General features: G+C 36.6%; 51 protein-coding genes (1 of these 51 running past the window's edge). 29 read left to right on the forward strand and 22 right to left on the reverse strand.

Annotated features, from left to right (window positions below; genetic code table 11):
- Positions 1-68: 68 nt before the first annotated feature.
- From ACEN25_RS06150 to ACEN25_RS06160, 3 genes are all read left to right on the forward strand, one after another.
- On the forward strand, positions 69-332 hold the full coding sequence (locus ACEN25_RS06150; protein WP_441802153.1) for a GIY-YIG nuclease family protein: 264 nt from the start codon (positions 69-71) through the stop codon (positions 330-332).
- Positions 333-431: 99 nt separating this feature from the next.
- Positions 432-674 (forward strand): GIY-YIG nuclease family protein, encoded by a 243-nt coding sequence (locus ACEN25_RS06155; protein ID WP_441802154.1) that lies wholly within the window; start codon positions 432-434, stop codon positions 672-674.
- A 161-nt stretch (positions 675-835) separates the two neighbouring features.
- On the forward strand, positions 836-1,987 hold the full coding sequence (locus tag ACEN25_RS06160) for a mechanosensitive ion channel family protein (RefSeq protein WP_441802155.1): 1,152 nt from the start codon (positions 836-838) through the stop codon (positions 1,985-1,987).
- Here ACEN25_RS06160 and ACEN25_RS06165 read toward each other — a convergent pair.
- On the reverse strand, positions 1,984-2,685 hold the full coding sequence (locus ACEN25_RS06165; protein ID WP_028376065.1) for an NUDIX hydrolase: 702 nt from the start codon (positions 2,683-2,685) through the stop codon (positions 1,984-1,986). The two genes, ACEN25_RS06160 and ACEN25_RS06165, sit on opposite strands and share 4 nt — an antisense overlap.
- A 147-nt stretch (positions 2,686-2,832) precedes the next feature.
- On the opposite strand from ACEN25_RS06165, the gene ACEN25_RS06170 reads away from it, so the two are divergent.
- The 4 genes from ACEN25_RS06170 to ACEN25_RS06185 all read left to right on the forward strand — a co-directional run bounded on the left by ACEN25_RS06170 (position 2,833) and on the right by ACEN25_RS06185 (position 6,948).
- The gene (locus ACEN25_RS06170) at positions 2,833-4,323 is read left to right on the forward strand and encodes a xylulokinase (RefSeq protein ID WP_441802156.1); all 1,491 of its coding nucleotides are present in this window, start codon (positions 2,833-2,835) and stop codon (positions 4,321-4,323) included.
- Between the two features lie 2 nt (positions 4,324-4,325).
- Positions 4,326-5,636 carry a xylose isomerase gene (gene xylA / locus ACEN25_RS06175; RefSeq protein ID WP_441802157.1) on the forward strand — a complete coding sequence of 437 codons (1,311 nt, stop codon included), beginning with the start codon at positions 4,326-4,328 and terminating at the stop codon, positions 5,634-5,636.
- A 288-nt stretch (positions 5,637-5,924) separates the two neighbouring features.
- Positions 5,925-6,155: a hypothetical protein gene (locus ACEN25_RS06180; RefSeq protein ID WP_028376068.1), complete on the forward strand. Its 231-nt coding sequence runs from the start codon at positions 5,925-5,927 to the stop codon at positions 6,153-6,155.
- Positions 6,156-6,489: 334 nt separating this feature from the next.
- Entirely contained in the window at positions 6,490-6,948 is a 459-nt protein-coding gene (locus tag ACEN25_RS06185; RefSeq protein ID WP_028376069.1) for a GNAT family N-acetyltransferase, read from the forward strand.
- A 6-nt stretch (positions 6,949-6,954) separates the two neighbouring features.
- On the opposite strand, the gene ACEN25_RS06190 is transcribed toward ACEN25_RS06185, so the two are convergent.
- The 12 genes from ACEN25_RS06190 to ACEN25_RS06245 all read right to left on the reverse strand — a co-directional run bounded on the left by ACEN25_RS06190 (position 6,955) and on the right by ACEN25_RS06245 (position 22,458).
- Entirely contained in the window at positions 6,955-7,845 is an 891-nt protein-coding gene (locus ACEN25_RS06190) for a transglutaminase family protein (RefSeq protein ID WP_441802158.1), read from the reverse strand.
- On the reverse strand, positions 7,845-10,406 hold the full coding sequence (locus ACEN25_RS06195) for a circularly permuted type 2 ATP-grasp protein (protein WP_441802159.1): 2,562 nt from the start codon (positions 10,404-10,406) through the stop codon (positions 7,845-7,847). Before ACEN25_RS06195 ends, ACEN25_RS06190 begins: the two co-directional genes overlap by 1 nt.
- 15 nt (positions 10,407-10,421) lie before the next feature.
- Positions 10,422-13,775, reverse strand: coding sequence for a transglutaminase family protein (locus ACEN25_RS06200; protein ID WP_441802160.1), 3,354 nt, complete (start codon positions 13,773-13,775; stop codon positions 10,422-10,424).
- Positions 13,776-14,027: 252 nt separating this feature from the next.
- Entirely contained in the window at positions 14,028-15,044 is a 1,017-nt protein-coding gene (locus ACEN25_RS06205) for a threonine aldolase family protein (protein ID WP_441802161.1), read from the reverse strand.
- 29 nt (positions 15,045-15,073) lie between these two features.
- Complete coding sequence (locus ACEN25_RS06210; RefSeq protein WP_441802162.1) at positions 15,074-15,880, reverse strand: SDR family oxidoreductase; 807 nt, start codon at positions 15,878-15,880, stop codon at positions 15,074-15,076.
- The gene (locus ACEN25_RS06215; protein ID WP_441802163.1) at positions 15,874-16,941 is read right to left on the reverse strand and encodes a type III polyketide synthase; all 1,068 of its coding nucleotides are present in this window, start codon (positions 16,939-16,941) and stop codon (positions 15,874-15,876) included. The genes ACEN25_RS06210 and ACEN25_RS06215 overlap by 7 nt, the downstream gene beginning before the upstream one ends.
- Positions 16,917-17,618, reverse strand: a complete 702-nt coding sequence (locus tag ACEN25_RS06220) for a methyltransferase domain-containing protein (RefSeq protein WP_441802164.1) — start codon at positions 17,616-17,618, stop codon at positions 16,917-16,919. Before ACEN25_RS06220 ends, ACEN25_RS06215 begins: the two co-directional genes overlap by 25 nt.
- The gene (locus tag ACEN25_RS06225) at positions 17,615-18,739 is read right to left on the reverse strand and encodes an NAD(P)/FAD-dependent oxidoreductase (protein ID WP_441802165.1); all 1,125 of its coding nucleotides are present in this window, start codon (positions 18,737-18,739) and stop codon (positions 17,615-17,617) included. The genes ACEN25_RS06220 and ACEN25_RS06225 overlap by 4 nt, the downstream gene beginning before the upstream one ends.
- A 109-nt stretch (positions 18,740-18,848) precedes the next feature.
- Positions 18,849-19,553 (reverse strand): OmpA family protein, encoded by a 705-nt coding sequence (locus ACEN25_RS06230; protein WP_028376078.1) that lies wholly within the window; start codon positions 19,551-19,553, stop codon positions 18,849-18,851.
- An 87-nt stretch (positions 19,554-19,640) separates the two neighbouring features.
- A complete protein-coding gene (locus tag ACEN25_RS06235) occupies positions 19,641-20,126 on the reverse strand; it encodes a lipocalin family protein (protein WP_028376079.1) in 486 nt (161 codons plus the stop codon).
- Between the two features lie 19 nt (positions 20,127-20,145).
- Positions 20,146-20,304: a DUF1328 family protein gene (locus tag ACEN25_RS06240; protein WP_081817355.1), complete on the reverse strand. Its 159-nt coding sequence runs from the start codon at positions 20,302-20,304 to the stop codon at positions 20,146-20,148.
- A gap of 144 nt (positions 20,305-20,448) precedes the next feature.
- Positions 20,449-22,458, reverse strand: coding sequence for an alpha-ketoacid dehydrogenase subunit alpha/beta (locus ACEN25_RS06245; RefSeq protein WP_441802166.1), 2,010 nt, complete (start codon positions 22,456-22,458; stop codon positions 20,449-20,451).
- A gap of 150 nt (positions 22,459-22,608) precedes the next feature.
- On the opposite strand from ACEN25_RS06245, the gene ACEN25_RS06250 reads away from it, so the two are divergent.
- The 7 genes from ACEN25_RS06250 (at position 22,609) to ACEN25_RS06280 (ending at position 28,944) form a co-directional block, all read left to right on the forward strand.
- On the forward strand, positions 22,609-23,559 hold the full coding sequence (locus ACEN25_RS06250) for an isopenicillin N synthase family dioxygenase (RefSeq protein WP_441802167.1): 951 nt from the start codon (positions 22,609-22,611) through the stop codon (positions 23,557-23,559).
- Between the two features lie 3 nt (positions 23,560-23,562).
- On the forward strand, positions 23,563-23,895 hold the full coding sequence (locus ACEN25_RS06255; protein ID WP_441802168.1) for a translation initiation factor: 333 nt from the start codon (positions 23,563-23,565) through the stop codon (positions 23,893-23,895).
- A 10-nt stretch (positions 23,896-23,905) separates the two neighbouring features.
- Positions 23,906-24,862, forward strand: coding sequence for a DUF1835 domain-containing protein (locus tag ACEN25_RS06260; protein ID WP_441802169.1), 957 nt, complete (start codon positions 23,906-23,908; stop codon positions 24,860-24,862).
- Entirely contained in the window at positions 24,843-25,715 is an 873-nt protein-coding gene (locus tag ACEN25_RS06265; protein WP_441802170.1) for a nucleoside phosphorylase, read from the forward strand. The genes ACEN25_RS06260 and ACEN25_RS06265 overlap by 20 nt, the downstream gene beginning before the upstream one ends.
- A 71-nt stretch (positions 25,716-25,786) precedes the next feature.
- Entirely contained in the window at positions 25,787-27,838 is a 2,052-nt protein-coding gene (gene ppk1, locus ACEN25_RS06270; protein ID WP_441802171.1) for a polyphosphate kinase 1, read from the forward strand.
- Between the two features lie 4 nt (positions 27,839-27,842).
- On the forward strand, positions 27,843-28,694 hold the full coding sequence (locus tag ACEN25_RS06275) for a substrate-binding domain-containing protein (RefSeq protein ID WP_441802172.1): 852 nt from the start codon (positions 27,843-27,845) through the stop codon (positions 28,692-28,694).
- A gap of 88 nt (positions 28,695-28,782) precedes the next feature.
- A complete protein-coding gene (locus tag ACEN25_RS06280; RefSeq protein WP_159106025.1) occupies positions 28,783-28,944 on the forward strand; it encodes a hypothetical protein in 162 nt (53 codons plus the stop codon).
- 81 nt (positions 28,945-29,025) lie between these two features.
- On the opposite strand, the gene ung is transcribed toward ACEN25_RS06280, so the two are convergent.
- Positions 29,026-29,691 (reverse strand): uracil-DNA glycosylase, encoded by a 666-nt coding sequence (ung, locus tag ACEN25_RS06285; RefSeq protein ID WP_441802173.1) that lies wholly within the window; start codon positions 29,689-29,691, stop codon positions 29,026-29,028.
- Between the two features lie 137 nt (positions 29,692-29,828).
- Between ung and ACEN25_RS06290 the strand changes: the two genes are divergently transcribed.
- From ACEN25_RS06290 to ACEN25_RS06305, 4 genes are all read left to right on the forward strand, one after another.
- Positions 29,829-32,003: an endonuclease MutS2 gene (locus tag ACEN25_RS06290; protein WP_441802174.1), complete on the forward strand. Its 2,175-nt coding sequence runs from the start codon at positions 29,829-29,831 to the stop codon at positions 32,001-32,003.
- Positions 32,004-32,402 (forward strand): thiol-disulfide oxidoreductase DCC family protein, encoded by a 399-nt coding sequence (locus ACEN25_RS06295; protein ID WP_028376089.1) that lies wholly within the window; start codon positions 32,004-32,006, stop codon positions 32,400-32,402.
- A 75-nt stretch (positions 32,403-32,477) separates the two neighbouring features.
- Positions 32,478-34,394 carry a mucoidy inhibitor MuiA family protein gene (locus ACEN25_RS06300; protein WP_441802175.1) on the forward strand — a complete coding sequence of 639 codons (1,917 nt, stop codon included), beginning with the start codon at positions 32,478-32,480 and terminating at the stop codon, positions 34,392-34,394.
- A gap of 9 nt (positions 34,395-34,403) precedes the next feature.
- Positions 34,404-35,066, forward strand: a complete 663-nt coding sequence (locus ACEN25_RS06305; protein ID WP_441802176.1) for a haloacid dehalogenase type II — start codon at positions 34,404-34,406, stop codon at positions 35,064-35,066.
- On the opposite strand, the gene ACEN25_RS06310 is transcribed toward ACEN25_RS06305, so the two are convergent.
- From ACEN25_RS06310 to aroC, 5 genes are all read right to left on the reverse strand, one after another.
- Entirely contained in the window at positions 35,046-36,170 is a 1,125-nt protein-coding gene (locus ACEN25_RS06310; RefSeq protein WP_441802177.1) for a hypothetical protein, read from the reverse strand. The two genes, ACEN25_RS06305 and ACEN25_RS06310, sit on opposite strands and share 21 nt — an antisense overlap.
- Positions 36,171-36,305: 135 nt before the next feature.
- The gene (locus tag ACEN25_RS06315) at positions 36,306-37,751 is read right to left on the reverse strand and encodes a dicarboxylate/amino acid:cation symporter (RefSeq protein WP_441802178.1); all 1,446 of its coding nucleotides are present in this window, start codon (positions 37,749-37,751) and stop codon (positions 36,306-36,308) included.
- A 74-nt stretch (positions 37,752-37,825) separates the two neighbouring features.
- Positions 37,826-38,278, reverse strand: a complete 453-nt coding sequence (locus ACEN25_RS06320) for an RES family NAD+ phosphorylase (protein ID WP_396512362.1) — start codon at positions 38,276-38,278, stop codon at positions 37,826-37,828.
- Positions 38,279-38,286: 8 nt separating this feature from the next.
- Complete coding sequence (locus ACEN25_RS06325) at positions 38,287-38,700, reverse strand: MbcA/ParS/Xre antitoxin family protein (RefSeq protein WP_035899716.1); 414 nt, start codon at positions 38,698-38,700, stop codon at positions 38,287-38,289.
- A 128-nt stretch (positions 38,701-38,828) separates the two neighbouring features.
- Positions 38,829-39,893, reverse strand: a complete 1,065-nt coding sequence (gene aroC, locus ACEN25_RS06330) for a chorismate synthase (RefSeq protein WP_441802179.1) — start codon at positions 39,891-39,893, stop codon at positions 38,829-38,831.
- Positions 39,894-40,051: 158 nt separating this feature from the next.
- On the opposite strand from aroC, the gene ACEN25_RS06335 reads away from it, so the two are divergent.
- A complete protein-coding gene (locus ACEN25_RS06335) occupies positions 40,052-40,876 on the forward strand; it encodes a UDP-2,3-diacylglucosamine diphosphatase (RefSeq protein ID WP_441802180.1) in 825 nt (274 codons plus the stop codon).
- 33 nt (positions 40,877-40,909) lie between these two features.
- Here the strand turns inward: ACEN25_RS06335 and ACEN25_RS06340 are convergent, their stop codons facing one another.
- The gene (locus tag ACEN25_RS06340; RefSeq protein WP_441802181.1) at positions 40,910-43,237 is read right to left on the reverse strand and encodes an ATP-dependent helicase; all 2,328 of its coding nucleotides are present in this window, start codon (positions 43,235-43,237) and stop codon (positions 40,910-40,912) included.
- A gap of 198 nt (positions 43,238-43,435) precedes the next feature.
- Between ACEN25_RS06340 and ACEN25_RS06345 the strand changes: the two genes are divergently transcribed.
- The 8 genes from ACEN25_RS06345 to ACEN25_RS06380 all read left to right on the forward strand — a co-directional run bounded on the left by ACEN25_RS06345 (position 43,436) and on the right by ACEN25_RS06380 (position 50,384).
- Complete coding sequence (locus ACEN25_RS06345; protein ID WP_441802182.1) at positions 43,436-43,663, forward strand: hypothetical protein; 228 nt, start codon at positions 43,436-43,438, stop codon at positions 43,661-43,663.
- Positions 43,664-43,677: 14 nt separating this feature from the next.
- The gene (locus tag ACEN25_RS06350; RefSeq protein WP_441802183.1) at positions 43,678-43,980 is read left to right on the forward strand and encodes a DsrE family protein; all 303 of its coding nucleotides are present in this window, start codon (positions 43,678-43,680) and stop codon (positions 43,978-43,980) included.
- Between the two features lie 9 nt (positions 43,981-43,989).
- Positions 43,990-45,270: an amidohydrolase gene (locus ACEN25_RS06355; RefSeq protein ID WP_028376099.1), complete on the forward strand. Its 1,281-nt coding sequence runs from the start codon at positions 43,990-43,992 to the stop codon at positions 45,268-45,270.
- 240 nt (positions 45,271-45,510) lie between these two features.
- The gene (locus ACEN25_RS06360; protein ID WP_441802184.1) at positions 45,511-47,124 is read left to right on the forward strand and encodes an FMN-binding glutamate synthase family protein; all 1,614 of its coding nucleotides are present in this window, start codon (positions 45,511-45,513) and stop codon (positions 47,122-47,124) included.
- Between the two features lie 3 nt (positions 47,125-47,127).
- Positions 47,128-47,646, forward strand: a complete 519-nt coding sequence (locus ACEN25_RS06365; RefSeq protein ID WP_441802185.1) for a DUF7935 family protein — start codon at positions 47,128-47,130, stop codon at positions 47,644-47,646.
- 160 nt (positions 47,647-47,806) lie between these two features.
- Positions 47,807-48,325 carry a DUF3124 domain-containing protein gene (locus ACEN25_RS06370; RefSeq protein WP_441802186.1) on the forward strand — a complete coding sequence of 173 codons (519 nt, stop codon included), beginning with the start codon at positions 47,807-47,809 and terminating at the stop codon, positions 48,323-48,325.
- A gap of 101 nt (positions 48,326-48,426) precedes the next feature.
- Positions 48,427-49,887 carry a potassium/proton antiporter gene (locus tag ACEN25_RS06375; RefSeq protein ID WP_441802187.1) on the forward strand — a complete coding sequence of 487 codons (1,461 nt, stop codon included), beginning with the start codon at positions 48,427-48,429 and terminating at the stop codon, positions 49,885-49,887.
- A gap of 98 nt (positions 49,888-49,985) precedes the next feature.
- Positions 49,986-50,384 carry a hypothetical protein gene (locus ACEN25_RS06380; RefSeq protein WP_441802188.1) on the forward strand — a complete coding sequence of 133 codons (399 nt, stop codon included), beginning with the start codon at positions 49,986-49,988 and terminating at the stop codon, positions 50,382-50,384.
- A 5-nt stretch (positions 50,385-50,389) separates the two neighbouring features.
- On the opposite strand, the gene ACEN25_RS06385 is transcribed toward ACEN25_RS06380, so the two are convergent.
- Together ACEN25_RS06385 and ACEN25_RS06390 are read right to left on the reverse strand one after the other, a co-directional pair.
- Complete coding sequence (locus tag ACEN25_RS06385; RefSeq protein WP_441802189.1) at positions 50,390-51,313, reverse strand: patatin-like phospholipase family protein; 924 nt, start codon at positions 51,311-51,313, stop codon at positions 50,390-50,392.
- Positions 51,313-53,382 carry a M1 family metallopeptidase gene (locus tag ACEN25_RS06390; RefSeq protein ID WP_441802190.1) on the reverse strand — a complete coding sequence of 690 codons (2,070 nt, stop codon included), beginning with the start codon at positions 53,380-53,382 and terminating at the stop codon, positions 51,313-51,315. The genes ACEN25_RS06385 and ACEN25_RS06390 overlap by 1 nt, the downstream gene beginning before the upstream one ends.
- Positions 53,383-53,585: 203 nt before the next feature.
- On the opposite strand from ACEN25_RS06390, the gene recG reads away from it, so the two are divergent.
- Together recG and pheT are read left to right on the forward strand one after the other, a co-directional pair.
- Positions 53,586-55,691: an ATP-dependent DNA helicase RecG gene (gene recG, locus ACEN25_RS06395; RefSeq protein WP_441802191.1), complete on the forward strand. Its 2,106-nt coding sequence runs from the start codon at positions 53,586-53,588 to the stop codon at positions 55,689-55,691.
- Between the two features lie 201 nt (positions 55,692-55,892).
- Positions 55,893-57,671: the 5' portion of a phenylalanine--tRNA ligase subunit beta gene (pheT, locus tag ACEN25_RS06400; protein WP_441802192.1), read on the forward strand. Its footprint extends 648 nt past the window's final position; only the first 1,779 of its 2,427 coding nucleotides appear in the window; it begins with the start codon at positions 55,893-55,895; its stop codon lies off the right edge, out of view.

The following is a 57,671-nucleotide window of genomic DNA, read 5'->3' on the forward strand; positions in this document are numbered from 1 at the left end:
GGGGGATCGTGCCCCCCTCTCGCTACTAAAGGCTTCACAGCATTGTGAAGCCTTTTTTATTTTTAATTATGTCTGAACACGTTGTCTATATTTTATATTCAAAAGAGTTTAAAAAAAACTACACTGGAGTTACTACAGATCTGATATCTAGATTTAAATCGCATAATGAATTAGCAAATAAGGGATGGACTAAAGCCTACAGACCGTGGATGGCTATTCATATAGAGGTTTTTAATTCTAAAAATGAAGCCCTTAAAAGGGAAAAATTCTTTAAATCTGGGCAAGGTCGTGTTGAAAAAGCTAAAATTATAGATACTTTTTTAAACAAATAATTAGGAGGTTTCATATCCGCCAGAGGCGGACGGGGGATCGTGCCCCCCTCTCGCTACTAAAGGCTTCACAGCATTGTGAAGCCTTTTTTATTTTTAATTATGTCTGAATACGTTGTCTATATTTTATATTCTAAAGAGTTTAAAAAAAACTACACTGGAGTTACTACATATCTAATATCTAGAGTTAAATCGCATAATGAATTAGCAAATAAGGGATGGACTAAAGCCTACAGACCGTGGATGGTTATTCATATAGAGGTTTTTAATTCTAAAAAAGAAGCCCTTAAAAGGGAAAGATTCTTTAAATCTGGGCAAGGTCGTGTTGAAAAAGCTATAGCTTAATGTATTTTTCAATAATCGTGTTTTAAATATGAATTGATTCTAATTGTTTCCGCAGAAATTAATTAACCTTAATTTTGAAAATTGAACACTATCTGAAAAATTTATGGTGCTTTGGCAATTGTATAAAAATCTGATATTCTCCTACCTTCAATATCTACAGTATGAATGAATTCTGGACAAACCATAAAGAAGCTATTATCTATGCTGCCATTGTTATAACCATTGTTTTGATACTTCGGTTTTTAACTAAAAAACTATACAACTGGTTAGAAAAGCGTACACAAATTAAATATCCTAATGACGCGCCTTCTAATATTCATCTTGCCCAAAAAATTCTCAACGCTCTTTGGTTAGTTTTAGGAATTATGGCGCTGGGATTTATATTTATTGATGAAGAACAATATAAAACCGCCAGAGAAAACTTCTACATCGTTCTCTATTTAGGCATTGTAGCTGTTTTAACACTCTTCGCCGCATCGCTTGTGCAAACGTGGTTTAAAAGAAGTATTAAACACAGAGTTGCTAATAATGAAGATACCACCAGTTATAAATTTTTACGATACATAGCGATTTTTGCTGTTTATTTTCTAGGTGGTATACTTATGCTTATAGCATTTAAATCTATGCGTAGCTTCGCAGCTACGGCTTTAGGTGGTGCCGGTATCGTTGCTGTAGTGGCAGGTGTAGCATCACAAGAAGCATTGTCTAACCTCGTAGGCGGTCTTTTTATTATATTTTTTAAACCATTTAAACTTGGCGATATAATCAAAGTTGATGAATCTATGGTGGGTACAGTTACAGATATTACACTTAGACATACGATTATACGCAATTATGAAAATAAAATGATTGTAATACCCAATGCTATTATTAATAAGGAAAAACTTATTAATTATGACTTAGGTACTCATATTTGTTGCCAATGGATAGAGGTGGGCATCTCATATGATAGTGATATTGATCTTGCCAAACGTATTATGCGCGAAGAGTGCGAAGACCATCCTAATCTAATTGATCACCGTAGCGAACTCGAGAAATATAATGAAGAAAATAAAGTTGTTGTTCGTGTTATAGCTCTGGGTGACTCTTCTGTTACAATACGTGCCTGGGCCTGGGCCAGTAATTACAATCAGGCGTTTTCTATGAAATGTGATTTGTATGAAAGCATTAAAAAACGATTTGATAAGGAAGGTATAGAAATTCCATTTCCTCACAGAACTCTTATTTTTAAAGAAAACCAATTAGAAGGTCTAAGAAGTAAAGCTCAAAATACAAACCAGGTTAGCGTAGAAAAGGAAGAACCAGATGCTTAAAATTCAAAATTAAAACCCTTTTCTAATAAACTTTGGTAGGTGTCGGGATTAAATTGATATAGCTTAGCCGCTCGATGAGAAACATCTTTCTCCTTTTCATTTAACGGAGTTAACAAATTCATCTTTAATATTTTTCTTCTAAAATTAGGCTTATCCATCTCTTTACCTAAAATTTGCTCATAAAGATGCATTAATTGCAATAAGGTAAATTTCTGCGGAAGTAAATTAAATCCTATTGGCTCTTGACGTATTCTACGACGTAGTCTTTTTAAACCTGTTTCTAGAATTTGAGCATGGTCAAATATTAAATCTTCTACTTGAGATACTTTGAACCACGCTACATTTACAGCTGTAAATCCCGGCTTAAGATCATAATCTTCTTCCTTTATTAATGCATAATATCCTATAGTAATAACCCTAGATAATGGAAAACGATCAGGATCTCCAAAAGCTTTAAGCTGCTCTAAATAAACATCTTCAATACCGGTAAGCTCGAGCAAAAGTCTATTTGCTGCGGCATCAATACTTTCATTCTCATATATCCAACCCCCGGGAAGTGCCCATTTATTTTTATTTATACCTTCTGCATGCTGAACAAGAAGTACCTCAAGCGAGCCTTCTTTTAAACCAAATATTACACAATCTATAGTTATGCTGTCTAATATGATAGCTTTTGGCTCATTGTGATCACTACTCATTAACTTATAATGTATATATATTAGTTCGAATTTTTTACGGCTCTAAATTATAAAAATTATGTGGAATAGATTTTTATGTATATACTTGTAGTCAAATAAACTATAAGAGTAGTTTTTTTAAATTTTTAATCCATTAATTGCACACACATGTATTTTTTAGGAATAGATTTAGGAAGTTCATCAATTAAACTTGCTGTTCTAGATGGGAATACCGGCAAAGCAATTGCAAATGCAACGGTGCCAGACAAAGAGATGCAAATGCTTGCTCCTAAACAAGGCTGGGCAGAGCAAGACCCAGAACTCTGGTGGAAGTATATTTGCAACGGCATTAAACAGCTTAAATCTGGAGGGGTAGATCTTAAAACTATTAAGGCTATAGGCATTTCCTATCAAATGCACGGTCTAGTGCTTACAGATCGTAATCTTAATGTATTACGCCCTTCTATAATATGGTGCGATAGCAGAGCAGCTCCCTTAGGTGATAACATATACAAAGAGAAAGGTTCTGCTTTTTTTCAGGATAAGATATTAGGTAGTCCTGGTAATTTTACTGCTTCAAAACTAAAATGGATTCAGAAAAATGAACCTCATCTTTTTGAACAGGCAGCTCATATGATGCTTCCTGGAGATTTCATAGCTGCTAAATTTTCGGGCGTAGCCCAGACAAGTAAATCTGGCCTTTCTGAAGCCGCCCTGTGGAATTTTAAAAAAGGGGAACTTGCTACAGATGTTTTAGATGCCATGGGATTACCCGTACATCTTATTCCTGAGATTGTATCTAATTTTGAAAATCAAGCAACAATACTCCCTAAAATAGCACAAGAGTTAGGACTGGCAGAGGATGTGCAAATAACTTATAGAGCAGGTGATCAACCTAACAATGCACTTTCATTAAATGTTAATGAACCTGGAGAGATTGCGACAACCGCAGGAACTTCAGCGGTAATTTATTCGGTTAGTGATACAAACGCTTTTGATAAAAATAACCGCGTAAACACATTTTTACATGTTAATGATACTGAAGTACAAAAGCGCAATGGTATCCTGTTATGTATAAATGGGTCTGGTATTTTATACCAATGGCTGCGTAAAATTATCTCTGGAGGTTCAGAACATCTAATCTCTTATGATTTCTTAAATGAACAAGCTTCAAAAGTGACTGCGGGAAGTGATGGTCTTCGGTTTTACCCATTCGGAAACGGTGTGGAACGCATTTTTAATAACAAAGAAGCAACATCAGGATTACAAAACCTCAACTTCAATAGGCATGAAACCTCACATCTTGTGCGATCTGCATGTGAAGGAATTGTTTTTGCGATGAATTACGGTTTTGAAATTATGCAGGAAATAGGTGCCGGGGGCAATCTGGTTAAAGCCACGCACGCTAACTTGTTTTTAAGTCCTGTCTTTAGAGAGATTTTTGTAAATACAACACAAACCAGTTTAGAGCTTTACGAGACTAATGGCGCCGAAGGTGCCGCCAGAGGTGCCGCTTATGGTTTTGGTCACTATAAAACACTAAACGAAGCAAATGAAAGTCTAAAACGAATTAAAACCATAGAGCCCACTGCAGCTTTAAGTTCATCCTATGCAGAATGGTATGCCCTGTGGAAAAATAACATTCAAATAAATAATTAATTATGAGCACGTATTTTAAAGACGTTAGTAAAATTCAGTTTGAAGGAAAAGGAAGCGACAACCCCCTGGCCTTTAAATATTATGATGAAAACAAAGTAGTAGCCGGTAAAACGTTAAAAGAGCATATGCGTTTTGCAATGGCCTATTGGCATACTTTAAATAATAGGGGTAGTGATCCTTTTGGAGCACCTACTGAAACATTTGAATGGGATAAAAATTCAGATCCTGTAGCACGTGCAAAAGATAAAATGGATGCTGCTTTTGAATTTATGACAAAGTTAGGACTTCCTTACTATTGCTTTCATGATATAGACGTGGTTGATGAGGCCCCTACTCTTGGAGAATTTGAAAACAGAATGCGCGCTCTGGTAGATTATGCAAAAATCAAACAAAAAGATAGTGGCATAGATCTTTTATGGGGTACATCTAATCTCTTTAGCAATCCGCGTTACATGAACGGTGCAGCTACTAATCCTAATTTTGATGTATTAGCTTACGCGGGGGCTCAGCTTAAAATTGCATTAGATGCAACAATAGAACTAGGTGGCTCTAATTATGTGTTTTGGGGTGGTCGAGAAGGCTATATGAGTTTATTAAATACAGATATGAACCGTGAGCTTGATCACCTGGGTCAGTTTTTAAATATGTGTAAGGATTACGGTCGCAAACAAGGGTTTACTGGTAATTTCTTGATTGAACCAAAACCTATGGAACCCACCAAACATCAATATGATTTTGATGCAGCAACTACTTTAGGTTTTATCAATAAATATGGCTTACAAAACGATTTTAAATTGAATCTTGAAGTAAACCATGCTACACTGGCGAGTCATACTTTTGAGCACGAATTACAAGTTGCAGTAGATGCAGGTATGTTAGGAAGCATTGATGCAAACCGTGGGGATTATCAAAACGGATGGGACACAGACCAGTTTCCTATTAATGTTTTTGAAATCACACAGTCTATGCTGGTTATCTTAGAAGGTGGTGGTATACAAGGCGGCGGTATTAATTTTGACGCTAAAGTACGTAGAAACTCTACAGATCTTAATGACAAATTTATCGCACACATCGCCGGTATGGATACGTTTGCACGTGGGTTAATAGCAGCAGATCACATCTTAGAGAATACAAATTATAAAGCATTGCGTAAATCACGTTATGAATCATTTGATTCTGGCAATGGTGCTGCTTTTGAGAAAGGTACACTTACTCTAGAGCAACTAAGTGATATAGGGAGAAGCAATGGTGAACCTAAATCGTTTAGTGGCCAGCAAGAATTGTATGAGCAGCTTGTAGCTAATTCATTCTAAAAAAAGTTTTATTTAATATAGCAAAGGCATCCTTAGGGATGCCTTTTTTTTAGTTCATAAATCACATTCAATTGATATTCAAAGAACTTTTCATAATTTTTAATAATAAAAAAAGATAGGAATAATAAATTCACTTTATTAGTTTTAAGGCTACATTAATCGGTTTAGTTGTAATTAACATTTAATTAACTGAATATCAAGTGTCTTATTTTACTATAACGTTGTTTTTATAAGTAAGTCTATCGTAATTTTAAACCGTAATTACGAACAGAATTAAAATTTACAGTAATGAAAGCAACGTTTAAAATTATCGAAAGCAATATCGAATGCACGCAAGAGGTTATTAAACAGTGCTTAAACCGAATTATGGAAGTGCGTGTTTTAGAAGTTAATCTAAACAAAAACACCATATCTGTAGATTATTTTAAACCTAGTGTTTATGAACGTATCAAAAAAGAACTTTACTGTTTGGGACTTTCTGTTGGTGAATTGGTAATCCTTCCTGATTTTAATAACTAATCTATTAATCGCAATTTCTATTCTACTACAAATCAAGAAACTGATTTTACAAATTCAAATTGAGATTTTCAGGCTTTAATGCTATTCTTGCCCTAATTTGAGCGTTTCTTATAATTGAATTTTATTTAAAATTCGGAAGTCCTTAGAGCATTTTTTTTTAATGCAATTTAATTTATAGTCTTTATTAATTATATGTCTATTATTTAAACTATTAATGCATTTCTCATAATTCTTTTTTCAACTTTAGACTATAAATAATATTAGTAATTCTTGACATTAGCTGATAGGAAATGTATCTTTCGAGTTCAACCAACCAATTTGATCTTTTAGAAATATGCTAAATCTAATCCGTACAGACTCAAAAAATGCTGATTTCTTAAAATTGATAAAAGAACTCGATGAAACCCTCAAACTAACTGATGGCGATGATCACGCATTTTATAATCAATTTAATTCTTTAGAACGTATCAATAATGTCATTGTAGCTTATGAAAGCGGGATCGCAGTGGGCTGCGGAGCGTTTAGAGAATACGGCCCTAAGAGTTTAGAAATAAAAAGAATGTATACTAAACCGCTGTATAGAAAACGAGGTTACGCTAGTTTAATACTGGAAGCTTTAGAAAACTGGGGAGCAGAATTAGGGTACACAAAATGTATTTTAGAGACAGGTATCTTTCAACCTCCGGCAATTGCTCTTTACAAGAGAAGACATTATGATATTATCCCTAATTACGGGCAATACAGTGGCGTAGGCGGTAGTATGTGTTTTATTAAATATCTGGCTGGTGCTTAGTTTCGCCTAGATTACGCGCGATATATCTACCTCAACCTTTAATTTACTTTTACCGCTACCATAAACCACACCTTTTAAAGGTGGTACATCATAATAATCTCTTCCCCATCCTACAACAAGATGTTGATCGCCGGGAATTTGATTGTTTGTAGGGTCAAAATCTACCCATCCAAAACCGGGAATAAAAATTGAAAACCAGGCGTGGCTCGCGTCTGCTCCTACTAATTTTTGCTGTCCCGGAGGCGGTAAGGTTTCTATATAACCACTTACATAGCGTGCAGGCAATCCTATAGATCGTATACAGGCAATTGCTATCTGTGCAAAATCCTGACAAACCCCTTTACGATTCTTCATCACTTCATTTATAGGTGTGCTCACACTCGTAAAACCCGAGACAAAATCAAAATCTATATAAATACGCTGCATTAACTCTTCTGCTGCCTCAAAAACAGAGCGACCGGGTATAAAGCTTTCTTTAGCATAATTAAGAATAGACTCATCTGTCTTTTTAATGAAAATAGACTCGAGAACAAATTGCTTTGCTTCTAAAATATCTGGTTCAGTTTTGCTAAGTAATGATAAAGCTTGTTCTAAGGTTACTTTAGAACAGGCATCAGATCTAAAGTCGTTTTTAAATTGCTCATACTCCCTGCGTATTTTACTCACAGTAGTAACTTTTAACTGCCTATGCTCTTTCTGAATTGAAAAACGAGTTATATAATTTCCGAAGAAATCAACACGTTCAGAAATCTCATCTGCTTCAGGACTTATATGTATTTTGTATTCTAATAATTCCTGACCAAGAGAACGTCTCGATTTTAATACTGCTATATTATGGCAATAACTTACCGGTGCGTCGTAATCGTATTTGGTTGTATGTGAGATTGAATAAAGCATTATAATGGGAAGTTTTGGTCAACTAATTGACTCTGCTTATAGGTATGATTAAAATAGGTATTTGATATAGCCTGTGATGTTTGAAAAAGCAAATCACTTAGTTTTTCTAATAATTTATCTAAGTCCTCTCTAATTAAACTATCCTCACTATTTATTTTAGCAAGAGATTCTGAACTTGCTAAACGCAGACTGGCAAAAGCTTCAAAGACATATTTCTCATAATTCATTAACACATCAGATTTTATTGAATGTGGTAATCTGGCGATATCTTTTTGAAGACGACCTAACTGAAATGCAAGCGATCTTGGGTAATGCAAATCCATAAGTAGTAAGCTTATTACAGGTTCTATACGTATATAGGAACGGTAACTATACCGGTAAATATTTAAACTCTCATGACTACTTAACAAAGATTCTAAAACTTCATATTCTGTTTGTCCCGGTTGTTTAATCACAAGCAAAGACCGGCACTTGGTAATGGTAAGCATACTTTGTTCTAGCTGTAAACCTATAAAATAAAGCAGCAATCCCTGATCTACCATTATACTTTCTTCGATAAGCCCCATAAAGGCTATGAGTCGTGTTATAAGCTGATTAAGTGCTCTAATTAGCTTTGTTATAGTGAGGTCTTTTTCATTTTCGAGATTGCGCCAAATCTTCTGAATATTTTCGAAAACCCGCCACATATCACTACTCCATAAATTACGAATTGAGTAATATGAATTGCTAAACATACTCATTGTATTAGCAAGACTTCCTACTCGATTCCGATTGAGCACAACAGATACTATCTCTTCAAGTGGATTTTCAAGAGCAGATTTACCATTTGTGCTGTCTTCCATAAAACCAGGATAGGTTCCCGTCATTTGGGTTACTGCTTTATAAAGTGTGTCTAGTTTAACAGCTCCTACCTGTTGATGACTCGCTTCAGTAGAATTCATTTGTTTGAGTACCATTCGTAAAAAACGAGCATTTACCAGTGTACGACCCACATATCTTCCCGCCCAGTATAAATTCTCTGCAGTTAAACTTGGTAAATCATCAAGGCCACTTACTGAAACTGCAGATTTTCTATTCCAGTTAAAACTGGGCTGCTCTTCATTTTTATTATTTCCTATAATCCAAAAATCTTTACTGGTACCACCCCGCTGATTAGAAACTCTTAAGTTATCGCGTTCTGAAGCAACACGTACGAGACCACCGGGCATTACATTGTAGCCATTTTTACCGGCCATTGTAAACGTACGCGCAACCATATTGCGCGGCTCAAAGTTTCCTTTACTAAAATTAGGGGTTGTAGAAAAGCTAATGTGCTCCTGAGCTACAAAATGATAAGGTTTCTTTTCTATTTCTTTTCTCAGCGCTTCTAATTCTATTTCTGAAAGCAATTCGCCAAAATGAATGTGTTCTCGGTTTGTACGATCTATAGGTTTGATCACCAGCTTTGAGAGATTCTCAAGTACATATTTTCGTTCTTTTTCCTGACCACACCACCAGGATGCAATTTGCGGAAGATGCAATTCTTCTTTCAGGAAAAACCTGCTTATAGCCGGCATAAAAGGGATTAAACCTGGGTTTTCTAAGATACCACTGCCTATCGGGTTTACTATGGAGACATTCTGGCGTCTTACCACATCAAGCAAACCGGCTACGCCCAGATGTGAATCTTCTCGCAATTCAAGAGGATCTGTAAATACATCATCTACCCTACGCAATACGACGTGCACGCGTTTTAAACCCTTTAAAGATTTCATATATAAATGACCATCTCTAACAACCAGGTCATTTCCCTGAACCAGTGGATACCCCAAAAAAGATGCTAAATAAGCGTGCTCAAAGTACGTCTCATTATGTGATCCCGGCGTTAAAATAACAATATTGGGATTTTCAATTTTCTCAGGAGAAGCTTCTACCAGCAACTCATTAAATTCTTTAAAAAATTCTGAGAGTCGCTTAATATTCATATCTGCAAAAATATCTGCAAAGACACGATTAGCAGTAGATCTGTTTTCTAAAGCATAACCCATACCCGAAGGCGCCTGCGACCGGTCATTTACAACCCACATTCTGCCATCACTCCCACGCGCCAAATCTGCAGCATACAAAAGCAAATGTCTGTCTATCTTATAATGTATTTTATCGCATTGTCTTAAAAAGCCCCGATGCCCGTAAATTACTTCGTGAGGTACAATACCTTCTTTAATTAATTTGCGCTCCCCGTAAACGTCTTTGAGAACCTTGTCTAAAAGATCTGCACGCTGTTTAAGTCCTTTTTCAATTTGCTGCCACTCTTTAATATCTAATAAAAATGGAACTACATTTAAATTCCAGGGTCTATTGAGACCATTAGGATCATTATAGACATTATAGGTAACACCATTTTCTTCAAGAAGCCAATTAATATCGTTCTGACGCTGAGTTAAGCCCTCGACACCTATTTGTTTAAAATTTTCTAAAAGCGTATTCCAATCCCCTTTAACGCTAAGATCTGGTTTAAACATCTCATCGTAGGTATTGTCTGTAAAATACTTAGTAAACCAAGCGTTTGTAGCCACGGTCATATGTAGGGTATAAAATTATTTCTTACGTAAATCCAGTAAATGTGGGAATTCTGGGTTGACAGGAATTTCTTTAAAATTAAATGTTTTTTCTGAATGTGTTGATTTTAAACTGCGTTTCACAGCACCGCTATTAGGCTCTGTTTCAGAAGGATCTATTGTTCCCTGCGTATGTCCCATTTCCCAGAATCTGTTTATACGGCGTGACTCTGCTTCTAAACTGTTAATAGGATAGGTTTCATAACTTCTTCCACCGGGATGTGATACAAAATAAGTGCAGCCACCTATAGAACGCTTATTCCATAAATCAACTACATCAAAAACTAATGGCGTATCTACCCCTATAGTGGGGTGCAAAGCAGACCAGGGATCCCAGGCTTTATAACGAACACCAGCTACATACTCACCTTTAACATCGGTGCTGCTCAATTGAACTTTTACACCATTGCAAGTAACTACATACCGCTCATCGTTGAAGTTTGATATTTTTATTTGAACACGCTCGAGTGATGAGTCTACATAACGCGCGGTACCACCACCTGTCATTTCTTCCCCAAGAACATTCCATGGTTCGATTGCGGCGCGCAGTTCTACCTGCATATCTTTAATTTTAATCAATCCATAAAGTGGAAAACGAAACTCAAAAAACGGATCGAACCAATCTAATTCAAATGGATAACCGGCAGCATTCAACTGACTTACAATATCCTTAATATCTTCTTTGACATAATGCTCCATCAAGAATTTATCGTGCAGTTGCGTTCCCCAGCGCACAAGTTTATGCTTGTAAGGCTCTTTCCAAAACCAGGAAACCAGTGTACGTACAAGTAGCATTTGCATTAAACTCATTTGAGGATGCGGTGGCATATCAAAAGCACGAAGTTCTAAAATACCCAATCTGCCCGATGAAGAATCTGGCGAATACAACTTATCTATACAAAATTCTGCACGGTGCGTATTTCCTGTAATATCTGTTAATAAATGCCTAAATAAGCGATCTGTTAACCAAAACGGAACTTCTTCTCCTTCAGGAATCTGCGAAAATGCTATTTCTAACTCATATAAATTTTCGGCTCTGCCCTCATCTATACGCGGTGCCTGGCTCGTTGAACCTATAAAACCACCTGAGAATAAATAGGATAATCCCGGGTGATGTTGCCAGAAGGTTAATAGACTACGCAGCATATCTGGTCTGCGTAACAACGGACTATCTGAAGGTGTTGTACCTCCTAAAGTAACGTGATTACCACCACCAGTGCCGGTATGTTTACCATCTAACATAAATTTCTCGGTACCCAGGCGACTCTTTTTCGCTTCCTCATACAGTGTTAAAGTTGTATTTGTAAGCTCACCCCAGGTCTTTGATGGGTGTACATTTACTTCGATTACACCGGGATCTGGTGTAACTTTTAATACTTCTAAACGTATATCACGTGGAGGCTCATAGCCTTCTATTAAAACAGGAACATCCAGCTTTTTTGCTGTAGCTTCTATCGAAGCGATAAGATCTAAAAAGGTCTCTGCATCGTCAAGTGGCGGAAGAAAAAGATATAAACGTTTTTCTCTAACCTCAGCACAAATAGCAGTACGCGCAAAAGGATTCTTTTCTTTTTTATCTGCGTTATAGTCTACTTTTTTTCCTTTTTTCGCTTTCGCGGAAGCTAAACGTTGCTCAAGAGCTTCACCGTAGTTACCAAAAGGTTTTCGTTTATCAAATAAATCTGGCTCTGAGATATCCTGAGAAGCTACCTCCGGATTTTCAATTAATGAGTTTAAAGGAAGTCTATATCCCACAGGTGAATTTCCCGGGATTAGGAATAAATTTTTTCTTCTAAATTCCCATGCATTTGTAACCCATTTCCCGCGTATGTTAGCAAGAGGCATCACATGGCCTATTTTCTTATTAAGACCTTGTTCTAATATTTTATTAAGACGATTACGTACCGATGTTGCAGTGTCATCCCCTTTTAAGGGATCTACATCTACAGGTAATCTCCCTTCCTCCCACATAAAATAAAATACATCTTCGTAGGCCGGCATAATGTATTCTAATCGAACGCCTAAATTTATTGCCAATTCCTGCAAAAAGGTTTTGCTTATTCCCTCTGGTAATTCATATTCATTTGTAAAGGAAGCCATAAGGCGTTCTTCTTTCCAGATGGGTAAACCATCTTTACGCCAATGCATACCTATTGCCCAGCGTGGAATGGGTTCGCCGGGATACCATTTTCCCTGAGCGTGATGAAACATACCGCCGGGTGCAAATTTGTGTAATAACCGGTTTGATAAGCCCTCAGATAGTTTGCGTTTTTCAGGGCCATCTGCTGCAGTATTCCACTGCTCAGACTCCATATCATCTATAGAAACAAATGTAGGTTCGCCACCCATGGTAAGACGTACATCATTTTCTTGTAATTCATTCTCAACCTCAAACCCCAGATTGTAAATCGCTTTCCATTGGCTTTCGGTATATGGTTTTGTTACGCGCGGAGATTCAAAAATTCGGGTAACAGAATTATCAAATTCAAATTCGGTTTCTGCAGGATCTGAAAAACCCACCACCGGTGCGGCACTTTCAAATGAGGGTGTACACGCTAACGGAATATGCCCTTCGCTAGCTAATAATCCTGATGTTGCATCAAGACCTATCCAGCCTGCACCCGGCACATAAACTTCTGCCCAGGCATGCAAGTCTGTAAAATCTTCTTCTGGACCAGACGGGCCGTCAAGCGATTTTTCGTCAGACTTTAACTGTACAAGATATCCTGACACAAAACGTGCTGCCATACCTAGATGGCGCAAACTCTGCACAAGTAGCCACGCAAAGTCACGACAACTACCTAATTTTTTTTCGAGCGTTTCTTCACAGGTTTGAACACCGGGCTCCATACGCACGGTATAGTTTAGGTATTCATTAATATGCCTGTTAATACCTATTAGAAAATAAATAGTAAGTTGTTTTGAAGTATCTATCGTCTTTAAAAATTCTGCTAATAACGGGCCTTTATCTGTTACTTCAAGATAGGGTAGCAATTCTTTCTTTAAGGATTCTGAATATTGAAACGGAAAATCTTCAACAGATTTTTCAACAAAAAAATCAAACGGATTTATAGTTTTTAAATCAGCCAGAATTTCAACTTCTATAGATAACTCATCTGTTTTTTCAGGAAAAACAACTCGTGCCAGATAGTTTCCAAAGGGATCCTGCTGCCAGTTAAAGAAATGATTTTCAGGCTTTATTTTTAAAGAATATGCTTCTATAGGTGTTCTGCTATGAGGTGCAGGTCGTAATCTAAATAGGTGCGGTGATAGCGCTATACGCTTGTCATATTTATATTTGGTTTTATGAGAAATAACGACTTTTAACGCCATACACAGCTGTTTTTATAAATTATAATATACCTTCCTATATAAACTAATTTGTACTAAATATAGCACACCCTGTAGTTAATTGAGCAGGATGTGATAAAAAGTATAATTCTAAAACCAATTTTTAGCGAATTGATAAAAAACGACTTACAGACTTTATAATAAACAATTTTATAAGCTGAAATCTTAAAAAACCGCTTTGTTTTAAGTCTTACAACAATCGGGAATGCTCTCGCAAGATTGAAGTTATTAATTCTATTTTTTTAAAAATTCAATAAACCTTTTGTGCATCTCGGTTGTATAATCATAATGCGTAACGATGCGTAATTTCCCTTTACCTAAGGCACTTATATAAATCTGGGCAGCTTTTAGTTTTTCAATAAATTGTAATTCGTCAACTTCTGCTTTTAAGTTAAAAATCAAAATATTTGTTTCTACCGGCTCTACGTGAGCCACATCTGGATGCTGCATTAATGCTACAGAAAGCTCCTGAGCTTTTTTATGATCTTCATCCATACGTTGCCAATTATGCTCTAAAGCATAAAGACCGGCAGCAGCTGCAAAACCTACCTGCCGCATACCACCTCCTAATACTTTACGCACGCGCATCGCCTTGTCCATATATTTTTGTTTACCTACAAGAACAGATCCCATAGGTGCTCCCAGACCTTTTGATAAACAAACAGAAATTGTGTCAAACGCAGCACCATAATCTTTAGGAGACTCATCGGTTACGACAAGGGCATTCCATAAACGGGCTCCATCAAGATGCAGGCCTAAACCATGGTCGTCACACACCTTACGTATTTTTAGTATTTCTCTAAAATCATAACAGGCGCCACCTCCCTTATTTGTAGTATTCTCAAGACATACGAGTGAAGTTAACGGACTATGATAAAAATCTGGCGGATTTATACTTTCTTCAACCTGATCTGCAGTAATCATTCCTCTATGACCATCTAGTAATCTACACGATACCCCACTGTTAAAAGAAACACCACCGCCTTCATAATTGTATACATGTGCATATTTATCTGCGATAAGCTGTTCACCCGGCTGCGTATGTATTTTAATCGCTGCCTGGTTAGTCATACTTCCGGTAGGGAAATACAGGGCACTATCCATCCCAAAAAGCTCTGCTATATGAGCTTCAAGTTTATTTACACTAGGGTCTTCTTTATATACATCATCACCTACTTCTGCATGCATCATAGCCTCCAGCATACCTTGCGAAGGTTTAGTTAAGGTGTCGCTACGCAAATCTATTCTCATTGTATTCTAATTTAGGTTGTCTAATCTGTTTATCTAAGATGCTCACCACCGTCTACGGGAATTACAGCTCCATTAATCCAGTTTGCTTCTGGTTTAATTAATAAGTAAACTACATTGGCTACATCTTCAGGGGTTGTTAATCGCTTTTGAGGATTGCGGGCAAGCGCTTGTTCTATTAAAATTTCACTTCCGGGAATTAATTGTAAACTTTCGGTGTTTGTAACACCTGCCTGTATGCAATTTGCTGTGATTTGTAAGGGTGCAAATTCATAAGCCAGGCTGCGCACAATAGCCTCTAAAGCCGCTTTAGCCATAGAGACTGCGGCGTAATTAGGTAGCGGTTTTGTACTTCCCTCACTTGTAAATGTAAGTATTGACGCATTTTTTTCAAAGAGGCTTGCTTTCGCGAAAGCATTTGCCCAGTCGTATAAGCTCACCGCCATTGCCTCTGCGGTGAGCATAAAATCGTTACCCTTAAGAGTCGCTGCGGAAGCATTTGCACTATAAATTGGCTTCAAATTACCTTTTGCAATACTATGTAATAGTAGCTTTAGTGTCGCTTGCTTTTCAGTAAAAAAAGTAATGAGTTCTGCTCTGGTTTGTTCCTGCAAGGCGTCTTTATTAAAACTTATAACTTGAACACCAGTTTCGCGTAGGATATCACATTCGGCCTCAAATTCTACTAATTTACTACGTCTGGTTCTGTGTACAATACAGATGTTAAGGCCGTGCTGTGCTAGTTTTTTTGCCGATGCAAAACCTAAACCACTACTTCCGCCTAATATAAGAGCCCAGGAATTAGATCCCGGAGCTGCATTAAATTCAAAATTTACCATTCTAATAAGATACGTTGTGCAGAAAATCCCGGACCAAAACTAAGCATTAAGCCGTAATCACCTTCAGGAATTTTTCTAGTTAAAAAGCGCTCTAAAACATACAACACTGTTACGCTACTCATATTGCCATACAAACGTAAAACTTCTTTGGTATCATCAATATTTTTACCCATCTCGCCAAATAATCCTTCTACTGTCTGAACTATTTTTTTTCCACCGGGGTGGAATATCAAATGATTAATTTGTTCAATCGTAAGATTATTAGTTTCTAAAAACGGATTTATAATTGCCGGGAAATGACTTGCAATAGTTTCAGGAACGCTTTGATCTAAAATCATTTTAAGCCCGGTATTAGTAAGTTTAAAGCCCATCATATGTTCTGCTTCATAAAAATGATACATACCGGTCGCTTTAATTTTAGGCCCCTCATCTTCTTCTTTTGAAGATAATAAAACACAAGCGCCACCATCTCCAAAAATTGCTGCGCTCACCACATTTGCCATAGAATAATCATCAAGCTGAAAGGTAGCCGTAGGACTCTCTACCGCAATTACTGCAGCGCGTTTCCCCGGATTTGCCTTTAAAAAATCAGTTGCGTACAAAATGCCAGAAATGCCGGCTGCGCAACCCATTTCGGTTACCGGAAGTCTGGTGATATCCTGGCGTAACTTTAATTTATTAATTAAATATGCATCTAATGAGGGTATCATAATGCCTGTACAGCTCACCGTAATAATGTAGTCGAGACTTTGAGCATCCCAACCAGTTTTTTCTAAAGCCTCAGTCAGGGCAGTTTCCCCAAGCTTAATCACCTCCCGAACATAAATATCATTTTTTTCTTCAAAAGAAGATGCTGTAAATACTTCTTCAGGAGCCATTATACTGTAACGTTTATCTACTGCAGCATTACTAAATATCTTTTTTACCTTACGGCGAAAACGCTCCTCCTGCCCTTCTAACCAAATGTCTAAAAGTGGCATGATATCCTGAGTTTCCCTATGATATTGTGGGATCGCTTTTCCTACAGCGGCTATTTTTACTTCTGTTTTTCTAAAATCCATAAATATCTAAAAGCCCAGCGCCATTTTAATTGAAATGAACTCACGGGAAGCTTATTTGTAAACATTAATAATTCGTTCTTTTTAAATGCGCGCTCAATAGAGATTAAACCATCATGACGGGCAATATGTGTCTTCATAAATACACCGCTAAAGCCTTTAAATAAAAAATGAGCAATCTTACTGCGTTGCAAGTCATTTATAACAACACCCAGTTTTGAAAGCGCTAAAAACTGCTGCATAAATACAAGTATCTCTTCATTTGTAAAGTGATGCATCGTTAAAACCGACACAACAATATCGCATTGAAAAGATGTACGATCTAGTGTCAATATATCTTGCTTTTTAAAACTAATCTCAGAGTAATCTTTAGATTTCTCTTTTGCGAGGTTGATGCTTTTCTCATTTAAATCAAGACCCAGTAATTCTACTTTTACATTTTGTTTGCGGGCATACCTTGCTATTGTGCGTAACATCTCCCCATCACCACAACCTAAATCAACAATATTATAAGAGTCTTGCGGAAATTTTCTAAAAAAATAATTAAGCCCATCAATTGTAATTTGTTGACCGCCGAGCCATTTATTTACTAAAGTCACATCTTTTAAAGCAGCTTTAAGCGTCACCTCGTCTAATGACGGGTCATCCATTAATTCTGGAGTAAGTTTTCTACTTTTCAAAAGCTTGCCGGTTTACCGTGGGTTGATTTTATGATTTGTTTCATTAAGAATGGAAATTTACGCATCGCCTGTAGACCATAGTGTGTAGCGGTCTCATTTTGTAATAAACCCTGTAAAATTCTACCAGTTTTTAATCTGGAATTGAATTCCTTGTTCCACCGTGTAGTGTACGTATGCTCTAATTGAGATCTGCTCCAATCTGATGTTACCATTTCTTGAATACATGTGGCTAAAATTTGTGCTCCGGTTATTGCCATTGCCATACCGTTACCACAAAGCGGATGAATAAGTCCTGCACTATCACCACACATAAGCACGTGTTCTTCTACCGTATTTTTAGATTGAAAAGAAATCTGACTAATGCTCAAAGGTTTATCAAATACAGGCGCTGCACTCGCAAAAAAGGATTTTAGTCTAGGATTTTGCTCGAGAACATTTTTTTGAAAACCTTCAAGATTTCCTGATGCTTTAAATGCATCTAAATGTGTTAGGTAACACACATTCACCTTGTTATTTTCAACCTTGGAAATTCCGCAGTATCCTCCCTTAAAATTATGAAGACTTACCGTGTTCTCTGTAACCGGAGCTAGATAATGGGCCTTGACTCCCAACCAGGGTGTTTTGGTTTTGATAAAATTCCGCGAAAGCGAAATATCTAAATTTGAACGTTTTCCAAATGAACCTATAACAAAATCTGCATGGTAAACTGCTCCCGAAAGCATCTGTAATTCAAAAGAATCTTCTTTAAAAATAACCGATTCTACTTGTGCATGAACGATCTTTGCACCTGCCTTTTTAACTTCTGCAGCGAGATTAAAATCTAACGTATACCTGCTAATTCCAAAACCACCTAGCGGAAGCTGAGTTTGAATAGGCTGCCCGGTAGTTGTTGTAAATTCAAATTTTGATATGGCAACAGCGCCCCATTTAAAGGGATCTATACCTAAAGAATGCCAGTATGGAAGAATCTCATTAGAGATATATTCACCGCAAACTTTATGTCTGGGATAGCTTTCTTTCTCAAAAAGTTGAATATGAAAACCTGCTTTACAAAGGTGCAAAGCAGCTGTCAGACCCGCAAGTCCACCGCCTATGATGGCTATTTTAATCGGTTTTTTCAAAGCAGTATCAAGATACTCATTCTAGTTCATAAAAAAACCTCATTGCAATTTAAAATCGCAATGAGGTTTTTAATATTTAGCTTACGTAAAAACGTAAGAACAATTTCTTTTATTGACCTTCGCCAGCCTCTTTTTTAGCTTCGTTCACCATTTCCTGGTTAGGAACAATTGCTAAAGTTACACGACGGTTTTTAGAACGTCCTTCTGCTGTGTTGTTATCATATTTAGGTTGCTCCTCACCGTACCATTGTGTAGTAAATCTACCCGCACTTATACCTTGAGAAGTTAAATAATTAGTAACTGCCTGAGCTCTGTTTTTAGACAATGTCATATTGTAATCTGCAGCACCACTACTATCTGTGTGACCTACTACGAGAACATTAGTTTGTGGATATTCTTTCATTACTTTAGAAAGACCATTTAAAGTTTGTTGAGAAGCAGCATTGATATCATACTTTGCAGTTGCAAAATAAACCCCACTATTTTCATCAAAGTTTACGATAATACCATCGTCAACACGCTCTACCTGGGCTCCAGGAATCTCTTCTTCAATACGTTTTGCCTGGTTATCCATACGTTTTCCAAGTACATTACCAGCAGCACCACCTACAACGCCACCTATAACGGCACCTAATGCACCACCGTCACCTTTAGTACCTACGTTATTACCGATTACAGCGCCTATGATTGCACCACCGGCTGCTCCAATAGCAGTACCTTTTTGTTGATTATTTGCATTTTTAGTGGCTTCACAGCCTGTAAGCATTGTAATAGCAATTGCTAAAACAGAAACATTTCTTAATATAGATTTCATATTTGTAGTATTAATAGTTAGCATAAAAATAATGCTTTCAGTATAAGTTAAAGCACTCATAGAGAAAGCATTATTTAAATATTTTTGTTATTCAGAAATTTTAGAAAAATTCATCACGATAGTGAATGGTTTCCCATCTACCTGTACAGTTTGCGTAAATGTAAGTTGGTTTTCTGATAAATAATTTATATTCAATCTAAAACCAGCATTGTTCATTGTAGATTTCATTTTAGCATCTGTAGGTTTGAGTAAGATATCATAAGATGTTGAACCTTCCTGCTGGTCTGGAATACTCCAAACGAAATATCGTTGACCATCAGAACATTTACTACCATTAATCTCGTAGTTACCAAAGTTATTATTAGGAATAAATCTCCATGTACTTCCTACGAAGCATTCTGAGGATGCATCACCAAATAAGGTAACATCATAAATACCAGTGGCATTGTTATAATTTATATTATCAAGATTCCAATAACCCTTTAAGGTTTTTCTAGACTCTTTTACAACTTTACTAGTACCGCAAGAAGCCAGAACCAGACATACTAAAACTAAAGTGATTACTTTTTTCATAATTGAATAAGCGTTTATATTATTTAAATAATCTTGATAAAAGACTAATTAAGAATAATACGATAAAAATGAAGAATAAAATTTTGGCAATGCTTTCAGCACCAGATGCGATTCCACCGAATCCGAAGATTGCTGCAATAATTGCAATAACGATAAAGATAACTGTCCAACGTAACATAATTTTTGATTTTTTGGTTAGTAATGCTTCAAAAGTAGTGTTAGCTTAGATTGTAGTTTTATTTATTAATAGTGTTTAACTACACGCTGTTAAAATGAGTTAACAAAAACAAATGAGATTTTAGAAATCAATAAAATTTTAACATTAGAAAGCGATAATTTCTGCGATAGCTGAAGTAATTCTATTTTTAGGAAGGTATAAATCTTCAAGTGCAGCTGCAAAAGGAATGGGCATATCTAAACTACTCAAACGCTTTACGGGGGCATCTAAATAAACAAATAGCTCTTCTCCTATTTTTGCAGATATATCTGCCATCAAGGTACCAAATGAAGAATCTTCAGAAATTAATAAAACCTTTCCTGTTTTTTTAACCGACTCTGAAATCGTGTCAAAATCTAAGGGAACAAGTGTTCTTAAGTCTATTAAATCTACAGACCACTCGTTTTCTGTTTCTAAAGCTTCAAGTGCCCAGTGTATGGCAGCGCCATAAGCAACCAGGGTAAGCTGATGCCCGGTAGTTACAAGGGCCGCTTTGCCCAGTTCTAAATTATAATAAGCTGTAGGTACATCTTGTCTTATAGTTCTATAAAGGGCTTTATGCTCAAAAAATAACACAGGATTAGGATCTTCTATAGATGAAGCAAGCAGTCCCTTTGTGTCATAAGGAAATGCAGGATACACTACTTTTAATCCGGGAGTGTGAGTAAACCAGGCTTCGTTAGTCTGACTGTGAAATGGTCCTGCGCCTACTCCTGCACCACAAGGCATACGTATAACTACATCTGCAGCCTGCCCCCATCTGTAATGAGATTTAGCTAAATAATTAACTATTGGGTTAAAACCACTGCTTACAAAATCTGCAAATTGCATCTCGACAACAGCCTTAAAATTATTAATAGCTAAACCCATAGCTACCTCAACAATTGCAGATTCGCAAATGGGTGTATTGCGTACGCGTTCTCTGCCGTATTTAGTAACAAAACCTTCAGTAACCTTAAATGCACCACCATATTCTGCAATGTCCTGCCCCATTATAATAAGGTTTTCATTCTTTTGCATGCTTAAATCTAAGGCTTGGGTAACTGCATCAATAAACCGAATAGCCTCAGTTTCTATTTTCTCAGGAATTACAGCTTTATAATTTGAATGGGCATAAACGTCATTAAGTTCATTTTCTTCCGAAGAACTAATATCGTCCTCAGCAAAAGTTTTAGAAAGAGCCTGTTCAATTTCAGTCATTATCTCTGATCTAAATGCCGCATCATCTTTTAAAGAGATGATGTTTTCCGCCAGCAAAAACGATTTAAAATTCTCAACAGGATCAAGAGCGGCCCAATGCTTTAGTAAATCGTCTGGGACATATTTAATTCCACTGGCTTCTTCGTGCCCGCGCATTCTAAAGGTTTTAAACTCTATTAAAACAGGTCTTGGGTTAGTGCGCATTGAGGCAACCACACTGCGTATACGATCGTAAACTTCTATAATATTGTTACCATCTATTATATGGCTCTCCATACCATAACCAAGTGCGCGATCTGCCAGATGCTCACATCTGTACTGCTCGCTTGTGGGAGTTGATAAGCCATAGCCATTATTTTCTATACAAAATAGAACTGGTAAATCCCAGACAGAAGCAACATTAAGCGCTTCGTGAAAATCTCCTTCACTAGTACCTCCTTCACCCGTAAAAACGGCAGTCACCTTCTGTTCTGAACGTAATTTATGTGCTAATGCAATACCATCTGCAACACCTAATTGGGGTCCCAGATGAGAGATCATACCTATTATCTTGTATTCTTGAGTGCCAAAGTGAAAACTGCGATCCCGTCCTTTTGTAAAACCATTAGCCTTACCCTGCCACTGACTAAACAAACGATCTAAAGGAATATTTCTACCCGTAAAAACACCCAGATTACGGTGCATCGGTAAAATATATTCATCAGTATCTAAAGCAGCTGTAACTCCCACAGCAATAGCCTCCTGCCCTATTCCGCTAAACCATTTTGAAATTTTCCCCTGTCGTAACAAGACAAGCATCTTTTCTTCGATAAGCCTGGGTTTAATTATTGATTTATAAAGACTTACAAGTGTAGTATCATTTAATAAACCACGTTTAAAATTCAACATTTTGGAAGCATTAATGTCAGATATCATAATTGAGTTTGATTATCTAAAAGTAATTAATATCCCGATTATTTTTTGACATTATCAATCAAAGCCCATTTATTTAAGTTTAGTTTAAAATATTTGCAACCCGAAAATCTTATATTTGAAAGTCAAATTTTTATTGAATCACAATTTGTTATGAATAATATCCCGAGTGTAGACTTAGCAGACTTTCTTAGTGAAGACAAAGAACGAAAGTTAAAATTTGTAAATGAAATAGGGACGGCCTATGAAGAAATAGGCTTTGTATCTCTTAAAAACCATTTCTTAAACGATGCGTTAGTAGACGACCTATATAATGATGTAAAGTCATTTTTTGATCTTCCGGAAGAAACTAAGCAAGGTTATGAGATAGAAGGTTTAGGTGGTCAACGTGGTTATATTTCTTTTGGTAAAGAACACGCTAAAGGCAAAAAAGAAGGTGATTTAAAGGAATTTTGGCATTTTGGCCAGGAACCAGATGCAGACGCTAATCTTATTGAAGAATATCCTGAAAATGTACAGGTCAAAGAATTAAAAACATTTAATGAAACGGGTATGCAAGCCTATAAAATGCTTGAAAAAACCGGAATATATGTTTTACGAGCTCTTGCATTGTACCTTGAGTTAGATGAGTTTTATTTTGACCACTGGGCGAAAAATGGTAACAGTATTTTGAGGCCCATACATTATCCACCTATTACAGAGGAACCAAAAGGAGCTGTGCGTGCAGGTGCGCACGGAGATATCAATCTAATAACACTGTTAATGGGAGCTTCTGCAGGAGGATTGCAAGTACTACGTAAAGATGGAGCATGGATAGATGCTATACCCAATGAGGATGAACTTGTAATTAATGTAGGTGATATGTTAGAACGACTAACTAACAATAAGCTAAGATCTACAATACACCGGGTTATAAATCCGCCTAAAGAACAATGGGATACTCCAAGATATTCTATACCATTCTTTATGCATCCGCGTAGTGAGATGCCTCTTAATTGTTTAGAAGAATGTATAAGTGAGGAGCACCCTAAAGCTTTTGAAGATATTACTGCAGGTGAATTTTTACATCAGCGCCTGGTTGAGATAGGATTGATTAAAAAATAATTTATGGATCTTTCTGACCAATTAAAAAACTTATTTCCCGATCACAAACCAGAACCCTCAACAGATAGCGATGACGCAAATGACCTCGGCATCTGGATGCAGGATGACCCGTTGTTATGTAAATATGAAAAACGTAAAGGAAAACCTATTACCATTATAGAAGGCTACACCGGTGCAGATAGTGACTTCAAAATTTTAGCTAAAGAATTAAAAACAATGCTGGGTGTAGGGGGTAGTTTTAAAAAAGAAAAAATAATAATTCAAGGGGATTACCGTGATAAAATAATGTCTTTCTTAAAAGATAAAGGCTTTAAAACAAAACGGGTAGGAGGTTAATTGCTAAGCTATGGGAAATTCTATATTGCATATCACAAACGGTGATAGTCTTACTTCACGTCTTGAAAATTTAAATCTTAAAGGAGATATTATCGTTTGGCGCGAAATGCTTTGTGAAGGCCCTACGCCGGTAATTGTTGGTTCTAAGGAGTTTATAGAACAACGCAAAAAGTTTCTAAAAAAGCAATATCATATTGATAATGTAGATTATGAGAATAAGTTTGTTAGCGAACTTAATAAACTTGCCGTAATAAATAATTACGATAAAATTGTACTCTGGTTTGAGTTTGATCTTTTTTGTCATGTTAATATGCTTGCTGCATTAAGCTACCTTATTCAAAATAAAAAAACAGCTCCTATATATATGGTGTGTAGCGGTTGGGTTAAAGGTCTTGCTCAACTTAAAGGCTTATCAGAGTTAAACGATGAGCAATTAGCTATGCATTATGACAATAAGTTAAAACTTTCACCTGACGATTTAGAACTAGCTCACCACATCTGGAAACTCTATTGTGATGAAAAACCCATAGAACTTAAAGCTGAAATAAGTAAAAAATCAAATTTCAACTATTTATCAAGCTGCATACGCGCGCACATAGAGCGCTTTCCAAATATCAATACCGGACTCAATACACTTGAGACAAATATTATTAAACTTATAGACCTTCACGAGATCACTTCAGAACATCAATTATGTGGCTATGCGCTAAATTATCAAGGGTATTACGGGTATGGCGATACACAAATCATAAGTATGATCAAAAATTTAAGACCCTTCTTTATGCTCAAAGATGGTGTTTTGATGCTGACAGAAAAAGGGCTTCAAGTTCTGCAAGGCTCAGAAGACTTTTATAATGTATTAAAAAATGATATGCAGTTTGGCGGTACAGCTAAATATAAATATCGCTATGACCCTGCAAATCATAAATTAATTAAACACAGTGAGAATGCAACTCCCACACTCTGAATTAATTCTTAATGCTGACGGAAGCATATACCATCTTAATCTTTTACCCGGCGAAATAGCAGATACGATCATCACTGTAGGAGACCCTGATCGTGTAGAAACGGTGACCCAATTTTTTGATTCCATAGAACTTACAAGGCATAAACGAGAATTTAAAACCCAAACCGGTTATTTTAAAGATAAGCGCATAACCGTTATCTCTACAGGAATTGGTACAGACAATATTGATATTGTACTAAACGAACTTGATGCTCTTGTAAATATTGATCTTAAAACGCGGCAAATAAAAGAGAAGCATACCGCTTTAAACATCATACGTCTGGGAACCAGCGGAGCTATACAAAAGCATATTCCTGTAGATTCTATATTGATTAGCGAGAAAGCTTTGGGATTTGACGGTTTAATTCATTACTATGATTCAGCTAATCTTAGAGATCGCGATATTGAAGATGCATTTGTAACGCATACCTCATGGAGTTCAGAAAAAAGTAAACCATACTGTGTTAATGGTAGTAAAACTTTGATTAATCACTTTTCTAATCCTAAGATTTTTAAAGGAATTACAGCTACAAATATAGGCTTTTACGGTCCTCAAGGTAGGACGCTCAGACTTGCTTTAGTAGATTCAGAACTCAATTCGAAAATTGAAAATTTTGAGTTTAAAACTGAAACGATTGCAAATCTAGAGATGGAAACTTCTGGTATTTATGCATTAAGTGCGCTATTAGGACATCGGGCAATTTCTATTAATGCGATTATGGCAAATCGTATTATGGGTACCTTTAGTGAAAATGGTACTAATACTATCGAAGCAATGATAAGCAGCGCCCTTGAACGTATAGCAGTACTATAATTTTCTTTTAACAAAAGCTTAATTCAGACAGCAGAAGCCTTTCGTATTTTTGAAAAAAAATAAACGAATACATGGATTCAGAACTAGCTGACAACTTAAAACATAGAGATTTAAACTGGCTCAGCTTTAATGCTCGCGTATTACAGGAAGCACAGGATAAACGTTTTAATCCGCTGTTTGAACGTATGAAGTTTTTGGCTATTTATTCTTCAAATCTTGATGAATACTTTAGAGTACGCGTGAGTCAACTACGGCAAATTAAACGTGTTGAAAAAAGTATCAGAAAAAAATTAGCACTTAGACCTAACAAAACAGTTAAAGAGATAATTGCTAAGGTTAAAGAACAGCAAGAAGTTTTTGGCTCTATTTTTAATGATGAGATTAAACCGGAGCTTGCTGCAAATAATATTGTTCTTATTGCTTCAGAAGACTACACACCTATTCAGAAAAAGGTTGCAAATATCTGGTATGTATCCCATTTAAAGAATACGATTAAACCCATACTCTTTGATCCTGTTAAAGACAAAGAGATTTTTCTTGAAAATCAAAACCTCTATTTCTGTGTTACTTTTTCAGACTCTAAAAAAATAGGTTTTGTAAAAATTCCAACAGACACTAACGATCGTTTTATTGAATTAGGCAAACATAAAGGTATCTACTACATTACCTTTCTAGATGATATTATAAGACATGAAATTACATCAATATTTAATTCAGAATCAATAGACGGTGTTTTTGAAATTAAGCTTTCACGAGATGCAGAGCTTTATATAGATGATGAATTAGAAGGGATACTGGCAGAACGCATTTATAAATCTCTAGAACAGCGACAAGAAGGGCAACCTACACGCCTGCTTTACGACTCGAGTATGCCAAAACCAATTGCTAAAAAACTTCGTAAACTTTTGAAGCTGGGGAAAATAGATATGATGCCGGGAGGTCGTTATCATAATTTTAATGACTTCTTTAAATTTCCAGATCCAACTGAAAATGCTGATTTACATTATGATAAAAAGCCTGTAATTAAGCTAAAGGCTTTAGAAAAGGCTACAGATTATTTTGAAGCTATACGTGCTAAAGATCATTTGCTTCATTTCCCATTCATGAGCTTTGGTTACGTAGAACGCTTTGTAGAACAGGCTGCCTCAGACGACGCAGTTACGCATATCAAAATCTCTCTTTATAGGGTTGCAGATGAGTCTGTACTTACCACATCTCTACTTAAAGCTATTGAAAACGGAAAACAGGTTACCATATTTATAGAGGCAAAAGCACGTTTTGACGAAGAAAACAACATTACCTGGGGTCGAAAATTTGAGGAAAAAGGAGCACGAGTAATTTATAGCTATCCGCGAATTAAAGTGCATTCTAAAATTTTAATGGTTATTAGAGCAGAAGATGATAATGCTAAACGATATGCCTATATAGGCACAGGAAACTTTAATGGTGAAACTTCTAAGATTTACTGTGATCACGGTTTATTTACCGCTAACAATAAAATTACTAAAGAGTTAAGTAGGGTATTTGAAGTTCTTGAAGGAAAATTAATAATCCCAAGGAATAAGCATTTACTTATATCTCCATTTACCACAAGACGCACTTTTGAAAAATTAATTCATTCAGAAATTGAAGCAGCTCAAGCCGGAAAAACTGCAAAAATAACTGCTAAGATGAATAGTCTTGAGGATAAAGATATGATAGAGTTATTATACAAGGCCAGTCAGGCAGGTGTGCAGATACGACTTATCGTAAGAGGATTTACAAGTTTAATTCCCGGAGTAAAAGGTTTAAGTGAAAATATTTATATCACTTCCATTATAGACCGGTATCTCGAGCACGGTCGTATATATCTATTTCACAATAATGGTGATGAACAAATGTATATTGGCTCTGCAGACTGGATGACACGTAACCTTGATCGAAGAATAGAAGTACTTACCCCTATTTACGATAAAGAATTATTTACTGAATTAAAAGATATTTTTACATTACAGTTAAATGATAATTGTAAAGCGAGAATACAGGACGCTAACGAGCAGAATCTATATGTAGAGCGCGTAGAAGGTGAGCCTCAAATACGTTCTCAATATGCAATTTATGATTACCTAAAAAATAAAAACTAAGCAAATGAATACCTTAAAAGTGGGTGGTGTACCAGAGCATTTTAATTTACCTATACATCTATGTATTGAAGAGGGTCTGTTTGCAGATGCCGGGATAGCTGTTGAGTGGGTTGAATATGCCGGTGGTACGGGTGCAATGAATGCTGCATTACGAGCAGGTGACATTGATGTTGCAATTATACTTACCGAAGGTGTCGTTAAAGATATCGCTGCAGGTAATCATTCAAGAATTATTCAAAACTATGTTTCTAGTCCCCTAATTTGGGGAGTTCATGTTGCTGATGGAAGTAATTTTAAGACTATAGATGATTTAAAAGATACAAGACCTGCCATAAGTAGATTTGGTTCTGGTTCTCATGTTATGGCTTTTATACAAGCTAAAGAATTAGGTTGGGAAAGTTCCGCAATTAATTGTGTAGTTGTTAATAATCTTGAGACTGCTGTAGAATCTCTAACTAAGGGTGACGCAGATTATTTTATGTGGGAACATTTTACTACAAAGCCTTTAGTAGATTCGGGTGTATTTAGAAGAGTAAGTGACTTTCCCACTCCCTGGTCTAGTTTTGTAATTGCAGCAACTACAGATGCTATTAAAACTAAAAAAAGTACTCTTGAGGTATTTTTAGAAGTGCTAAATAACAAAACAGTATTATTTAAAGAAATACCAGAAATTGAAGAGCTTCTCGCCAAACGTTATAATCAAAAGCTTGAAGATATAAAAGTCTGGATTTCAAAAACTAATTGGTCACAATCCCAAATTGAAACCGATGAACTCGAAAATGTACAAGTACATCTTAAAGGTCTCAATATGATCGACAAAGAGCAGGACGTTAATTTTTATTTAACTATCAATTAATGAAAGTTTTACAGGACAAAGATTTCGTAAGTTAAAAAAAAGGTCAATCTTTGCGGAATATTAATATATTACTTTAAACATTACAATTATGGTTACTTTTCTAATCGTTTTAGGATGTTTACTTGTCATTAATTTAATCCTTTTTAAATTTAGTGTAGCAGGTGGTCCTAAAGTAGAGAAATCGCAGAAGCGTGTAGCCCCTAAACAAACAACCTTGAATCAGCGGGTAGTTTTTGAACGAGCTTCATAAATTACTGCTGATGATATCTCAAATCAAACCCTTTCATAAAAGGCTCAACCTAACCAATTGAGCCTTTTTTATTTTAGCGCATCACCAGTTTATTTGAGACTTGTCATTTTCTTTTAAATAGTCATTTGTTTTACTAAAATGCCGATTTCCAAACCAAAACCCCCGGTTTGCACTTAAGGGAGAAGGATGCCCACTTTCTAAAACTAAATGTTTGCTCGTATCAATTTTTTTAGCCTTCTTTCGTGCATAACCACCCCAAAGTAGAAAAACAATTCCCTGCCGCTGCTGGGACAACACAGAGATTACGTGATCTGTAAATGTTTCCCACCCTTGCTTTTGATGTGAACCTGCCAAATGTGCTCTAACAGTTAATGTTGCATTTAAAAGTAAAACGCCTTGTTTTGCCCATCGTTCCAGATTTCCGCTTTGCGGAATGGGATTGTTGAGATCTGTAGCTATTTCTTTAAATATATTAATTAACGAAGGCGGCACGGCAATCCCCTCTGGTACCGAAAAACACAAACCGTGTGCCTGGCCCACACCGTGATAGGGATCCTGACCCAATATGACTACCTTTACTTCTTCAAAAGGACATAGATCAAAAGCTTTAAATATGGATGCTCCGGGAGGATAGCACTTATGCTGGCTATATTCTTGCTTCACAAAATTTATTAGCGATTTGAAATACGGTTTTTCAAATTCTGGCGCGAGTACAGCTTTCCAGCTGGGGTGTATGTCAACGTTCATGAATATCTTAAATTTGTAAGTCTAGTGTAATTTTAGTGAATAATAATAGACTGATTCCCTATAAAATTCAGTGTTGTTCATTCAAATTAAATTTCAAAAAAAACTAAGTTATTTTCGGCCTTAAAATAGGCATTGCTATGATAAAAATCCACCCTAAAACACTTGCTGATTTAGAATTTCATACCGTTTGTGCTCAGGTAAGTGAGTTGTGCGTTACAGATAAAGGTAAACTTAAGGCACTTAAGTTAATACCACAAAGAAGCTTTAAGAAGACAATTTTTGCACTTAATCAAACACAAGAGTATATAAGTTCAGATACTCACGAGACGCCTATACCTAATCACGGTTTTGATGCACTTGACCACGAACTCAAAATGCTGGGTATTGAAGATACCACACTTGAGGTGGGTAGTTTTAGAAAAATAGGAAGTTTATCTGAGACGGCTAATACCCATTTAAGATATTTTAGAAAATTTCAGTCCTACTACCCTACTCTTTTTAAAACGGTTGAGGATACCGAGTACACTACAGCTTTAACAGATGAGATTAATACAATTGTAGATCGCTTTGGTGAGATTAAAGATGATGCATCACCGTTGCTTTTAAATACCAGAAGATCTATTAATATAGTTAAAGGAAAAATCAATAGTAGTTTTGCTTCGGCATTATCACAATATGCATCGTACGGTTATCTTGATGAGATACGTGAATCTATTGTCGATAACGTACGTGTACTTGCGGTAACAGCCATGCACAGACGTAAAGTTAAAGGCTCTATTCTGGGAAATTCAAAAACCGGAAGCATTGTTTACATTCAGCCTGAAGCGACTCAAAATCACCAGCGCGAACTTAACAACCTGCAGTACGATGAGCAGGAAGAGGTAAAACGCATCTTAAAAGGATTAACGGATTATGTAAGGCCATTTAGTCCGCTACTAGATGATTATCAAAAACTGTTAAGCACAATAGATGTGATTTCGGCGAAAGCCAAATATGCAAAAAAACTTAATGGGATTTTACCCAAAATCACGCAAGACCGTGAGCTACAAATTAAAGATGCTTATCACCCATTACTTCTAATAAATAATAAGAAACGGGGTCAAAAAACCTTTCCGCAGGATATAACCTTAGATCAGGCAAACCGTATAATTGTTATAAGTGGTCCTAACGCAGGTGGTAAAAGTATCACCCTAAAAACAGTAGGTTTATTACAGATAATGCTGCAAAGCGGATTATTAATTCCGGTTCATGAATATTCAAGATTCTGCCTTTTTGAAAAAATCCTTACAGATATAGGTGACAATCAAAGCATAGAAAACCATTTAAGTACCTATAGCTACAGATTAAAAAATATGAACTATTTTCTGAAAAAGTGTGACGAGAATACACTTTTTCTTATTGATGAATTTGGTACCGGTAGTGATCCTGAATTAGGTGGTGCTTTAGCCGAAACCTTCTTAGAAGTATTTTATGAGCGCGGTAGTTATGGTATTATTACAACCCATTATGCAAATTTAAAAATGATGGCTAATGAGACTGAAGCAATCACAAATGCAAATATGCTTTTTGACTCGAGATCTTTAGAGCCACTGTATAAATTACACGTAGGTGAAGCCGGTAGTTCATTTACATTTGAGGTTGCACAAAAAAATGGCATCCCCTATTCCCTTATTAACAGGTCAAAAAAGAAAGTTGAGCGCGGCAAAATACGTTTTGACAAGAGTATTGCAGATTTACAGAAAGAGCGCAGCAAACTTGCTAAAACCACAACATCTTTAAAAACAAAAGAGCAGGAGGCGGCAAAAGAAAAGCAAGAACTTTCTAAAATAAATACAAAAATTCAGGAAAAATTAGAAAGCTATCAGGAGCTTTACGACAGTAATCAGCGTTTAATATACCTTGGCCAAAAATTAAACGACCTCAGCGATAAGTTTTATACAAATAAGAATAAAAAAGTGCTTATTGATGAGTTGTTTAAGGTTGTACAGATCGAAAACTCAAAACGAGCCAAGCAATCTGCAAAAGAAAAACGCGCACAGAAGGCTCGTGAAGATCGCATAAAACAAGAAGCTGAGAAAAAAGTCGAAGTTATACGCGAAAAGAAAAAAGAACAAAAACAGAAAGAAATTCAAATAGAAAAAGAGCAACCCAAAGTTACTTTAAAAGTAGGCGATCGCGTGCGATTACCAGATGGCAGAGCGGTAGGCACAATTCATAACATAGAAAAAGGCAAAGCAATAGTAGATTATGGGATGTTTACTACAAATGTAGATGTAGAAACACTTGAACTTGTACAACGCGCAAAACAGTAGATGGACTCTAAAATAATTCTTTTTGATGGGGTTTGTAACTTGTGTAATGGAGCGATCAATTTTATTATAAAGCAAGATTCAAAAGCTGTTTTTAAATTTGCTTCACTACAGAGTGAAACAGGTATGCGGCTTTTAAAAAAGCACAAAATTGATCCTCAAAAAACAGATTCTATAATTCTCGTAGAAGAAGATAAAGTTTCTGTAAAATCAACTGCGGCACTGCGTATATCTCGATTTTTAGATAAAGGCTACCCATTGCTGTATGGCTTTATGATTATTCCCGGCTTTATTAGAAATTACGTTTATGATTTTATTGCCCGCAACAGATACAAGTGGTTCGGTAAAAAAGAAAGTTGTATGATTCCTACACCAGAACTTAAATCGCGTTTCTTAGAATAATAATTTGTTATCTGTTTAAAAACGTGCTTTTTAATCTAAACTTTTCCCTTATTTTTTAAGGAAAATATATTCTATATGAAAGTTATAATTACACTTTTATTCTGCTTCTATTTTTTTAATTGGAGTTCTTTTGCTACAGATAAACCTATCTTAAAGCAAACTTCTAAGATTGAAAAGGTAACGGTTTTTTTACAGGGAGCTACTGTAGAACGGTCTGCTTCGGTGGTTATTAAACCCGGAGTAAATGAGTTGGTTTTCAATAATCTTTCTCCAGACATTTTGGAAAACAGTATTCAGTTAAGAGGTGTTGAGGATGCCAGTATTCTTTCAATCGCCTTTGATCTTGATTACCTGGAGAAGAAGGCTGCTTCGGTAGAATATGAAGGTTTAAAATCTGAATTAGACAAATTGCTTTTCAGTAAAAGCTCCATTCAAAATAAAATTGAAGGCTTTAACAGAGAGCTAAACTTGCTATCTCAAAATCAGCGAATCAACAGTGACAATACAGATCTTTCTATAGAAAAAGTAAAGCAAATAAGCACATATTATCGGGAACGCAGCACCGAAATTCAAAATACCATCTACACGCTAACCCTGGAGCTTCAGGATTTAACTCAAAGAATAGATGCCTACCGTCAGCAAATGTCAAAACTTGATGATTCTCGTAAAGAAACACGTGGAGAGATTACCATCAAGCTTCAAAGTGAAACCTCTAAAACTTTAAACTTAGCGTTATCCTATATCATTCATAATGCAGGATGGTTTCCTCTTTACGATATACGTGCTGCAAATACTTCAAGCCCCATACAGCTAAATTACAAGGCCAGTATTTATCAACAAAGTGGTATCGACTGGGAGGATGTTAAACTTGTGCTGTCTACAGGTGATCCCAATACCAATAATTTTAAACCCAATCTGGAAACTAAATACCTCAACTTTGTAAGCGCTAATTACCTTAGTACAGGTGCTATAAATCGAAGCAACCTTAAATATAACCCTACCATTCGCAGTGTTTCTGGTATATTAAGTGATAATTCGGGCGCACCACTACCCGGCGTTAATGTTATTCAAACAGGCACATCAAATGGCACTACTACAGACTTTGACGGCAAATACAGATTAACGATACAACCTAATGGCGGCCAGCAACTAAGCTTCTCCTCTCTAGGTTTTAGAGATGAATCTTTACCGGTTTATGCCTCAATGATGAATGTGCAGCTTGAAGAAGACAGTCAATCACTTGATGAAGTTGTAGTGGTAGGTTATGGAGGTGATGATGTTTCTCGTGCATTAAGCGGAAAGGCAACCGGAATTACTATTAGAGGAAACAGCTCACTTGCTCCAGAAAAATCATATAGTGAAAATGTTGAAACTAAACAAGAGAGTTTAACAAATACGCGTTTTGAAATCAAAAAGCGTTATACAATAGTTTCTAATACAGATATAACAACGATCGAAATTGATACGTTTGAGTTACCCGCAAACTACCAACACTATGCAGCTCCAGAACTTAACGAAAATGTTTTTTTAACGGCTACGGTAACAAATTGGGAAGGTTTTGACTTACTACAGGGTGAGGCCAATATTTATTTTGAAGGAAGTTATGCAGGAAAGACAGCTATAAATCCGCTGGCAACTACTGATAGTCTGGAAATCTCTTTGGGTATAGATCCTAATATTGTCGTAAAACGCGAAAAGAAAGATAATTTTAAAAGTAAATCACTTTTAGGTGGCAACCGCGTTATGACTAAGGCGTTTGAAATTTCGGTACGTAATACTAAAAGCTCTTCAATTAATTTACTGCTAGAAGACCGTATTCCTGTTTCTCAAAATAAAGATATAAAAGTATCAGACCAATCATATGGTGACGCAAAATATGATGAGAAGACCGGTATTCTCAAATGGAATCTAGAACTTGCCTCTAAAGCTTCTTCTACTAAAAACTTTAGTTATGAAGTGCGTTATCCTAAAGGAAATACTATAAACCTATAACTATTAAATTTGAGACCAAAACATATAATATTTGATGTTAATGAGACCTTATTAGATCTTAAACCCCTAGCAAGACGTATTAACGCCTCTCTAAGTAGTGATCTTGCTTTCGACATTTGGTTTAGTGCTCTTTTGCATTATTCATTAGTAGAAGCTGTAACCGGTCATCATGAGGACTTCAGCAAAATAGCCAAGGCAACATTTGAAATGACTGCCGCTAAATTCAAAAAAGTAATTCCTGACGAAGAAATTAAAAGTATTTTGGGAATGATAAAAAAACTACAGCCACACGCAGATGTCCTTGAATCGCTTACAAAGCTAAAAGAAGAAGGTTTTACGCTTGTGGCTCTCACCAATGGAAATTCTACTGTTGCTAAAGAACAAATGGCAACTGCAGAACTCGAGCATCTTTTTAATAATATATATAGTGTAGACGAAGCGAAGGCTTTTAAACCGCATCCTAAGCCCTATCAATATGTACTTAATAAAATGAAAGCAAAACCTGAGGAGACACTTTTAGTTGCTGCCCACGGCTGGGACATTATAGGTGCACAGCGTGCCGGTATGCAAACAGCATTTATAGCTCGCGATGGTAAGTTCAAATATCCGTTAGCTGAGAATCCTAATTATGATTGTAAAAATTTAATAGCTTTAGTTGAATATTTGACCTAAATTAATTTGACCAATGGAATTAGCGATTCCTGCTGCCCAAATAAAATCTGAGTATTGGTTACCAGCACCTACCAACTGTAGTGAAAAACCTATTTCTGGAGCAATGTTTTCATCTAAAGGTAACTGAATAGATGTCATACCATTTGCCGGTCCTGCCGTCGCAGTTATGACACCTTCATAACTTAAAAATTGAATAACACCTCCTAAAGGGTCTACCAGAGCTATTCCTTCAATATCATTTTGTAACGGTATATTAATATTTAAAGTACCCAAACCTGCTTGCTGGTCTGGAATACTACCGGTAATATTAGAAGTGCTAATTACGGCTCCATTTGCGCCATTGTAGTGCACTATAGAATAACCCGTGAGATCTACTCCTGCAGAACCTGCAATTTCAACACGCTCATCAATATCTCCCCCTATGTTATCATAGTGTATTTCATTAATCCACACTTTAATATCATCATCTATTACCGTTAGTAAAAAGCTAGAGTTTATACCTATGGTAGGCGCTCCAGAACCTCCACTTACGTTAGTTATGCTAAAGTTTATAACCTCATTACCTTCTACAAGATCATCATTAGTAATTCTAAAAATTGAAGATGCATTAAAAACCGGGGTCGCTGCAGGAATTGTTACTACTTGTGCTAAAGATTCATCTAAATCATTATAGGCAGAGGCCGAAATGGTAATATTTATAGGCGCGGTAAGTGATGGGTTAGTAATATTAAATTCTAAATCAATAGCACCCGAATTTTCAATTTGATCTCTACTCGTAGAAGTAAATGCTACTTCTGTAGGTTGAATCGAATTTTGTAAAAGATGCACATTTTCCCAGAAAACACCATTCCACACCTGCAAACCATAAATAGAAGCCACAGGATCACTTACGAAAATAAGCAATCCAAGGTCACTTTCATCAGCTCGTATTAAATCGCGTTGAACGACTGTAACTCGTGGTGGCATAAAACCTTTATAGCTTCCATCTGAAGACAAACTACTTACTTCAAGCATTGCTGATGCACTAGGATTTGTGGTACCAATCCCCACTTGTGCATTCACAACATACGTTCCTATAAAAAATAAAAATAAAATTCTTCTCATACTTACTCATTTAGATCGGCAAATGGTAAGTTAAGTGGTTGTATAGGGAAACCGTTTAATAGATTGGGATTCCTAAAATAAACTTATTTATTTAATAAACAAAACGTAAGTATCTTATTTTTAGTCTTTTAATGACTATTTTTCAATATCAAAAGCTTCATCAGGCTTTTTATGAGGATTGTAGTTAAACAGACCTTCCCCTTTTGCTATCACTGAAGAGACCGTTGCATCACCCGTAACGTTAACTACAGTTCTACACATATCTAGTATACGATCTACAGGAAAAATAATACCTATCCAAGCAGGATTTAAACCTACAGATTCTAAGACTATAATTAGCATTACCAGACCTGCGCTAGGTACCGCCGCAGAACCTATTGATGCAAGTGTAGCGGTCAAAACTATAGTAAGCTGCTGCCCTAAAGTTAAATCTATCATATGAAGTTGAGCTAGAAACACTACTGCCACAGCCTGATACAGACAAGTACCATCCATATTAACGGTCGCACCTATAGGCAGTACAAAACTGGTTACTTTTTTATCAACTCCCAGATTATCCTCTACACACTCCATAGTTACGGGAAGCGTTGCTGCACTACTCGATGTAGAGAATGCCAGTGTTTGTGCAGGTCCCATAGCTTTAAAAAATCCGAAGTAAGAAACCTTTCTAACAAATATTTTAAATATAAGAGGGTAGATCACAAAGATCATAAGAGCTAAACCAAGTATTACGGTTAATGAATACCAGCTCAATCCTTTAAAAATCTCAACAACTTTACCTAAATCATTACCCGCCATCTGACTTACAACACCTGCCAGTAAAGCGAAAACAAAAAATGGTGCTGCCTGCATAGTCAGATCAACCATTTTTAAAAATATTTCCATAATCCCATCTACAGCACGCGTAACCGGAGCTGATTTTTTAGGATCTATAAATAACATACTTACTCCAAAAAATAAACCGAAGAAAATAACCTGTAACATTAATCCATTATCCGCAAGAGAATTAAAAAAGTTATCGGGTACAATATCTACAAGGGGTTGAAGCGGACCAGCATTTTTAGTAGCATCTGCAGTTTTCATTTTATCATCTACTGCAGCATCTTTAAGTTGGCTATGTGATAAATCTGAAATCTCTCTAGCACGTTCCATAAACTCAGGATCCTGCAAGTAATTAACTCCATCTTTAATGACGTAACCTTCATCTGCAGCCCAAATCTCATAACTAATACGGTTATCGATACGGCTCTGCTCATCAACAAGCTTACCGGGTTCTATTACATTAACAAGAAGCAGACCTAAACTTACGGCTAACACGGTAGTAATTAAGTAAGCGAGAAGGGTCTTCCCACCCATTCTTCCTAGACTAGCAGGGTCTCCTAAATTTGCCACACCGCTTATTATTGAAAAAAGCACAAGAGGAACAGCAATTAACTTTAAAAGGTTAATGAAGATTTTTCCAAAGGGAGCGATCCAGTCTATGGTAAACTGGCTCCATCCCATTTGACTCGAGATTAAAGCCCAGATAATACCCAGGACAAGACCAATAATAATCTTCCAATGCAATGCTAAGTTTTTCATATAAAAATAGAGGTGTTTTTTCCTTGTTGGGAAAGATAAACAAATTCAACAGAATTTAAATCTGAAGTAAGCGCTTATGCCAGCCTATCATCCCAAAAATAATCTTCAATATGAGCTAATTTGACTTTTGAGGCAAAAGCAGGATGTGATGTGTTTAAAAGATAGTTGTATTCTTGAGGTATAACAGCTGAGGGAACACGTAAAGCAAGACTATTTTGTGTGCGATACCAGGATGAACCCAGATTTTGTAAAACAGGATAAGCGAAAATTCCGCGCCAATTTAAAGGAAGTCGTTCTTTATCTAAAAAATCTATAAGTGAACTATCATCTGCTAAAGAAAGTATCATAACCTTAAACTTTACATCAGGCTCAATAGAACGATAATTTACAATAAGCTCTAGGGTCGCCAGAGCTCGGCTAGATGAAGAATACAGAATTTGCTCACCGGCTTTATTCCACCTTGCGGCAGCACCAGAAGCAGTAAGTATATTGGCGTATTTTTCTGTTGCAATACGATAAAGCTCCATATTTATAATTAAGCATTATCTCCATATTGCATCCCGGTGAGGCGATTGTCTATAAACTTTGTGCCACTATAAGTATTTAAAAATACCGCAGGAGCCTTTTTATCAAAGAAGAAATTAGGACTTTTTAACCACTCTGAAAATTTTTCAAATGAGCCAAAAACCATTTTACCGTGATTGAATAACGCCATTAAGAGGACGATTTTTTCTTGCACATGTTCCTTAATAACACTGTTGTTATTTTTATAATTACGAAGGGTTTTTACATTAATATTTAACCAATCAGCAAGTGTAGCTTCATTAAAAAAAGAACGCTCCCGCAAGGCATCTAAAGTTGCTAAATTAACCTCTGTATTATCTAAGTAATACATAACCGCAGCTTCATTGACCTCATTAATATCCTGATCTATTTTTGAATAACTCATAATTATGACATTTAACTATTATTCAAATATAGGTAAAATTACCTAATGAAAAAAGTATTTTTTCCTAATCCTGTGCATAAAAAAACCTGAACAAATATTCAGGTTTTTTATGCTTTATCAAGTAAGACTTAAATTTTAGAAGCTTTATTAATTAAAAAGAAATCTGCTAATACCAGAGCCGCCATTGCTTCAACTATAGGTACTGCCCTGGGCACTACACAAGGATCGTGGCGTCCCTTACCTTGCATTTCTGCGTCATTACCATCTTTGTCAATTGTAGGCTGTGTTTGCATTATGGTTGCTACTGGTTTAAACGCTACCCTGAAATAGATATCCATACCGTTGCTTATACCCCCTTGTATACCTCCACTCAGGTTTGTTTTGGTACTTCCGTCTGCATTGAATAAATCGTTATGTTCGCTTCCTTTCATAGAAGCTCCGTGAAAACCGCTACCGTACTCAAAACCTTTAACCGCATTTATAGAAAGCATTGCTTTACCTAGCTCAGCGTGTAACTTATCAAAAACAGGTTCGCCCAGGCCTACCGGTACGTTTTGAATAACACACATTACGGTACCACCTATAGTGTTTCCTTCTTTGCGTATTTCTTTTATTCTATCGATCATTTTTTTGGCGAATGCCTGATCTGGGCAACGTACATCGTTAGATTCTATCAAAGAAAAATCAAGCTCCTGATATGGAGTAGTCATATGAATCTCTCCTACCGAGTCTACAAATGCATTTATTTTCACATCTTTTAAAACTTGCTTGGCTATGGCCCCTGCCGCAACACGACTTGCTGTTTCCCTTGCTGAAGAACGGCCACCACCTCTGTAATCACGGACTCCATACTTTTGATCATAAGTATAATCTGCGTGAGAAGGGCGGTAGGTGTCTTTTATATGGCTGTAGTCGTGAGACTTTTGATTGGTATTTACAATATTGAAGCCTATAGGCGTGCCGGTAGTCTTACCTTCAAAAATTCCGGAAAAAAATTGAACCGTGTCCGGCTCTTTTCGTTGGGTTACAATTTTAGATTGACCCGGCTTGCGACGCTCCATATCGCGGTAAACAGCATCTAAGTCTAATTCTATTCCTGCGGGACAACCGTCTATAATTCCACCTATAGCTTCACCATGTGATTCTCCAAAAGTTGTTAGCGTAAATAGTTTACCAAATGTATTACCTGCCATATCATAAATTTAAATGGCGAAATTAAAATGTTTTAGCCAAAAACTAGCGGGATAAGGCATCTAATTAACCACTTAAATACTAATTCTAAAAAATAATTTAATATTCACGTAAAACTGTAGTAACACCCGTGGCTTTTATTTGTTTAAAATAACAGTTTTTGAAACGTAACGTTGAACTTGTAGTACTTTCTGATGTACATCTAGGCACCTATGGATCTCACGCTAAAGAACTCGTGAATTACCTGCAAAGTGTTAAACCACAAACGCTGGTTCTTAACGGGGATATTATAGATATCTGGCAATTTAGAAAACGTTACTTCCCAAAATCCCATTTACAGGTGATTAAAAAAATAATTTCACTTGCTGCTAAGGGAACTGAAGTCTTTTACATCACCGGGAATCACGATGAAAAATTACGCAAGTTTAGCCCTGTGAATCTGGGGAATATTTCAATAGTAGATAAACTAGTTTTAAATCTTGACGGTCGCAAAGCCTGGATTTTTCACGGAGATGTTTTTGATGCCTCTATACAACATACTAAATGGATTGCGAAATTAGGTGGTTGGGGTTATGACTTTCTCATAGTATTTAATCGCTTTATTAACTGGTGGCTTGCAAAACTTGGTAAACCAAAATATTCTCTTTCTAAGAAAATTAAAAACAGTGTTAAGAAAGCGGTAAGCTTTGTATCAAATTTTGAAGAAACCGCTGCACAACTCGCTATTGAAAATGACTTTGATTACGTGATTTGCGGTCATATACATCAACCACAAATACGCAAAGTTTTCTATAAAGAAAAAGACTGTATTTACCTAAACAGTGGAGACTGGATTGAACATCTTACCGCGTTAGAATATGACAATGGGGTGTGGTCTTTAATGGAATACGAAAAACAAAATGTACCGGTAACCGCAGATGATGATTCGGTGAATACAGAAATTGATCCCGTTGCTCTTTTATCTTCGATAAAGATGTTCCGCTAAATAATCTATTAGATTTTAAAAACTACCTCTAGTCTATTCTAAAATCTTCAGTTTTGCAAAACGCAATAATAACTTTTTGATACCACCAGTTTGAAAACGTATTTCTGCTTTTTGATCCTGTCCTATTCCTTCAATTCCTAATACTTCTCCGTGACCAAAACGGTTGTGTTCTACTCTACTTCCCGCTTTTAAATTTCCATTTAAATCATCTGTTTTAAAAGATGGAGTACTCGTACTTTCAGGTCTTAATTTTCTTAATTTCTGTAATTGTCCCGGTGTAGGTTTTCCTACGGTGGGTGCGCTTCCGGCAACCGGTTTTTTAAGTCGTAACTTAGTTTTATCTGGTTCTCCAAAAATATCTCTATCTACCAGTGGCTTATACCTATACGACTCCATAGGTGTTTGTATATCAAGAAATGAGTCGTCAATTTCTTCAATAAAACGACTAGGTTCTGCATCAATAAGTTTTCCCCAGCGATAACGGCTTTCAGTATAAGTTAGATAAGCTTGATGCTCTGCACGCGTTAATGCAACATAAAATAATCTACGCTCCTCTTCAAGCTCGCTACGGGTATTCATACTCATTCCGCTAGGGAATAAATCTTCTTCCATACCTACCACAAAAACATATGGGAATTCTAGTCCTTTTGCCAAATGAATCGTCATTAAAGACACCCGATCTACATCATCTACCTCCTTATCAAGATCTGTAGCAAGGGCTACATCTTCTAAAAATTCGGCGAGTGAACCGGTCGCATCTACGATTTCTTTCTGGCCTTCAACAAAATCACGAATACCGTTTAACAGCTCTTCAATATTTTCGATACGTGCAATACCTTCAGGCGTGCCATCTTTTTTTAATTCCTGAAGCAATCCTGTTTTACGGGCTACTTCTTCAGCAGTTACAAAAGCGTCGGCGTTTTCAGCAGTAATCTGAAAACTCTTAATCATATTGACGAAGTTGTAGAGCTTGTTTTTTGTACTATTATTAATTTGTATCTCAAGGTGCTGAATATTCTCCATCACCTCAAAAATTGATTTGTTATACGTCTTTGCAGCGATTACCAGACGGTCTATAGTAGTTGCGCCTATACCTCGTGCAGGGAAGTTAATTATACGCTTTAAGCCTTCTTCATCATTGGGGTTTGTTAATACTCGTAAATACGCTAAAACATCTTTTATCTCTTTACGCTGGTAGAACGATAATCCTCCAAAAATGCGATACGGTATTTCCCGTTTACGCAGCGCGTCTTCCATCGCACGAGATTGCGCATTAGTTCTATATAATATAGCAAAATCACTGTGCTTGAGCTGCTTGTTCATCTTTTGCTCAAATATGGTACTTGCTACATAACGCCCTTCTTCACCATCTGTTAATGAGCGGTGCACAATTATCTTGGGTCCGTCGTCATTTGCCGTCCAAACAATTTTATCAAGCTTGGTTTTATTGTGCTCAATAACAGAGTTTGCTGCTTCTACAATATTCTTTGTAGATCTGTAATTTTGCTCCAGACGGTAAACTTTTACATCGTCATAATCTTTCTGGTAATTTAATATGTTATTAATATTTGCACCACGGAAGGCGTAAATACTTTGTGAATCATCTCCTACCACACAAATATTCTGGTAGCGGTCTGCCAGCGCTTTTACAATTAAATATTGTGAGTGATTTGTATCCTGGTACTCATCTACGAGAATGTATTGAAAACGTTTCTGATACTTGGCAAGTACTTCTGGAAAACGCGCGAGCAATTCATTTGTACGCAGCAGTAAATCATCAAAATCCATTGCGCCTGCTTTAAAACAACGATCTACGTACTCTTTGTAAATCTCCCCTATACGTGGCTTTTTTGCCATCGCATCAGCTTCCATCAATTCTGGATTTTGAAAGTAGGCCTTTACGGTTATCAAACTGTTTTTAAAGGAAGAAATACGACTGTGTACCTGCTTGTATTTATAAATATCTTTATCAAGACCCATTTCTTTTATAATAGCCGAAATAAGACGTTGAGAATCCTGACTATCATAAATCGTGAAATTGGGAGGAAACCCCAGGTGATGCCCTTCAATACGTAAGATTTTAGCAAAAACAGAGTGAAAGGTACCCATCCACAGATTTTTTGCTTCACTATTGCCCACAATCGTACCTATACGCGTTTTCATCTCGCGAGCGGCTTTATTAGTAAACGTTAGAGATAATATATTAAATGCGTCTACCCCTTGTTGCATCAGGTATGCGATACGCATTGTAAGTACACGCGTTTTACCAGAGCCTGCACCGGCAATCACCATCATCGCCCCGTCTTTTTGTAATACCGGTGCACGTTGTGCGTCATTTAATCCTTCTAAAAGTGCCTCCAAAACAATTGATTTTTTAAGAAGTGAAAATTAAGGAATCTTAGCTTTTTACCCGAGCCATAATGCATATAGTTATTAAAAAAAGTGTTTCATCAAAAACAGAAGATTTCTATACTGGGTTATTGTATGGCAAAACGAAATCGATACGTGGGATGCAATCGTTAATGAATTTTAAATATCTTTAAGCTATAATTATCTGCTATGCATTTTAAATTTGCTTTTGCTCTTTTTATTTTTATAAGTGCTTTTTCTCAAAATTTAGGAGCACAAGAAAAAATTACCGGCCCATTAATCAATGACTTCGGAGCAACTTACACCGTTTCTAAACTTGATATTCCGATAGACGTTTCTCAAACCTATAAAGTTGTGTTTGATATCTCGAAGTCTCCAAAAACCCTTCAGAACTTAACCCCTATTTTAATACTGTAGCCCGTTTTTTAAATATGAACCACGCTGCAGGTGTACCACAAAATCAGTTAAAACCTGTACTTGTGATTCACGGTAGTGCTGCTTTTAGCCTACTCAATAACGAATTTTACAAAGAAAAATATGGTGTTGATAATCCCAATATAAAACTCTTAGAACAATTACATAAGTTAAATATTCCTGTGGTGCTATGTGGACAAACTGCTGGGGCTCGTGATATAACTTCAGAAAAAAGGAGGCAACATACGCAACTCGCATTATCTGCAATGAATGCACTTATCTATTATCAAAATCTCGATTACGCTTTAATTTCATTTTAAAAAATCTATATGAAAAAACTAAACATTCTTTTTCTCAGCATTGGTTTAACCGCATTTGCGCAATCTCCAGATGCTTCGATAATGAAGGCTGCAGAATCTATTGAAGATAAAGTCATAAACTGGCGCCACGATATTCACGAGCATCCAGAATTGAGCAATCAAGAGTTTGAGACCGCTGCAAAAATTGCAGAACATTTAAAATCGCTGGGTATTGAGGTTCAAACAGAAATCGCAAAAACAGGCGTCGTAGGTATTTTAAAAGGAAAAAAACCGGGTAAGGTAGTTGCCTTACGTGCAGATATAGACGCATTACCCGTAACAGAACGTAATGATTTACCCTTTAAAAGTAATGTTACTGCAAATTTTCTAGGCACAGAAACCGGGGTAATGCACGCCTGTGGTCACGATACACATGTTGCCATTTTAATGGGTGTTGCAGAAATATTATCGCAACATAAAGATAAGATTAACGGTACCGTAAAATTTATTTTTCAACCTGCTGAAGAAGGACCACCACCGGGAGAAGAAGGTGGTGCTTCTTTAATGATAAAAGAAGGGGTTCTCAAAAATCCTGATGTAGATGCGATTTTTGGCCTACACATAAATAGTGCAACACCTGTGGGTCAAATTAATTACAAACCGGGAGGTATTATGGCCGCTGTAGAACGCTTTGTCGTAAAAGTAAATGGTAAACAAACTCATGGCTCACAGCCCTGGGGAGGTGTAGATCCTATTTACATTTCATCACAAATTATAGACGGTTTTCAATCTATAATAAGTAGAGAGTCAAATTTATTAGTAGAGCCTGCAGTAATAACGGTAGGTAAAATAACCTCAGGAGTACGATTTAATATTATTCCGGAAAGTGCAGAGCTTATAGGTACGGTACGCACGCTTGATCCTAATATGCGTGAACTTATAATTCGTAGAATGACAGAAATGACTGAAGGTCTTGCAAAAGCTTACGGCGGAAGTGCGACCATAGAATTTCAATCAAATACTGCAATCACCTATAATGACGAGGCACTTACAGAACAAATGCTACCCACGCTTCAAAAAGTTGCAGGAGCAGATAAGGTAAACCTTGTAAAAGCTACTACGGGCGGTGAAGATTTTAGTTATTTTCAGGAAGAAGTACCGGGCTTATACTTTTTTCTGGGTGGGATGACACCGGGTAATAAAGAAGCCTACCCACACCATACACCAGATTTTCAAATTGACGACGCAGGTATGCTACTTGGAGTTAAAGTAATGAGCCAGTTGACGTTAGATTATCTCAATAAAAAATAGCTTCTACCTCTTAAACTAATTGTAAAAACTAACCCGCAGGTACAGCTACCTGTGGGTTTGTTTGTTTAGTGAATTATTTAGAGTAACATAAAGAATAGCTTTAAATCTTCAGGATTTATTTAAAGTGATTTTCTAGACCTGAAGTATCTAAGCCATTGTTTTCTATGCTAAAATTTTACAAACGCCTCCTAAAAAAGTCTGTAAATCTGTAAGTTTGAAGACTGTAATGAATACCTATCTATGAGTGAAGTCCTTTCTTTTTTGTCTAGTATTCCGTGGTGGATCTGGCTTATCGTATTTTTAGTTATTATCGCCGTTCGGGATATTTTTTTCAATAAAAAACACATCATAACGCACAACTTTCCTATTGTAGGTCATATGCGGTATATGCTTGAAAGTATTGGCCCAGAATTACGCCAATATATAGTAGCAAGCAATCGTGAAGAACTTCCTTTTAATCGTATAGAACGCGGCTGGATTTATGCTTCAGCAAAAAATGAAAATAACTATGAAGGTTTTGGTACAGATCAAAATATTTACGAAGCCAATTACATTTTTATAAACAATGCGATGATGGGTTTTAAAGCCCCTTTAGATCATCCCAATTCAAAAAATCCGTATTTTTTGCCTTGTGCAAAAGTAATGGGGCTTCATAATAAACGCCGAAAACCTTACAGACCCGGCTCTGCGATTAATGTCTCGGCAATGAGTTTTGGATCGCTTTCTGCCCGAGCTATAGAATCTCTTAATAAGGGTTGTAAACTGGCACACGCCTATCACAATACCGGCGAAGGCGGTCTCTCACCCTATCATAAACAGGGTGCAGATGTTGTATTTCAAATAGGAACCGGTTATTTTGGAGTACGTGATGAAGCCGGTAATTTTTCTATGGAAAAATTAATTGCTTTAGTTGAAGCAAACCCAGAAGTTAAAGCGATTGAAGTAAAACTATCACAAGGTGCAAAACCTGGGAAAGGTGGCGTTTTACCAGCGTCAAAAATCACTCAGGAAATTTCTGAAATACGTCACGTAACTATGGGTAAAGATGTTATTTCCCCAGCTACCCATTCTGCATTTGAAGGGGTTGAGGGCTTATTAAAATTTGTTGAAGATATTGCTAATGCTACCGGGCTTCCTGTAGGAATCAAGGCCGCAATAGGAAAACTTCAGGACTGGGAAAAACTGGCTCAACTCATGGTAAAATCTGGTAAAGGTCCAGATTTTATTCAGGTAGATGGTGGCGAAGGTGGTACCGGTGCAGCACCTCCTAGTTTTGCAGATCACGTTTCGCTTCCTTTTGTATATGCATTTAGCGACCTTTATAAGATATTTAAAAAACATCATTTAACAGAGCGTATTGTTTTTATAGGTAGTGGTAAATTAGGGCTACCCGCAAAAGGCGCAATGGCTTTTGCAATGGGCGTTGATGTTATTAACGTTGCACGTGAGGCTATGCTTTCAATAGGTTGTATTCAAGCAAAAGCCTGTCATAACAACACCTGTCCCAGCGGTGTTGCTACGCAAAATAAATGGCTACAATCTGGTATTAATATTGAAGACAAAGCTGTACGTACCAATTTCTATTTTAAAAATTTCAGGAAGGAATTAATAGAAATTACCCACGCCTGTGGTTACGAGCATCCTTGTCAATTAACTACCGAAGATGTTGATTTGAGCCTGGGCGATAAAAACTTAACACAGACGCTGGCTGCGTGTTTTAGTTATCATAAAGTAGAAGTTCCTTTTAACGGAATGAATGAAATACTAGATTGTGAATATTTAGGTGGCAATTATGATAAAGAAACTGCAGGCAGAAAAATTCAAGTAGATACTAAAAAAGAAGTACGTTATTAGATTATGGATGATATTTTAAATTTTTTAATACCGGTATTGCCGGCACTGGTAGTAGGTGGCTTAGCGTATTATTTTTTTGATGGTTTTCTTAAAAATGAAGATAGACGCAGACGTTTTTTATTACATAAAGAATTACAAACCGAAACGCTACCTTTACGCCTACAGGCATATGAGCGATTAACCTTATTTTTAGAACGTTCAAATCCGCTTCAGTTATTACTGCGTGTTCAACCTAATTCTTCAGATAAGAAAATTTATGTAGAATCTGTTATCGCTCAATTAAAACAAGAATTTGAGCATAATTTATCACAGCAGATTTATATGTCTGATGAATGCTGGAATGTAATTAAATCTTCAAAAAACACATTAATTGCACAATTACGTAAACACGTTTTAGACACCAATTTAGCAGACGCTAATGCCTTACGTGAGAAGATGATATCAAATTTTTCAGAAGCTGAAAATCCCATAACCGTTGCGCTTACTTATTTAAAAACAGAAGTGCAAGAACTTTTAAATTAAAGAGGTCTTTATCTTTTATGTTTAAAGAGATTGTAATTGAAATGTCTATAGCGTGCTTTATTTAAGTTTAAGACTACTATTACAGGCTAATATATAAATTAGCGATGTTCAACTGTATTAATTACAGCTTACTAATTTTTGATATACTATTTTTGAATTTATGAAAGTCATCAAATCTCTTAGTCTATTTTTTTTTCTGGTCTTGTTAATCTGTTCGTGTGAGCAACAGAAAGAAATGAGTTCTATAAATCCTATCAACTGGAAAAAAAGGAGTGCAACAATACCTGTAGATGATTCATTAACAGAAGCACGTACCTATCTAGGCATCTATTCTGAGATTTACAGTACTTCAGAACATAATACGCACGATCTTACCGTTACCGTAAGTATGCGAAATACCAGCGACAAGGACTCTATTTACCTTACGAAAGCAGCATATTACAGTACGTCTGGCGAGCTTATCCGCACGTATTTTGACTACCCCATATTCATTAAACCCTTAGAAACTGTAGATATCATTATCGAAGAATCTGATGACACCGGTGGTACCGGAGCAAATTTCATCTTTGACTGGCTTAATAATAATGCACTTACAGATCCTATTTTTGAAGCTATTATGATTTCAACCCGAGGTCAGCAAGGGCTATCATTTACGACTCAAGGTAAACGCATAAAATAAGATTATAAAAAACCTTACTTCAATCTTAATTTAAGTATTTACAACCGAGTATTTAAACGCTAACGCTTAATTCCTATTTTTACAACCTAAAATCCCTACACGTGAATATCACCATTGAGAATATTGTTTTAATAGGTTCGTTGCTGCTCTTCATAAGTATCGTAGTAGGTAAAACGTCTTATAGATTTGGAGTTCCTACCCTATTATTATTCTTAGGTATAGGAATGGCTGCCGGCTCAGACGGTATAGGAGGTATTATATTTGACGATATGGAGATCGCTCAGTTTATAGGTATCGTTTCTCTTAACTTCATCTTATTTTCAGGGGGATTAGATACACACTGGTCAAGCGTTAAACCTATTTTACGTCAGGGATTATTACTTTCTACCCTTGGCGTTCTTTTAACAGCCGTGACACTCGGAGTGTTTGTTTTTTATCTAACCGATTTTACCATTTACGAAAGTCTACTTCTAGGTTCTATAGTATCGTCTACAGATGCCGCAGCGGTATTTTCAATACTTAGGTCAAAAAGTCTTGCGTTAAAAACCAATCTAAGACCTACGCTAGAATTAGAAAGCGGAAGTAATGACCCTATGGCATACGTACTTACCATCGCTTTTCTGACGCTTGTAATCAATCAGGATCAAGGCTTATTTTCGGTATTACCTTTGCTACTACAACAAATGATCGTGGGTGGAATTGCCGGTTTTGTTTTTGGTAAACTCAGTAAATTCATTATTAATAAAATAGAATTAGGTTTTGAAGGTTTATACCCGGTTCTGGTTATCGCCTTGATGTTTATAACCTTTTCTGCTACAGAATCTATAGGAGGCAACGGTTTTTTAGCTATATATATCTGTTCGGTTTATCTAGGAAATCAAGATTTAATACATAAGCAAACCATTCTTAAAATGTTTGACGGGCTCGCCTGGCTTATGCAGATTGTACTGTTTCTAACTTTGGGATTGCTGGTTTTCCCTACAGAGATTGTTCCTTTCTTTGGTATAGGTATCGTGGTCTCCCTATTTTTAATTTTTATAGCACGCCCGGTTGGGGTTTTTATAAGTCTGGCATTTTTTAAAATGAAAATGAGAAGACGATTGTATATTTCGTGGGTAGGTCTACGCGGTGCAGCGCCTATTGTATTTGCCACTTACCCGCTTCTTGCAGGTATCGAGAAAGCCAATATGATCTTTAATATTGTTTTCTTTATCTCGGTAACTTCAGTACTTATACAAGGAACTTCTCTTTCTATTGTGGCCAAATGGCTGGGTGTCGCGCTGCCCGAAGCAAAAGATTCAAAAGCAGATGTTGCCCGATTTATTTCTGAAATACCAAAAACGGCAATGAAAGAAATTGTGATTACGCCACAATGTTATGCAGTAGATAAGAAAATTGTAGAATTAGGATTTCCTAAAACTGCAATTATTGCCATGATAAAGCGCAATGACAAGTTTTTAACTCCTAAAGGTTCTACTGTTATCAATAAAAATGATACACTAGTGGTTTTATCTGAAAACGAAGAAGGTATTGAAGAAGTAGAAGTCTGTTTAAATAGATAAATTTTACAGTATTCCGTGTTTTATTCGCAAAGCGGAAAATAAACTAATAACGAGTACGCAACCTCTCTCTAGTTTCTGCATCTGCTTAAAAATCATCAATGAAATCAAAACTAATTTTACTTGTTGCGGTAGCATTTCTTGCATTGCAATGTTCAACAACTAAAGACACAGAAGATCAAGATTGTGAGCGTACCGCAGAAACCGTCGTTATTGATGTTAAAGGAAATACAGAAACTGAAGTCAATAAAGACTTAATCCTAGAAGTCTTCTTTCCCGTTTCTAATGGCTGTGGGTTGTTTAATGAATTCAAAGAAACCATAGACGGAAAAATAATAACCGTAAGTGTCGAAGCAATTTACAAAGGTTGTATTTGCACGATGGATGTACCTACACGGGTAGCCTTATATACCTTTACACCTACTGAAGCAGGAGTTTACACAATGCGTTTTAAAAGCACGACAGATACATTTATCGAAAAAACAATTACAGTTAATTAAATGGCTTAATCTGATTCTGAGATTGCTCTAAGCTTATTATCCTGTGCTTGTTTTGCCTTATCTGCTGCATATTCCCATCCTTGTTGCCACCAGCTGGTCATTAACTTTTTATTAAAAATAAGACTGTTTTCGGTAAGTTTTGAGGGTGTGTAATATAAGTTAAGGGGGACATCTTTATTTATTGCGGCCAGCTTACCTACAATTACATCGTGATATTCTACCTGATCCATTAAAAAACCAAATAAATTTACCATTAGTGAAAACGGGTTTTTACCCAAAACCTTATTATACTCCATATTCTCTGACTCAAGAATTATGGCATCAACTTCGGTAGCACCACGACGTATCGCTTCCCGTATAGGTACAATACAGCCAAAACCCCCATCTGCATACTCATAGCCATTTTTATTGACCAGACTCATAAAAGGCACGTAGTTGCAACTAATCCAGATCCATTCACAGAAATCGTCGTACTCCCAATTGCGAATAGATTTATATTCAACCGTATTTTTAGACAAGTTAGAGACAGTAACCACCACATCTGCAGCAGTTTTTTTTATATGTTCAAACTCACTTCGGGAAAGATTTTTTTTAATATTCTTGAGTAAATTTTTGCTTTCGCCAAAGGTGCGTTTCCTACGCATAAATTGCCAGACGGTGTTCCAGTAATTAATAGACACATATTCCCGGTCGCCTTTAGATTTAATATTGAACGGGTTTACATTAAAAATGGTGTTCTGGTTTACGTTTGTATAAACCTCATACGCACGCTGAATGTTATTATTAGCAAGTTGTGAGATCAAAAGGCTTCCGGTAGAAGTACCTAAAAAAAGATCATATTTATGACCTAATTCTTCCATAAGGTATTGAGCCACGCCACCGGCATAAGCACCTTTACTACCCCCACCAGAAATTACCAAAGCTCTCATTAAGTCAATTTTTCAGCTAAAAATTTCTGTTGTTTTTCCTCTTTTAACTTTAATTTTTGCAGCTCTTTTTTCCATTCAGGATCTTTTATAAGCATATCCAAAATTCCTCGACAAGACTCAGAAAATCTCCAGTTGATATGAAAACAACCATCGATTAAATTCTCTAAACTTTTAGGCTCAAACAACTGTAACTGATACAATTTCTGAAATGCATTTTGTCGCGTAGCATATGAATATCTACTTCCTGTAAAACGGGTAAGTCTAAAAAAGTGGTCGCGTATATAAGCCTCTTCATAATCTAAAGTAGAAATTGCAAGTGCAAGCCAGGTGATTTCAATATTATGATCTGAAAAGCCTTGTATGCCCTTCATCTGGTTTAAATATTTATGACGATCTGAAGGGAACGATGTCCATAAATTAAGTAATGCCTGCTCACGGGTTATGTAAGAATCGTCGTTAAGCAAGCGCTCATAGTTTGTTTTCATTTCTGCAGGTACTTTTTGTACCGTTAGCGCAATCGCCTGGCGTACCCAGGGATTGTTAGTGTAAAATGCACGTTCGTAAATACGCGAAGCTGCAACGGGAGAGACCTCAGAAAGCTGGTAAATTGCCTCTTGTCCTGTATACTCATCAGGTAAAGCCAATAAATCTAAAAGTTTGTTCTGCTTTTGACTAAACGGAACGTTGCGCAGTGCAACCACACGCATATATTTTTGAATTAGTGGTGACTTTTTAAGCACCTCTAAAGCAGCTTTATCCTGAAATGCAGTTTGCTGCAACCAGTCTTTTTCAAAATCAATTAAATCTTCACCGCTTGCAATACGCATTTCTTTCAGGAAATCCTCAGTAGTGACGTTTTTAAATTTATGAGTATTGAGATAGCTTTTTATTCCGGCTTTAAATGCCTCATCTCCTATTTTTTCGTGCAACATATGCAATGCCCAGGCTCCTTTTTGATAAAATGTGAGAGAACTTGCTTTAGGGTCAAGTAATCGTTCTCCTTTACCCTTATCACTTAGCGCCTTTAATTCTTCGGCAGATTGATACAGTTTCCAATAGAAATAATCATCCCCAAATACTTTCCGCTCTGCGAGCAAGGCATAATAGGTCGCAAAACCTTCTTGCAGCCAATGGTGTGTTCCCGAAGTTTCGGTCACATAATCTCCAAACCACTGGTGTGCAAGCTCGTGTGCATTAACACTTACATAATTGCGATCTATAAAACCATTACGATCTACAACAAATTGATCGCTAAAGATGGTAGCCGTCGTATTTTCCATACCGGCATACAAAAAATCTTTAACAGGAATTTGTCTATATACAGGCCACGGAAACTTAACGCCTATTTCTTCTTCTAAGTAATTGAAAATCTCTTTGCTATACTTGTAGGTCGTTAAAACCTTTAAAGAATCTGAAGGATAATAGTACAACTCCATAGGTATACCGGAGTCTGAAACATATTTTATCTTTTTATAATCTCCAAGAACAACAGCAACTAGGTAGCTAGACATAGGCTCTGTCATCTCATAATGCCAAATAAACTTGTCACCCTTTTCTTCTTTCTCAACCAGTACACCATTGGAAACAACTTCCTGCCCGGGATATGCAATAATAGATAGGTCAAATTCTATCTTATCATTCATATCATCTATACTAGGTAGCCAGTTAGAAGTGTACTTACCCTGCCCCTGCGTCCAGATTTGCTGAAAACCACCATTATTTACAAAGTACAGTGCCTTGTCTGGCTTTGCGGTATACTTTAAAACTAATGAGTATGTTTCTCCTTTAGTAAAGCTTCGGGTAAAGATCATACGCCCATCATCTGTGTGGGTACTTATTAACTTACCGTTTAATGTAGAAGCATATTTAGTAATGTTTTTCGCATTGAGATATACAAAGTCTGCATCTTCAAGCATAGTGAATTTAATTTCCATATCGCCGGTAACGGTACCGTTTGCAAAATCAAAATCAAGGAGTGCGTAAATACGTTCAAAGTCAACCGTCTCGGTCTGTTGGCTATAGATTACACTTGTTAAGCAAGCGAAAAAAACCGTAAAAATCAATTTCATAAAGTCATACTATCTAAGAACCTGCCAAATTAAGGATTTGATTTTAAAACCGCTCCTTTAAAAACAAAGTAAATTAGCCTGATTAGAGACCACAGGCTTTTAAAAATTATTATCACCAACTTTAAAACACATCTTCATGCTTTTTAACCTCGATTATCTTGTAAAACTCAAATAAAATAATTGGGTTTTATATCTTCGTTCTCATGAACTCCAGCAAGCTTCAAACTCCTATAGATTACCTTAAGGGCGTAGGTCCCAACAGGGCGACATTGCTGCGTTCTGAATTAGGCATACATACCTATCAGGATTTTTTAAATCTTTTTCCCAATCGCTATATTGATAAAACTCAATACTATACCATTACGCAATTGCAACCTACCAGTGCAGATGTGCAGATAATAGGAAAGATCACACATTTAAAAAGTGCAGGAGAAGGAAGATCAAAAAGACTGGTTGCAACGTTTAAAGATCAAACGGGATCAATGGAGCTGGTCTGGTTTAGGGGTGTAAAATGGATTAGAGAGAGTTTAAAAATCAATATTCCGTATGTGATCTTTGGAAAAGTACAGCGTTTTGGGAGCTCCTATTCTATTGCACATCCTGATTTAGAATTATTAGAGGAACATGAAAAAAGTTTGCGGGTCGCTATGCAACCTGTTTACCCTTCTACGGAAAAATTAACCAACAGAGGCATCACAAATCGAGTGGTAAATGTTCTTATGCAAACGCTGTTTCAGGAGGTGCAGCAAGATATTGAAGAATCGCTGTCAAGATCTATACTCGATAGGCTGAAGCTTATGCCTAAAAAATCGGCATTCTTAAATATTCATTTTCCGCAAAGTCAGGAAAATCTTGCAAAGGCACAGTTTCGGTTAAAATTTGAAGAACTCTTTTATATTCAGCTACAGCTTTTAGTCAAAAACAAGCTGCACAAACAGAAAATTAAAGGTTATCCTTTTGAGCAAATAGGTGCCAATTTTACCACTTTTTATAACAATCATTTACCCTTTGATCTTACGGGAGCTCAAAAACGTGTAGTTAAAGAAATACGTAATGACCTGGGAAAACCCGCTCAAATGAATCGCCTGTTGCAAGGAGATGTAGGAAGTGGTAAAACCATTGTTGCGTTACTAACTATGTTAATAGCTATAGACAACGGGTTTCAAGCCTGTTTAATGGCTCCTACAGAAATACTATCTATACAGCATTACCAGGGACTTACCGAGCTCTGTGAGGATCTCGACATAAATATCGCTTTGCTTACCGGCTCTTCACGTACTAAAGCTCGAAGAGAAATTCACGAGAATCTTGAAAATGGCTCGCTTCATATTTTAATAGGAACGCACGCGCTTTTAGAAGACAAAGTAAAATTTAAAAATCTGGGATTGGCTGTTATTGATGAGCAGCATCGCTTTGGCGTGGCTCAACGCAGTAAACTTTGGCATAAAAATGAGCTACCACCGCACATTCTTATAATGACCGCTACACCTATTCCACGTACATTAGCAATGAGTGTTTACGGTGACCTAGATGTTTCGGTGATAGATGAGCTACCTCCCGGAAGAAAAGCGATTAAAACGGTACATAGATATGACAACAACCGTCTTAAAGTTTTCGGTTTTATTAGAGATGAGATAAAGAAAGGAAGACAGATTTATATTGTTTACCCCTTAATTCAAGAAAGCGAAGCACTCGACTACAAAGATTTAATGGATGGCTACGAGAGCATAAGCCGAGAATTCCCAATGCCAGACTATCAAATATCAATCGTACACGGCCAGATGAAACCTGCCGATAAAGATTACGAAATGAACCGCTTTGTAAATGGCGAGACGCAAATAATGGTTGCTACCACTGTAATCGAAGTGGGCGTTAATGTGCCTAATGCTTCTGTGATGATTATAGAAAGTGCAGAGCGTTTTGGGCTTTCTCAACTGCATCAGTTGCGCGGTCGTGTAGGTCGTGGAGCAGACCAGAGCTACTGTATTTTAATGACGGGGCACAAGTTGTCTGAAGACAGCAAAACCCGATTACAGACTATGACCAGTACTAATGATGGTTTTGAGATTGCCGAAGTAGATTTAAAACTTAGAGGACCCGGTGATATCATGGGAACTCAGCAAAGTGGTGTACTCAACTTAAAAATTGCTGATATTATAAAAGATAACGAGATTATGAAAATCTCCAGAAGTTATGCCTCTGCCCTGCTTAATGAAGATCCGCAACTTCTCAAAGAAGAAAATCAACCCATACGCCAGATGTATGCGCAGTTGATGAAGTTTAAAAATATATGGAATTATATTTCCTAGTTTTCAGATTTACAGGCTACTCTAAAAGATAAATCACAAGCTCTCTTTTAATAAACACAACCTTTTTTCTATTAAAGACAGTTGCTATACAAGTGTTTTTATTTGAAATTAAAAAGGAAGTAATACACACGGTATTAAACCCAACTTAGTGCGAAAAAAAACAGTGTAAATGTTATATTTGCCCTTTCAAAATTTAGGGGAATGCAAATAAGCTACAACTGGTTAAAACAGTTTATTAATATTGATTGGGAAGCAGAGAAAACCGGCAATTTACTTACAGATCTAGGTCTTGAAGTAGAAGGTATTAATACGTTTCAAAGTGTAAAAGGAGGTCTACAAGGGATCGTGGTAGGTCACGTACTTACCTGTGTAAAACATCCTAACGCAGATCGATTAAAAATCACAACCGTAGACCTTGGGGAAGGCGAACCGGTACAAATTGTATGTGGTGCTCCCAATGTTGATGCCGGCCAGAAAGTACCGGTAGCCACTGTAGGTACAACACTTTATGATGATAAAGGCGAAGCCTGGAAAATTAAAAAAGGGAAAATACGAGGCGAGGTAAGTAATGGGATGATCTGTGCTGAAGATGAACTAGGTCTAGGTAAAAGTCACGATGGGATTCTAATTCTCGACAGTGATTTAAAACCAGGAACACTCTTGTCTGAAGTTTATGATATTGAAGATGATGAAGTTTTTGAAATAGGCTTAACTCCTAATCGTGCAGATGCGATGAGTCATATGGGTACTGCCCGTGATTTACGCGCAGGCTTAATACAAATGGGCGTTAACAGCGAATTTATAACCCCATCTACAAGTGCGTTTCGTATAGATAACCGCACTCAAAAAATAAGTGTTCAGGTTTTAAATCAAGAGCGCGCACCGCGTTATTGCGGGATTACTATAAGTGGCCTTACTGTTAAAGATTCTCCGGTATGGTTACAAAACCGACTAAAAGCCATAGGTCTTACGCCTAAAAATAATGTTGTAGACGTTACTAATTACGTCTTGCACGAACTGGGGCAACCCCTACATGCCTTTGACCTTTCTAAAATTAGCGGAAAGCAAATAAATGTAAAAACCGTTGCTGCAGGTACAAAGTTTACTACACTTGACGGTATAGAGCGTGAACTTCATGAAGAAGATTTAATGATTTGTGATTCTGAAAAACCTCTATGTATTGCCGGTGTTTTTGGCGGTGATAATAGCGGGGTGACTGAAGACACCACAGCAATTTTCTTAGAAAGCGCTTTCTTTAATCCAGTGAGTGTACGTAAAAGTGCAAAACGCCACGGCTTAAATACAGACGCCTCTTTTAGATTTGAGCGCGGTATAGACCCTAATTTGACCGAATATGCCCTAATACGAGCGGTTTTACTAATTCAGGAGACCGCTGGAGGTGAAGTTACCAGTGATGTGATAGACATTTACCCTAAGAAGATTGAAGATCATCAGGTATTTTTAAATTTTGAGCGTGCCGAAAAATTGATTGGTGAAGAAATCCCAAAAGAAACCATAAAATCTATTTTATCGTCGCTTGATATTAAAATAAACAACATTACCGAATCTGGTATTGGTATGACCATACCTGCCTATCGCAATGATGTAACCCGTGAAGTAGATGTAGTTGAAGAAATTTTGCGCGTTTATGGCTACAATAAAATAAAATTTAAAGCAAAACTGAATGCTTCAGTTTCTAAAAGCAGTCGTTTTGCAGATCATAAAATTCAACAGGTCACCGGTAATTTACTAGCTGCTCAGGGTTTTAATGAGATGCTGAATAACTCGTTGACCAATCCCGAATACGCCGTTTTAAATGATGCATTTAAAGCAGATTATAGCGTAAAAATGCTCAACCCCTTAAGTACAGATCTTTCGGTAATGCGCCAATCTTTATTATTTTCTGGTCTTGAAGTTTTAGCCTTTAACACAAACAGACGTCAGCCAGATTTAAAACTTTTTGAATTCGGAAAAAGTTAC

Origin of the sequence: Leeuwenhoekiella sp. W20_SRS_FM14, assembly GCF_052119605.1 — a bacterium.
GTDB lineage: Bacteria > Bacteroidota > Bacteroidia > Flavobacteriales > Flavobacteriaceae > Leeuwenhoekiella.

Coding starts and splice junctions, on each gene's coding strand:
- ACEN25_RS06200 (WP_441802160.1), bottom strand. CDS start 13,775: ATGGCGTTAAAAGTCGTTATTTCTCATAAAACCAAATATAAATATGAC.
- ACEN25_RS06315 (WP_441802178.1), bottom strand. CDS start 37,751: ATGAAAAACTTAGCATTGCATTGGAAGATTATTATTGGTCTTGTCCTG.
- ACEN25_RS06180 (WP_028376068.1), top strand. CDS start 5,925: ATGAAAGCAACGTTTAAAATTATCGAAAGCAATATCGAATGCACGCAA.
- ACEN25_RS06385 (WP_441802189.1), bottom strand. CDS start 51,313: ATGAGAGCTTTGGTAATTTCTGGTGGGGGTAGTAAAGGTGCTTATGCC.
- ACEN25_RS06170 (WP_441802156.1), top strand. CDS start 2,833: ATGTATTTTTTAGGAATAGATTTAGGAAGTTCATCAATTAAACTTGCT.
- ACEN25_RS06210 (WP_441802162.1), bottom strand. CDS start 15,880: ATGGTAAATTTTGAATTTAATGCAGCTCCGGGATCTAATTCCTGGGCT.
- ACEN25_RS06160 (WP_441802155.1), top strand. CDS start 836: ATGAATGAATTCTGGACAAACCATAAAGAAGCTATTATCTATGCTGCC.
- ACEN25_RS06230 (WP_028376078.1), bottom strand. CDS start 19,553: ATGAAATCTATATTAAGAAATGTTTCTGTTTTAGCAATTGCTATTACA.
- ACEN25_RS06195 (WP_441802159.1), bottom strand. CDS start 10,406: ATGACCGTGGCTACAAACGCTTGGTTTACTAAGTATTTTACAGACAAT.
- ACEN25_RS06150 (WP_441802153.1), top strand. CDS start 69: ATGTCTGAACACGTTGTCTATATTTTATATTCAAAAGAGTTTAAAAAA.
- ACEN25_RS06325 (WP_035899716.1), bottom strand. CDS start 38,700: ATGAGTTATTCAAAAATAGATCAGGATATTAATGAGGTCAATGAAGCT.
- ACEN25_RS06260 (WP_441802169.1), top strand. CDS start 23,906: ATGGGAAATTCTATATTGCATATCACAAACGGTGATAGTCTTACTTCA.
- ppk1 (WP_441802171.1), top strand. CDS start 25,787: ATGGATTCAGAACTAGCTGACAACTTAAAACATAGAGATTTAAACTGG.
- ACEN25_RS06250 (WP_441802167.1), top strand. CDS start 22,609: ATGAATAATATCCCGAGTGTAGACTTAGCAGACTTTCTTAGTGAAGAC.
- recG (WP_441802191.1), top strand. CDS start 53,586: ATGAACTCCAGCAAGCTTCAAACTCCTATAGATTACCTTAAGGGCGTA.
- ACEN25_RS06320 (WP_396512362.1), bottom strand. CDS start 38,278: ATGGAGCTTTATCGTATTGCAACAGAAAAATACGCCAATATACTTACT.
- ACEN25_RS06390 (WP_441802190.1), bottom strand. CDS start 53,382: ATGAAATTGATTTTTACGGTTTTTTTCGCTTGCTTAACAAGTGTAATC.
- ACEN25_RS06310 (WP_441802177.1), bottom strand. CDS start 36,170: ATGAGAAGAATTTTATTTTTATTTTTTATAGGAACGTATGTTGTGAAT.
- ACEN25_RS06265 (WP_441802170.1), top strand. CDS start 24,843: ATGCAACTCCCACACTCTGAATTAATTCTTAATGCTGACGGAAGCATA.
- ACEN25_RS06370 (WP_441802186.1), top strand. CDS start 47,807: ATGAAAGTCATCAAATCTCTTAGTCTATTTTTTTTTCTGGTCTTGTTA.
- ACEN25_RS06380 (WP_441802188.1), top strand. CDS start 49,986: ATGAAATCAAAACTAATTTTACTTGTTGCGGTAGCATTTCTTGCATTG.
- ACEN25_RS06275 (WP_441802172.1), top strand. CDS start 27,843: ATGAATACCTTAAAAGTGGGTGGTGTACCAGAGCATTTTAATTTACCT.
- ACEN25_RS06365 (WP_441802185.1), top strand. CDS start 47,128: ATGGATGATATTTTAAATTTTTTAATACCGGTATTGCCGGCACTGGTA.
- ACEN25_RS06290 (WP_441802174.1), top strand. CDS start 29,829: ATGATAAAAATCCACCCTAAAACACTTGCTGATTTAGAATTTCATACC.
- aroC (WP_441802179.1), bottom strand. CDS start 39,893: ATGGCAGGTAATACATTTGGTAAACTATTTACGCTAACAACTTTTGGA.
- ACEN25_RS06280 (WP_159106025.1), top strand. CDS start 28,783: ATGGTTACTTTTCTAATCGTTTTAGGATGTTTACTTGTCATTAATTTA.
- ACEN25_RS06295 (WP_028376089.1), top strand. CDS start 32,004: ATGGACTCTAAAATAATTCTTTTTGATGGGGTTTGTAACTTGTGTAAT.
- ACEN25_RS06350 (WP_441802183.1), top strand. CDS start 43,678: ATGAACCACGCTGCAGGTGTACCACAAAATCAGTTAAAACCTGTACTT.
- ACEN25_RS06165 (WP_028376065.1), bottom strand. CDS start 2,685: ATGAGTAGTGATCACAATGAGCCAAAAGCTATCATATTAGACAGCATA.
- ACEN25_RS06255 (WP_441802168.1), top strand. CDS start 23,563: ATGGATCTTTCTGACCAATTAAAAAACTTATTTCCCGATCACAAACCA.
- ACEN25_RS06190 (WP_441802158.1), bottom strand. CDS start 7,845: ATGCTTTATTCAATCTCACATACAACCAAATACGATTACGACGCACCG.
- ACEN25_RS06185 (WP_028376069.1), top strand. CDS start 6,490: ATGCTAAATCTAATCCGTACAGACTCAAAAAATGCTGATTTCTTAAAA.
- ung (WP_441802173.1), bottom strand. CDS start 29,691: ATGAACGTTGACATACACCCCAGCTGGAAAGCTGTACTCGCGCCAGAA.
- ACEN25_RS06360 (WP_441802184.1), top strand. CDS start 45,511: ATGAGTGAAGTCCTTTCTTTTTTGTCTAGTATTCCGTGGTGGATCTGG.
- ACEN25_RS06235 (WP_028376079.1), bottom strand. CDS start 20,126: ATGAAAAAAGTAATCACTTTAGTTTTAGTATGTCTGGTTCTGGCTTCT.
- ACEN25_RS06155 (WP_441802154.1), top strand. CDS start 432: ATGTCTGAATACGTTGTCTATATTTTATATTCTAAAGAGTTTAAAAAA.
- ACEN25_RS06205 (WP_441802161.1), bottom strand. CDS start 15,044: ATGAGAATAGATTTGCGTAGCGACACCTTAACTAAACCTTCGCAAGGT.
- xylA (WP_441802157.1), top strand. CDS start 4,326: ATGAGCACGTATTTTAAAGACGTTAGTAAAATTCAGTTTGAAGGAAAA.
- ACEN25_RS06240 (WP_081817355.1), bottom strand. CDS start 20,304: ATGTTACGTTGGACAGTTATCTTTATCGTTATTGCAATTATTGCAGCA.
- ACEN25_RS06345 (WP_441802182.1), top strand. CDS start 43,436: ATGCATTTTAAATTTGCTTTTGCTCTTTTTATTTTTATAAGTGCTTTT.
- ACEN25_RS06215 (WP_441802163.1), bottom strand. CDS start 16,941: ATGGATTTTAGAAAAACAGAAGTAAAAATAGCCGCTGTAGGAAAAGCG.
- ACEN25_RS06355 (WP_028376099.1), top strand. CDS start 43,990: ATGAAAAAACTAAACATTCTTTTTCTCAGCATTGGTTTAACCGCATTT.
- ACEN25_RS06245 (WP_441802166.1), bottom strand. CDS start 22,458: ATGATATCTGACATTAATGCTTCCAAAATGTTGAATTTTAAACGTGGT.
- ACEN25_RS06300 (WP_441802175.1), top strand. CDS start 32,478: ATGAAAGTTATAATTACACTTTTATTCTGCTTCTATTTTTTTAATTGG.